We start from the raw sequence: 57,671 nt of genomic DNA, 5'->3' as shown, positions 1-57,671 counted from the left end.
TAGCGCTCCTTTGGACACTCGTCTCAATACTCTTAGGCTATGGCATTGGTAGTCTTTTAGCCGTCTTTTCGTTCAGGGTACAGAAGAAAAGCTTTCTTTGGAACATCCTCAGAATTGCTGGTCTAAGCTTAGTTGGAATAGCTTTGATGCTCTTCATATTCTACGGTATTCTCTTTCCAAGCACTTTTAAAAAAATAACAGCCCTAAACATCCAGCCCTACCTCTTCCCTGTCGTCCAGAGCTTGAACATCTATTATGCTATCCATGGAAAAGTGCAATGGGAGCCTCTTGCGGGGTATTTGCTCATATCCTTCACAATATTCCTGCTTGGGAATGCATTAATAGAGCGCCATTTAATAGAGGGAATGTATATATCAAAAACTAAAAGAATGTATAGAGCATTTAAGACGAGCTCCCTGCTTGCATTAGTAATAAAAGACTTGAAGCTGGGCTTTAGGAGGACATCTGTAATTTTCATCACGCTGCTTCCTCTGGTGTTCCTCATTCCCTTAATATTCCTCCAAAAGAGCGATCTCGCTACTTGGACGCTTATAATTGGCAGCACAGCGCTCATCGAGTCGCTAAATGCCCAGGTTCTTCTTATCGAAGAACATAAAAACGGCTGGTTTCTCTTTTCTTTGCCTGTAAAAGCGAAGAACTTTAGAAACTCAAAGGCTTTAACTGTCTCTATCTTGTACGTTCCTTCCATCTTCATTGGACTTTTCGCTGCTAGCCATAATGCTGTCTCCAAAAAAGAGCTTCCATTCTTGCTTGCCTTTGGATTTTTATCCAATCTCTTGATGGCAAAATTTATGGTCTGGTGGCTCACAAGAAACGCAGAAGAGGAATACACTTTAATGCCCGCTTATTTGACGATAAGCGACAGCATTATAATACTTGGACTCGCTGCAGTCTTAATAAACTTCCCTGCAGCTCTAATAAAGATCACATACCCGTTCTTGGGCCCCAGTTTAGGATATGCATTCTTAGTATTTGAGGCATTTCTGTTAGTCCTGGTCTATAAGGAAGCTTAAGCCAAGGGGCATCGGCCCGTGGGCGTATCTTCATTTAGCGCCGGCATCAGTGGAGGTGCTTTCTCCTCATCTCACCCCTCGGCAATTTAAAGTAGGAAATCATATTATTAAAGTTTACTTTATTCGAGAAAAGCCACTAAGGAGTGCCTCCATCTTGTGCCGACCTTGAATTTGATGTCTCTAACAGAATAACCAAGTTCATAGGCTCTGGTTTTAATTTCATTGAGCAGAGGTTCTTTATCTGGGAGAAAGAGTGCTACCTTGCCTCCTTCCTTTAGATAATCAATGGCTTCGACCAAGAGATGAATTGAAAAAGCTTCGCCGTATTTGCCACCACCAACTCCTTCAACGGGCGTTAGAACACCTTTGGTGGGCTTCTCATAGTAAGGCGGAGCTGAAAAAATAACATCAAACTTTTCTTCCTCTGGAACGAGACTTTTTATAATCTCGCCACCACTCTTTATGAGCCTCACATTTGCTCTGTTTCTTTCGATGTTGGATTTTGCATAGCTAAAGAACTCCTCGCTGACTTCGGTCGCCCAAACTTCACAGTTGAAAAGCTTGCTTGCCATTATTGCCATTAGAGCAGAGTGTCCAGTTCCTATCTCCAAAACCCTCTCGCCACCTCTTAGAAACGTCTTTAAGAATATGTAGCGCGAGATTGGAGGAGTAATCAAAGCTTTGGGGTGATACTCTATATCAATGTTAAAAACAGCCCTCGCGATAGCTTTGTTGTAGAGTAACCTAGCTTTCCTATCTCTAAAATCAATTTTTCCATTTTTAACATAGTTTTCAAGCTCTGGGATGACTTTTACAGCGTTTTCGATTTTTAGACCGAGCTCCTTAATTTGCCTCATGGATTAAGGTACGGAGGGGATTTTAAAATACTTATGGATTCTTCAAATTTTGCACACTATTGCTGGTAGTATGCAAAATATGGAGAGAAAAAGTTATATTTTATTGATATAAGCTTACCAATAGAGTGAAAACAATGAAAGTAACAAACAAAACTACACAAGTCGCCAGGATAACACTACCCTGTGAAAAAAGAATAGAACATTTAAGTTATGAAGTACTAGAGATGTTTGAAAACTACTACGGGGGAATCCCCATTGATGAGTGGATATGCAACTTCTGCAGGTATTCCAACAAAGTGGTGCTCGATTATGGATTAACAATAACTGTTTGCACGGCACATAGAAAAATATAAATTAAAGAAGAGCCAGAGCTGCCATAACTTTTGCATCCTCGACGATGTTCTCAATCTTTGCATATTCATTTGGCTGATGAGCCAGTTCATCTAAAGTCGCCCAAACGACTGCAGGAATGCCAAGCTTTCTGAAGTATGCTGCAAAAGTTCCTCCACCAATACCGCCTACCTTCGCATCCTTGCCTCTGAGCTTCTTTATAGCCTCTTGGAGGAGCTTAACTATCTCGCTGTCCTTTGGCGTCGGTGCTGGAGCATCCATCCTTTGGAGAACCTCAATTTCTATCTTTGGAAGTTCTCCTTTCTTGTGCTCCTCTTCCACTTGCTTTGCAAGCTCTTTTGCATCGTTCAGTATATCATCGAGCTTGTACTGCGGGAGAACTCTGCAATCAAATACAAGCTCGTGCTCTCCAGGAGCTATGTTTGGAGCATCACTTGGGTTTCCTCCCATCGTTGGTTCAAAAGTGCTTTCTGGCGGATCAAAGACCTCATCCCTAGCATTGTACTTCTCGTGGAGGAGCTTGTCCAAGCGGAGTGCGTAGTCAAGAGCAACTCTATGGGCGTTTAAACCTTTATCGGGCATGCTTGCGTGGACTTGCTTGCCCTTAACACTAATCTTCATCCAGAGTATGCTCTTCTCAGCTATCTCTATGAAAGTTCCATCCTCATTTCCTCCATCAGGCACCAAAACAAGGTCATCCTTCCTAAAGAGCTCTGGGTGCTCCTTCATGAGCCATCCAAGACCGTATTTGCTTCCCGTTTCTTCATCACTAACAAATGCCAAAATGATGGTGCGCTTGGGCCTTATGCCCAAATTCATGAGGGCCCTAACAGCATAGAGCGAAGCTACTAGGCTTTGAGTGTTGTCTTCGCTTCCTCTACCGTAGATTTTACCATCCCTAACGACCGGTTCAAAGGGCTTCGTAACAGTCCACTTGCTCAAGTCTCCCGGTGGAACTATGTCCAAATGCGTTAGAATCCACAGGCGCGGGCTCTCTTCACCCTTTTCACCATAATAGTAAGCTATTATATTGGGCCTTATCCCATTCTTAGCTCTCTCATCAGGAGCATCGTAGCGCTCAATTTTATCGAATGGCCAGTCGTTAATTATATCCAAGAGTTTCATTGCCTTGTCGTACTCCCCTTCACCACCGCTGTCTGGGCTTATAGCTGGGATTTTAATTAGCTCCATTAAGGTGTTCACCATTTCATCCCTAAGCTTCTCGACTTCCTGAGAAATCAACTCTATTGTCATCTTTACCACCACCTACAAATTAGCCATAGAAATTTAAAACTATTTTTGGTACACAAAACAAAAAGAAGGAAAAGAAATCACTCAACAACTTTCTTTCCAGTCATGTAGAGCCATCCTAAGATGGCAGCTAGGAACACAACTCCAATTATGTTGCTGCTGAAGCCGAAGGATGGAGCTTTGTTAGCAACTATTAAGCCAGCGAAGACTATACCCATCAAAGCCTCACCGGCTATCAAACCAGCTGCTCCAAGGACACCTGGGTCAGTGGCTTTCTCCTCTTTAACACCTCTTGCCTTGTCAACTAACCACCTAACGAGACCACCGATGAATATTGGAATGCCCAAGCTCAATGGTAGGTAAATTCCAACAGCAACTGGCATTACTGGTGTCCTGAACTTTGCACCTTTCTTGGCTAAGATCTCGTCAATTATGATCAAGACTATGGCGATTGCGGCACCTATGTAAACCATATTCCACTCAAGTGTTCCTTTGAAGACACCCTCTGTAACTTTAGCCATTAAGAAAGCTTGTGGAGCAGGCAATGCTCCTTCCTTGGCGGTTGGGGTTCCAGCGATACCATAAGCCTTGATGAGCAAGTTGAGGACAGGTGCCATAACCAAAGCAGCAAAGAAAGTACCAACAATCTCAAAGATTTGCTGTCTCTTTGGAGTTGCCCCAACTAAGTGTCCTGTGGCCAAATCTTGCATTGTATCTCCTGCAATAGCTGCAGCAGTACATATAACGGCCGCAACTAAGATTGTAGTTACCATTCCTTCGATTCCGCTTAATCCGAGAGCTTTAAGTACCAAAGCTGTGAAGAGTAAGCTCATGATTGTTATACCTGAAACGGGGTTGTTTGATGAACCTACAACACCAGCTAAGTATCCTGCGATTGCGCTTCCAAAGAATCCAACTATGAGCATTATTATTGCCATTACAGCAGCTATGCCAATTGAGCCTATCACGTGGGCGTAGAGGAAGAACAATGGTATGATAAACGCTGCAATTAAGATTAAGACCATGTTCATTGGCATGTCTTCTTCCGTTCTTAAGACTCTTGTTCCACCTTGTCTTACCTTTGTAGCCTCTAAACCTGCCTTTATACCTCTCTCAATTGGCTGCCTGAGTTTAATTAAGCTCCAGAGACCACCGACAACCATTGCACCTACTCCCATGTATCTTATCTTTGTGCTCCATGTGACCCAAGCAAGGTCTAAGGCGCTTAAACCGTCGGGGTTTCCACTCTTAGCAACATAGATTGGGATTGCAATGAACCAAGCTATTGCACCACCTAAGAACACGAGGAAAGCTATATTGAGGCCAACTATGTAACCAACGCTTACCAATGCTGCTGAAAGGTCGCTTCCAAGGTATAGAACCCTTGAACCTACCATCTTAGCGGTCTCAACTGTTCCACTCCAGAGACCTGAGCTTCCCAAGAACTTGTAGAGACCACCGAAGATACCACCGTAAAAGATTGGCTTTGCGTGTGAGCCACCTCTATCTCCTGCAATTAGAACATCCGCACATGCGGTACCTTCTGGGTAAGGCAGCCTCTCTTCAACGATGAATGCTCTCCTCAAGACGATGGTGAAGAGTGCACCCAATGAACCGCCCAAAGCTGCTATAATAGTGATGAGCCAATATGGGAACTCAGTGTATGCTCCTAGAACTATCAAGGCAGGGAATGTAAATATCACACCTGCTGCCAGAGATTCACCTGCTGAAGCTGCTGTCTGCACCATGTTGTTCTCAAGGATGTTCCTATCCTTAAATGCCATCAATATTGCCATCGATATAACGGCTGCGGGAATACTCGCGCTAACCGTCATACCTGCGTACATGCCCAAATATGCGTTTGCTGCACCCATTATTATAGCCAATACAATACCTAAAATAAATGCTTTTGCTGTATACTCCGGCAAGGATTTTTCTGGAGGAATATATGGTTTTAGCTCCATCTTATTTACCCCCAAAGTTTTTTCATTGCTAAAAAAATTTTCATTAATATAAAACATTTTTGGTTGTATATCAACTATAAACCTCTCTAATTGTTGAACTACAAATGGATATTAATGACAAAATGTTAACATAAAACCATCATAGTGTTCATTATCGTAGAAACAAGTGCATTAATGACCATTAGTTACAATTTATAGGTATTTTTGTAGTTTTTGATTAATAAACATTGCTTATAATGATTTGGCATGTAATTCTAGTGCTTTCCAAATATCTTATATACCAACTTCGCGAATACACAAACATCTGCAAAAAGAAGTGGGAGGGTATAGGATGGAAATCGTATTTCTAGGCAGCGGCGGCGGTAGATTTATAACAATAACTCAAATGCGCTCTACAGGCGGTTTTTTCCTTAAATCCAGCAAGAACATATACGTTGACCCTGGCCCGGGTGCACTGGTAAGGTCTTGGCGCTACAAGATAGACCCAAGAAAACTCGACGCAATCTTCGTTTCCCACAGACACGTTGATCACTGCAACGATACGGAAGTTATGGTAGAAGGAATGACTATTGGAGTTACAAAAAAGAGAGGAATTCTGATAGCCTCAAAAAGCGTTGTGGAAGGGGATGAAACTCATACTCCAGCCATCTCAAAATATCATCTTGATTCTCTTGAGGAAATCTATGTTGTAAAGCCAGGTGACAAAATAAAGCTCGGAGAAGATGAGATGAGTATAACTCCCTCAGTTCACTCCGATCCAACAACTATCGGCTTTCGGTTAAAGACAAAAGAGGGTTATATCTCATACATTCCAGACACAGAGTATTTTAAAGAACTAAAAGAAATCCACGAAGGCTCAAGGGTTATAATAGCCTCAGTAACAAGACCAAAAGATATGAAAATCCCATACCACTTGACTGTGGAGGATGTCGTGTACATGCTGAAAGACATGAAGGAGAAGCCGGAGCTTTTTATAATGAGCCACGTCGGAATGAAAATGCACTTTGCAAATCCCTACAAAGAAGCACAGTTTATACAAAATGTCACAGGGGTAAAGACAATAGTGGCAAAAGAAGGTCTTAGGGTCAGGATAACTGAAAACGAAATAACGCTAAAAACGCTCCGCCCAATTAGAAATGTATAAAACAAAAATATCAAGAAGAGAGTGATGAAACAGTCTTAACAACCAAAGTATGGGCCATATCAAAGAGTTCCTTTCTTCTTTTTTCTGTTGTTCCCTCAACGACGACTCTAATCTTCGGCTCAGTTCCACTCGGCCTCACTAAAACCCAAGAGCCGTCCTTAAGGTTTAACCTTATTCCTGACATTGTTAAAACTTCCTCAACTTCATCAGCAAGCTTCTCTTGAAGCTTCTCTTTAACCCTCTCCATTACCTTGGATTTAACTTCGTCAGGACATTTAACATTCTTTTTAATTAGGTAGTACTTTGGGATGTCCTTAATGATTTCTGAGAGAGGCTTGCCTTCCTTATCAATTATTTTCGCTAGGAGGCCAATTGTCACAAAGCTGTCTATCCAGAGGCCAAACTTCGGGTGAATGAACTTCCACGGCTCGCTTGCAAAAACAGCGCCGTATTTTTTAATTCCATCATGAAGCTGTCCTAAAGGAACACGATAAACCTTTCCACCTGCTTCCTCCACGACTTTGTCTATCCTAAAGCTCGTGTTTATTGAAGTTACTACATTCCCACCGCCGTTTTCTTCAACGTAAAGCTTTGCAAAGAGAGCTATTAATGTGTCCTCTTCGATATAGTTGCCCTTTTCATCGAAAACTGCTATTCTATCTGCATCTCCATCTTGGGCTATTGCTAAGTCCATTCCAAGTTCTCTAACGAGGTTGCTCAAGTATGCTATGTTCTCATACCTTGGCTCCGATTTTCTTCCCGGGAAGTGCCCGTCTGGCTGGGCGTTTAGCGTTATAACTTTAGCACCCATTTTTCGTAAGAGATAAGGCGTTATTAAACTTCCAGCGCCATTCCCCATGTCCAAAAGAACTTTGAGCTCTGTCTCATGATTAACATAGTCTAAAATAGCGTTGATGTAGTCGTTCTTTAAATCCCTATCCACAACATAGCCGATTTCGTCCCATTTGGCCTTTTTGTAGCTCTGAGAGAATATTATTTCTTCGAGCTTCTCTTCCTCCTCTAAGAAGAACTCTATGCCCCTGTCGTTGAACACTTTAATGCCATTGTCTGCTGGTGGATTGTGAGATGCGGTAATCATAACACCGGCGTTTCCAAGTCTGTTCGTTGCCCAAGCCAGCATAGGGGTTGGAACTAGGCCAAGCCGTATGACATCTACTCCCACACTCAAGAGTCCACTTACAATAGCGTTCTCCAGCATTACGCTTGACGTCCTTACATCTCTTCCCACTACAACAGTGCCTTCTTGGATATACGTTCCTAAAGCCTTTCCAACGTTCAACGCCAACTCTGGAGTAACTTTTGAATCAATAGGACCTCTAATACCTGCTGTTCCGAAGAGCTTCACAGTCACCACCAAGCTAATCTTGGGGATCCATTTATATAGCTTTTTGATATGAAAATGTCAATCTTTCTTATAGATGGCCAAGCCCTTGTAATTCTCAAGCTTTAGTTCGCGAGGCATTTCGTCGAGAGAAAAGGGAAGGATGTATGCAGGAACCCCAAGTTTTCTCGCAAGCTCTAAAATCGGCCTTACAATTTCCGGAGTCGGTCTCACTGCGTACACGATTTTAACACCTTCGTAAAGCATTAAGTTTGGTTTAAAAACGTCATCTACATAAGCTTTGATGCCAAGCTCTTGAGCTTTTTCGACGGCATTTTTATTCCAGTCCACCACAAAAACATCTAAACCGAGCTCTTTTAGCTTTAATGCCACTTTAAAGTTAAATCCAACACCAATTTCAGCGAGTTTCCCATTTCTGGCTTTTTGTGCTAGATATTCAGCAAAGGCCTCCATAAGCATCGGAGAGAAAATGGAAAAAAAATTTAAAAGACTTTCGAAGGGCTAAAAGACCACTTTTTTAGTGCCCTTATCAAAGATGTGGATTTTATTCATATCAAATACCACATCAATTTCAGTCCCTTCACGAACTTTTGACTCTGCATGGAAAGATCCCAAAAACATTATATCTCCGACCCTTAAGTGAACTATTTTTTCACTACCAAGGTTCTCTACAATATCAACGAAGGCCTTAACCATGTTTTCTCCTGGAATCTTCACTTGAGCAAAGAACGCATCATAAATGTCTTCGGGCCTAATACCAAAAATAACTTCTTTCCCTATGTACCCCTGCTCTCTTAGCACCTCGACTTGACCATCAAGGAGCTTTAGCTTAAACTCTCCGAAGTCAACCCAAACACCTTTATCATCCTCAGTAATCGACGCATCTATGAAGTTCATTGGTGGTGAGCCAATAAAGCCTCCGACGAAGGTATTCGCTGGGCTGTTATATACTTCATCGGGGGTGCCAACCTGCTGCAGTTCTCCCGCATTTATAACTGCAACTCTGTCACCCATTGTCATTGCTTCTACTTGATCGTGAGTAACGTAAATTGTAGTAACTCCCAGCTGCTTCTGGAGCTTCTTTAACTCCGCACGCATTTTCACTCTCAGCTTTGCATCCAAATTCGATAGAGGCTCGTCCATGAGGAAGACTTGAGGCTTTCTCACTATTGCTCTTCCCAATGCAACTCTTTGTCTTTGGCCACCGCTTAATTCTCTGGGTTTTCTATGCAAGAGCTCTGTTAAGCCTAGCATTTCTGCGACTTCTCTAACTCTTTGGTCGATTTCCTGCTTGGGGACTTTTCTGAGTTTAAGTGGGAATGCAATGTTGTCGTAAACCGTCATGTGTGGGTAGAGAGCATAGCTTTGAAAAACCATTGCAATGTCTCTGTCTTTTGGCGGGATGAATACACCTTTTTCTGGGTCTGCTACGAGTTTATCACCGATATATATCTGTCCTTTGCTGGGTTCCTCCAAGCCTGATATCATTCTGAGAGTTGTGGTTTTACCACAACCACTTGGCCCCAAAAACACAATGAACTCTCCATCTTTGATTTCTAAATTCATGTTTTTAACAGCTGCAAAGTCTCCGAAAATCTTCCAAACTCCTTCCAAGCGAACTTCTGCCATTGTACTCCCCCCTAAAAAATTTTAAAGGAGGAACTACTTCCTCCTGAGCAGCACTGGTACTAAAGCTAAGGCTATTATTATCGCAGGCCCACATATTCCTCCTTCCTCAGCGGGTGATGTTGTTGTAGTCGAAGTAGGACTAGTGGTGCTCGTAGTTGTTGTGGTGGTTGTAGTTGTGGTTGAGGTGGTTGTTGTTTCGGTAGGTGTTTCAGTGGTTGTTTGTGTTGGTTTAGCACCCTCAATTATTGGAATCATGAAAACTACAGCTCTTTTTCCGTTGTCTGCATCATAGCTCTTTAGCATCTCTTCTTGCGTTGGGGTAACCCCTTGAGGCACCAAAAGATCATAAACTCTTGGAGCGACACCTGCAATAACAGCTTGAACGTCTGCACCGCCACCTTTCCACTCCTCAGCATCAACGGCTACTGGCCTCCACTTATCAGGGCCATAACCATCTTGTGAACCAACTAATATAGCTGCGTAAAGACCGTAGTCCTCACTTATCTCTAAGTACTCCTTTGGAACCTCAACAATTATAGCGTTCTTTATTGGGTCCGCGCTTATTTTGAGCTCTCCTTGAATTGCTTCCTCACCTGGCACTAAGATTATGTTTCCATAGTCCCAGCCGGCTATCCTCAAAGCTAAGTCCCACGGATGGTTAGGATCAAGATCCACATTGCTTCCTGGTCCGTCCGGGAACATCTTTATAGCACTTGAATTTCCGCCCTCCTTGAAGTCAAAGTAAGCTTCAATTATCTGCAAACTGAAGCCATTTGGTCCGTTCCATGGATTGTCCCCCAAATCTTTAAAGTAGAACTCCAAAACCCATTTGTCATTGCTTTCACTCATTTTGAACTTGAGTAAGTCTAAGTGGCCTGGAACAAACACTTTATTCGTTGCATAAACATAAGTTCCAGGACCATAGTCATCTCCCTCTGGGTCGTTTAGCGCAATTCCTTGTTTTAGGAGTGGGAGCATCTTAACTGTGGCCAAGGTTTTGCTTTGGGCGTCGTAGCTCTTTAACATCTCCTCTTGTGTTGGCTTAACACCTTTGGGCACTAAGATATCGTAGACTCTTGGAGCTACACCTTCAATGACAGCTTGAACGTCTGCACCGCCGCCCTTCCATTCCTCGGCGTCAACACCTATAGGTCTCCATTTATCCGGTCCATAGCCATCTTGAGAGCCAACTAATATAGCGCCGTAGAGGCCGTAGTCCTCATTTATCTCTAAGTACTCTTTTGGAACTTTCACTATTATGGCATTCTTTGTGGGGTCTGCAGAAATTTGGAGCTCTCCTTGCTTTGACTCCCCATCGGGTAACACAATTAAGTTTCCATAGTCCCAGCCAGCTATCCTAAAGGCTATATCCCATGGATGCTCATCGTCAAGCTTAACATTGCTTCCTGGTCCGTCTGGGAACATCTTTATAGCACTTGAATTTCCACCCTCTTTGAAGTCAAAGTAAACCTCAATTATTTGAAGGCTGAAGCCGTTTGGCCCATTCCATGGGTTGTCTCCCAAATCCTTGAAGTAGAACTCCATAACATAAGCATCCGTTTGTTCAAGCATTCTGAATCTAAGCAAATCTAAATGTCCTGGTACAAAGACTTTATTCGTTGCATAAACATAAGTTCCAGGACCATAGTCATCCCCTTCAATGTCTTCCATGTCTATAATAGGAACACCTTTGACTTCCATTGGGAGTCTAAGCTCTATTGGTGTGGTTATGACTTCAAGCTCGCCATTTTTAACTGTTGAAACCGCAAAGTAGAAGTCCTGAGGAGTCTCTATGTAGTCGAATGGCACTACTATCTCAACTCCTCCTTCAATCTGTTTAACTTCTGCATCTCCTAGTTTTTCGCTGTTCTCATAGTCCTTGGCTCCATAAATCTCTGCTTTTCCATCTTTGTATACTACATGCTTTGTAATTAATAGGCCAATGCTGTCCTTGTTGTAGGGGAATAAGTCGTATCTAAACTCCTTTGGCTTCTCTTGGAGCAGAGTGAAAGTATTTCCTACAACTTTACCTGGTTCCCAGAGGCTTATCTCAAAAGCATCAATACCCTTAACGATGAAGTGCATTCCATCGCTATCAAAATATGCTTCAACACCCTCTGCCAAGGAGGACAAGCTTGTCCAACCCTTTTTCTCTCCTTCACTGATTCCAGCTAGCTCTCTAACCTTATATGGTTCTCCATCAGGGAAGTAGTTGCCATAGAGGTAGCTTGGAGGCTCCATACCTGCAAATTTGTACATTTCATAGAGGTAGAGCTTTAAATAGCGGTCGAAAGCTTGGTCCTCACCGCTGAACTGATCACTACCGTACCACCAGAACCAATCGCTTGCCTCGGCCCTAAGCAAATACTCATAAGCCCTACTCCACTCTTCAGCACTCATCTTATCTTTGTTATCGAAAAGGGCTTTTCTTCCTAAGTAGAGCCAGTACCAGCCGACGTTCTCCTGGGGCTCACCTATCCAAGTACTTAAAGTACCATCGACCCAGCTAGATTCGGTCCACTGTTGCTCTTCTTTAATGCCAACCATCTTGTAAAGCTCGCCCAAGCTCTCTGCACTTAAGAGCTTTTGAACATTTTCTTCCTTGCTCAAGTCTAAGCGCTCAAATTGCTGAGGAGTAAGCTTATTGGCCTTATCACCATAGAGCTCTATGTACTCACTTGGAGTCAGCGTTCTAATTAATCCCTTTTGTTGAAGCTCGCTCAGCTTTTTGTAAAGTTCCTCAAGGAAGAGTTTACCGTCAAATGGGTAGTGCTCCCATGGATTTTCTCCATCAAGAGTTACAACATAGACCAAGCTTCCATCGATGTTCTCTTTTTGAATCCTCAACAGTTCATTAGCAAAGTCCTCAACTGCCTGCTTTTGGTTCATTCCACCATATGTGAACCCTACTCTATCGCTCAGGTCGTGATTTCTTGGGAAGAGATAAATCTTCTTACCGTTGAATTCAGCCACCCAAGGCCTGTAGTAGTTTTCTATGGTGTTTGGAATACCCATCCTATCGAGAACCATCTGATCAGTCATTACCCATTGCCAGTCGTTGTTTGCCAAAATTTCAAGCGTTTTATCGTTAAGAGCACTTTCTGCCGCCCATCCTCCTTTTGGAGTAACTTTACCGCCTCCTAAATATTCCTTGTAAAGTTCATGAGCTTTCTTAACGTGAGCATCAAAGTCACTTTCCCACCCAAAGTCATTCAAAATTGGGCCTATTGGATGAGCATACGGCACAACAGTTATTTCAACGTTTCCATTGCCCAAAAGGTAGTTGATTTTCTCATGCTCCTCAAAAGTATGATTTAAGAGCCACATTTGGTGATCGAGAACTGTTTTAACGTCATCCCTAGTGTAGCCGCCTTGGTTTCTCTTCTCATAGAGTACCTTTAGGTCATCATGCTCCATGATGTAGTTGTAGTCTATCCACGCTAAGTTGAAGAGAACCGCAATGTCTATATAATCCTGTTCGCTGAACTCTGAGGTTATCTTCTCCTTCTGCTCATCTAAGGGTAAATCTCCATACTTTTTGAAGGCATTTACCCGTTTATCTTTCAGCTCAGTATAACGCTTCCATTGCTCTCTATACGGATTTCCATTTTTATCAGCGACAGGTTCCCCATTCCAAGGTATTGTATGGTCGAAGAATCCTCCTGGAGCTTGGAGCATGAACCATTTTTCATCAAGCGTCAGCTCCTCACCATTGGCTATCTTCTCCGTAACGATTTGATACATGTCTTTCTTTCCATTCATGTAATCTGCAAGCTGCGCTATTAGAGAGCCCGAAAGGTCTATCGTAGCGTGAACCTCAGGATATTGGCTCAAATAATTGGCCATCTTCCAGTAGTTATTCGCCGCATGGAGCCTAACCCAAGGTCTTATGTAAACATCTTGAATTGGGTCATAGTAATAGGGCTGGTGTTGGTGCCATACTATAACCACGTTTAATGGTTTTGGCTCCTCAGCTTTCACTGGGACAACTGCAAAAACACTTACAAAGACTAAAAAAATTGCAAGCAGGGAAAGCAGCTTCTTCATTTTCACCACCTCATTCCTTTAAACCACCCATTGTTAAGCCGCTTCTAACATAATTTTGGGCGAGCAGGAACATTATAAACACAGGGAGTGCAAATATTAGCGCCGCAGCAGCAAATTGGTTCCATGAAACCGCTCTTAAGTTGCTGAGCATGGTGTAAATCCACACCGTAAGGGGATGATTCTCTTGATTGAGTAGTAGATTGGCCAATATAAGCTCCGTCCATCCTCCAATGAAGGCAAATATTGCAACGGTTGCTAATCCTGGCAAAGCCATTGGAATAAGCACATGTCTTATTATCTGGAGATAGCTTGCTCCATCAACTAGTGCAGCTTCATCAAAATCCGGAGATATTGAATCCAGATATGACTTTAAGAGCCAAGTATTGAAGGGAACTCCTCCCGCAGCATATATGAACGGCAGTATGTAGAGATTGTTTGTTAGGTGCAGCTTAACGAGCATACCATACAATGCTACCAATCCCGCTATTCCGAGACCACCAGCAACTTGAGTGAACATCAGGTAGAAATAAAGCACGTGCTCTCTTCCAAAGAACTGGAGTCTTGAGAAAGCATATGCTGCGGGAATAACGAACAACAGAGTAAGTATCACTGTTAAAGTCGCTAATATTAAGCTCCTTTTCATGTAATCTAGCGCTTGTCCTCCAATCTTCTTCAGTATAATGTAAGCGAAGTTGTGTATTTCAATTGTTCCATCTTTAGCACTTATTTTGCCTCCATCTTTTAGAGTTATTTCAATGTTCTTAGCTTCATAAGTGTCCTCTCCAGTCTTTTCAAACATTGATAAGTCCACAGGAGCATCTTGAATGTTGCTCACTTTGATTACAATTTTTTGGGCCTTCACCTGCAGGTTTTTAACAGCTGTTGAAGCTGCAATCTCATCTGCTTCTAGTTTGGCATATTCTCCATTTACAATTCTAGTTTCTCCGCTTTCAGTTGTCTCTTCTCCACCTTTTTTCTCAAGTATTTTGACATTGATTAAATTAAACCTCGCAGACAGTGTGGGCTTTCCGGTTATCGTGCCGCCCTCAATAATAACCTCGTATCTGTTCAGTGCATCTTTTATAACAGCGCTTTTGCTCTCCAATGAGAACTCCTTTGTCTTTAGCGTCACCTCACTATGCCCAATCAAGATTTCCTTGTAGTTCTCCCACGTAATCTCTTTGGGTATGAGTTCAATTTGGCTAGTGGCAAGTGCACCTGAGGGCTTTATTGAGACCGTAAACATGTAATACACGGGAAAGAGAATGATAGCCATTACTGCAAGTGCAAAGAGTGTCATCAATACACTCTTCAAAAGCTCATCCTTTCTTTTGGGCAGCTCAAAGCTAATCTTCATCCTCTAGCACCCTCCTGTAGTTTGGTGATTCTCATATTGACAAACATGTACACGGCAAGCACTATCGTGGCTATTAAAAGAATCGCTGCTGCTTTTCCATATTGGGGCACAGATGAACCGAAGGCTTTTCTATATCCATAGAGCAACAAGAATCTATCCTCAAAGAGGTTGCTGTTGTATATAAAGGGCACTAGGAAATACTGAAAACTCGCTGCAGAGGTTAGTATCGTTGTGAAAGCTATTGGCTTGCTAACTATTGGGATAATTACCTTTGTAAGTCTCTGCCAGTAGCTTGCACCATCCACAATAGCAGCCTCTACTAGGGTGTCCGGAACAGATTGCAAAGCAGAGGTAATTACTGTCATCATGAATGGATATGCGAGCCAAACCTCTATTATGTTAAGAGAGACAAATCCCCATGTAATATTTGTCATCCAATTTGGAGGATTGACAATTCCCATGCTCTTGAGAAGAATATTGATAGGCCCTACAACAGGATCAAACATAAAACGCCATACCATAACAGAGAAGAGCAAAGGCAGCGCCCAAGGAATTATCAGGAGAGCTCTATAAAGAGCTTTTCCCTTAACATATTTGTTATTGTACAAAACACTCAGAAAAACCCCCACAACAACTTTTAGAGTCACACTTGTAGCTACAAATACCCACGTCCACATAAAGGCAGTTCTAAACTTTGAGTCACTCAAAGCCCACTTAAAGTTTTCCAACCCGACAAACCTAAGCGGTTCAGCTCCCGGAGCTTGAATAGGGAAGTTTCCAAGCTTAGCGTTCGTGAATGCTATGAAAATCGAATAGAGTATTGGGTAAATGTTGAAAAACAAGAATGCCGCCATTCCCGGGAGTATTAAACCAAGAGCCGCAGTAATTTTTTTGTCCATGTTCTCACCTCCTCAAGCCAAAAAACATAGAGAAGAAAAAAGAAATCATCCTTGTATGTTAGCCAATATTTCCTCTTGGGAGGCTTGGAGTGCCTCTTCTAATGTTTGTTTTCCACCTATAACATTAGTAATTGCTGTGGCAACTGGGCCCCAAACAGCACCCATCTCTGGACTCTTTGGCATTGGAATAGCATATTGAACAGCTTGACCAAAGCCATATAATAGGGGATCATTTTGGATTTCTGGGTCGTTGAGAACCTCAGTAAGAACTGGGATGTAACCGTTTTCTAAAGCTAAAGTCTTAATGACTTCTGGGTTTGTGGTAAACCACTCTAAGAACGTCCAGACGGCATCTTTGTTCTTAACGGTCTTTGCGACATAGATGAGTTTAACACCACCATATGGGTGTGGGCGGTGTTGGTCATCAATCGCTGGTAGTGGAACAACTCCAAAGTTGATGCCCGCCTTCTTAACATCAGGAATGCTCCATGGACCGTTAATCATGAGTGGCGCCTTTCCATCGTGGAATAAGCTCACTTGAGCGTTGTAGTCTTGGGTTTGGGCCATATATGGGTAGATGTTATCAAAGAAGAACTTGAAGCCTTGAAGTGTCTCGGGCTTGTCTAAGCCTGGTTGCTTAGTATCATCATCAAAGTAGTAGCCTCCAAAAGCGTGAACCCATCCTGAAAGGAAGTATGGATCAATTGGGCTCGCAAGTCCATATGTGTCTTGATCTGGGTTGTAATACTTCTCCATAATTGCCTTCATCTCATCAAAAGTCTTTGGTGGTTCTGAAACCAAATCTTTATTGTAAATTAAAGCAACAGTTTCAGCGGCAAATGGCATTGCATAATAGTGGCCACCATACTCAATTGCATCTTGCCCCATTGGGCTGAGCTTGTTAAGAACCTCAGGTGTCACATACTCATCAATTGGTTCTAATAATCCAGCCTCGGCAAATTTTCCAATCCAATCGTGGGCCCAAATGAATAAGTCTGGGCCTTGTCCTGCAGGAATTGCAGCTTTAAGAGAAGTCTCAAGGTCGGCCTTTTGCTCCAATTGCACATCAATATCTGGGTGCTCAATCTCAAACTCAGCAATTAAATCTTCAAAAGCTTTTAGTTCTTCAGGCCCAATAGCATGCCAGAGAACTATTGTGGTTTTTTCTTGGGTGGTAGTGGTGGTAGTTTCACTTGGTGTGCTAGTTGTAGTTGTTGTAGTTGGCGTTGAAGTGGTCGAAGTAGTAGTTTCGGTTGTGCTGGTTGTAGTTTCCCCACCACCTATACAGCCGCTCGCCACAACGGCAAAGGCCATTATTCCAATTAAAAACAGCCCCAACATACCTTTCTTCATGTTCATTCACCTTATGATGTAGTCATCCCTAAGTATCATCAACAGTGATATATATACCTTACGATTTTGTGCAGAGGTGTTCAAAAAAGAAAGAGCATACAGAAAAATGCATGGCGGATCACAGAGAAGCAATAAAAAAGGAAAATGGTTCTAAGTATTTACCATCAAATTGCCCAAGTAAAACCTCATATTCCTTTAACTGCTCCAACCTAGCTCTTTTTTGAGAGTAGTTTATTGCAACGAAGATATTTTCATCCCTAAATGTGCGCTTATACACTAAAAGCCCATCTTCAAAAATTATGGGTATAAAGTGCCCAACCTGTAAAGCTTGACTTTTTTGCCTCAATTTTATAAGCTCTCTAGTAAGCTCTAAGAGCTCTTTGTCCCAACGTTTCTCATCCCACGGCATCTCCTCTCTCTGGGTCTCGATCCAGTGCTCCCTAACCCCCTTAAGACCCACTTCATCCCCGTAGAATATGGAAGGAATGCCCTTATATGTGAAGATAAAAGCCAATGCACACTTGTACTTTTGCTTGTTTTTCACTAAGCCCAAAAACCTGCTCATATCGTGGTTGTCTAAAAAGTTGTACATGGCATACTCTGCTTTTCCATAATACACGCTTAGAAGCTCAAGCCAGTTCAGGAACTCTTGGGCACTGATTTCCTGATAAACAAAAAATCTTAGGAGGGCGTCATAAAGCAAGTAGTTCATAACACCGTGGAACTTATTAAAGAGCCACAAACGGGCATCATCCATGATTTCACCGATTAAATAAACCTCATTCGGCAGGCTGTCTTTAAATGTCTCCCAGACATCAATAGGGACGCCGCTGGCAACATCTAACCGCCACCCGCTTATTCCAAAACGCTCCACCCAATACTTACCAACATTAACAATTAGCTCTCTAACTTTCCCGCTGTCGTGATTTAACCTAGGCATGAGCCATACACCAAAGAAGGTCTCGTAGTTTTTAGGTATCCTCTTTAAAGCTTTTGATTTTTCTATCCAAGACATATTCGAATGTAATACCTTCAAAAACTCCTCTGAAACAACAGGGAATCCTAAAATCCTGTAAAAATCCTTGTACTTAGAGTTTTCACCGTTCTCCAAGACATCTTGGAAGTACGGGTGGAAAAAGCTGGTATGGTGAAAAACACCGTCTAAAATAAGCCTTATGTCAAGTTCTCCAGCTTTTTCAACGAGCTGTTTTAGAGCGCTATCTCCCCCGAATTTTTTAGCAACATGAAAGTAGTCCTCGACATCATAACTGTGATACGTTCTCGACTCAAAAATTGGAGTCAAATAGAGGGCGTTTACTCCTAAAGATTTTAGATAGTCTAATTTTTGGGTTATCCCCTCCAAATCACCACCGAAGTGTGAAGCCCATTTGTTACCAATGATGTCTCTATCATTTGGATCGTTGTTTGGATTTCCATTAGCAAAGCGGTCAGGCATTATTTGATAAAAGACCCTTGTAAGCACCCATTTAGGAAGTTCATAGAGCTTCTCAAGCTCCCTAAAATCCACATCAAAGTCGCCGTAGTAAACCTTCTCTCCGTTTTTAACTACTTCAAAACTATAAGAGAGCTCTTCCGAGTAGGGAAGAGTAGCTTCATAGTAATCAAATACATCATCATGGGCTTTCCTTTTCATGTGAGTTCTATCATCCTCAAGAAGGAGGTTAACAGCATCTACACTATCCCTCAATGTCCTAAGCCTTATAAAAATCCAATCCTCAAAGGGATATGCGTAAACTAGAGACGGATGATGGTAAAGAGCTTTCTCCCAGTCATTCAGATCAAAGCTTAGAACCTCTGCAACGCTAACTTTCTTCTCAAAATCATACGCTCTCCGCTTGTACAAAGCCGTTACATGGTTTTCGGAGTCCAAAGAGATTTCTCCTTCTATTGAAAACAGGTAATACCAGATGCCCTCCGGCAGTTCAACTCTAATTCTCCACCTATCTCCATCTTCTCTCATTCTAAAACTGCCCTCATTGAAAGCGTTGAAGTTCCCTAATAAATATGCATATCTCCCCTCTTTTGGAATGCTGAATTCCACTTCTCCAACTCTTCCAAGATACTTATCATCTCTAAAGCCGAAAATTTTATACATATCAAACACCCAAAGTGCTTATATATCACTACTGATGATTAAACTTTATCCAGTGAAAGTTTAAAAAGATGGAGGTTGGGATATGAACGAAGAAGAGATAATTGAAAAGCTGCAGAAGTTCGGGTTAACTAAATATGAAAGCCTAGCATACATCACGTTGCTCAAAATAGGACCCAGTAAAGCTACAGACATTACAAAAGAAAGTGGAATTCCTCACACCAGAGTTTACGACGTTCTGAGCTCTCTTCATAGAAAGGGTTTCGTAGATATAATGCAAGGAACTCCAAGGCTGTATAAGCCAGTGAATCCAGAATTAGTCCTTGAGAAGATAAAGGAAGAAACAATAAACAATATTAAGGTTCTAAAGGAGCTTTTCTTGGAGCTTTACCGCTCAGCTCATGGAGAGGACTTACCTGAGATTTGGACTATTCATGGCTTTGAAAATACTCTTGAAAGGGCAGAATACATAATTAGAAGCGCAAAGCATGAAGTTTTAATAAATACTCCCTTTGAATTCCTTAAACTGCTCAAAGACGAAATAAGGCGGAGAAAAGACATCATATTCGTTATTATAAGCAACTTTGATGAAGTCCCAGAGTGGCTCAACAGAGATAATATAATACTAGCAAAAAGTGGAGGGGCCCCTTGGCTCATGGCCTCATGGATAATAGGAGACATTGAGTACGCTTTATTCTTTGGAGCACTGCCAAAAGATAAGAGGAGAGAAAAGTTCTACTCGTTTTGGGGCAAATCTGCCAAGTTAATTCAAAACTACATGCACTGGTTCTACACAATGTACCTCGATAACAGCACGGTAGTAAAGCCGATTAATTACAACAAAATCAAAAAGCCGCTTTCACTTACAAATATAAGAACGCTAATAACAGTTTTAAAGCAGACATCGCTTCCAAAGGAAATAGAGGTCATCGGACGCTTAGTAGAGACCAAAGAGGAAGTTACACTAAAAGGACAGGTTGTTAGCCATGAATACACTCCCTTAACCGCCAGTATAGTACTAAAGGATAAAAACGGTAAAGAATGGAAAATTGGAGGATTAGGAAGCTACTTCGAAGATGTTGAAGGTGAAAGATTCATCCTTTTGGAGTAGTCTCTTTAAATTTCAGAGGTGACGAACATGAAAATACTGATCTTAGGCTTTGAATACCTTCCAATAAAAGTTGGAGGTCTCGCAGAGGCTATAACGAGCATTGCGGAGACTTTAGCCAACCTAGAAAATGAAGTTTTGGTCTTCACTCCATCGCACGGCTTAAAAGAGGGGAAAAAAGTTGCCCAATTTAAGATTGTTGTAGGCGGGAGAGAAGAGAGCGTGGAAGTTTATGAACGCTGGCAAAACGGGGTTAGAGTTTTTTCAATAAGTGATTCAATTTTAGACAATCCAGATGTTTATGGGCCCGGATGGGAGGGAATGCTTGACAAAGCAGTCCATTTTGCCAAAGCAAGTGTTGGACTTTTAAACAAGCTGATTGAAAAAGAAGGAAAGCCAGATGTCCTGCACTTCCATGACTGGCACACTGTTTTAGCGGGAGCCCTAATTAAAAAATACTTCCAGATGCACGCAGTATTTACAATTCACCGCCTGAATAAATCCAAAATCCCTGCCCACTACTTCCATGAGGCCAATCTCGGAGAGCTTGCTCCCTACCCCGATATTGACCCCGAATACGTTGGAGCTTATGTATCCGATATTATAACGACGGTGAGCAAGAGCTACCTTTGGGAAGAATGGGAGTTCTATAAGAACTTTGAAGGAAAGGTAACCTATGTGTACAATGGCATAGCCTGTGACTTCTGGAACGAAGAGCTCTTGGAGAACAAGGAGCTGTCCAGAAGTGAAAGGAGAAAGCATATTCTAGAGAGCTTGGGACTGAGTGATGGCATAACCTTCATGTTTATAGGACGCTTCGACAGAGCACAGAAAGGAGTGGATACCCTCCTGAAAGCCATAGATATCTTAGCCACTTCTCACCCAGGCGAGTTCTCGAAGATGCGCTTCATTGTAATAGGAAAAGGTGATCCAGAGCTTGAGAACTGGGCACATGAGCTCGCAAAGAAGTACCCAAACAATGTTAAGGTGATTACAGAGATGCTCAAACGCGAATTTGTGAGGGAGCTCTACGGAAGCATTGACTTCTCGATTGTGCCCTCATACTTCGAGCCCTTTGGGTTAGTTCAAATGGAAGCAATGTGCTTAGGAACTATTCCAATAGGTTCAGCTGTTGGAGGAATAAAAGACACTATAGTGAGCTTGGATGAGGATGAAGAGAATGCCACAGGCCTTTTAGTTCCACCTAGAGACGCAGAGGCATTAGCACAGGCAATTCTAAGGATGGCCAAGCTTAGAGAGAAGGACACTGAATTGCTCAAAAAGATGCGCAAAAATGGCAAAAAGAGATCAAAGGAAGTCTTCACATGGGAGAACGCATGTAAGAGGTATCTCAGGGCTTACAGGAACGACATAGACAAGGCAGTGGGCTTCATTAGAGACTAAGGGGTGAGCCGATGACCTGTCCCTTCTGTTCTTCTCTTTTAGATGTTATGCTCTATGAAGATGAATTAATCAAAATCTTAATCGACTCATACCCTGCCAATAGAGGACATCTCTTAGTGGTCCCAAAGAGGCATGTAGAGACTTGGGAGGAACTGAGCTTCGAAGAAAAAGTAGCACTTTTAAAGGGTGTTGATTTGGCAATGGAGAGGCTCAAAGATGCTATTTCTCCAGATGGGTTTAATATCGGCATCAACCTTGGAAAAGCCGCAGGACAAACAGTAAGTCACATCCATATTCATGTTATTCCCCGCTACAACGGAGACTCTAACTTCCCGAAAGGCGGCGTTAGAAAAGCTGTTTTGGATATAGAAGATGAAAACCTAAACCTAAAAGAGCGCTGGGCTAAAAATCGGCTAAATGAAGAAGAGGTTAAAAAGTTAAAATCTGCATTTGGATTAGAATGAGAAGAGTGTTGAGTACGCAAACCCCTCTTCTTCTCCATTTTTAAGCTCCTCTGACTCTAAGATCAGTTTTATGGTATCTTTAAGTTCTTTATTTGTATAGAGTAAAAGCAAGAACTTACCTTCAATATTTTTAAGTTTACCATGAGGCTCAATCGATAGAAGAATATAATCGCTGCGCTCACGGAATATTTTGATTTTTGATATCGCAAATTTACATAGGGCATACATGTTGCGTCTATCTTTGCTCCAAAACGACATGAACTCCAAAGTGGAACCATCTAAGAATATATCAATTAACGGGGGAATCCTTGAAGAAATCATAGGGTACTTAAACCCGTTGTGAATAAAATATAGCAGACCTCTTGCAGTTCCTACATAAGTGCCTGTTGCAAGCTTATCGACATATTCACCAAGAACTTTCTTGTAGTTCTCCTCCTGTGTAGTCCCTTCCATAATCACCACTCCCAAATATTCTGTTAATAGATTAGTTTAATATAATCCAAATAATTGAACAATTTCTTGATTTAATACAAAAAAGTTATTTTCAAACATCTTATTTTAATATATGATTCTTTTCCATTATTAAGGTTTGGGCTTAACGAGTCTTCTCCTCTAAGGGAGGCTTTATAATTTAGTATTCCCACAAGGATATATAGGTAATAACAAATTACTGGTGGTGGAGATGAGGATAGTTTCAGCTGATACAGGAGGAGCATTATTAGACGACGGGTATAATCCAATAGGACTCATCGCGACCGCGGCAGTTTTGGTGGAAAAACCATACAAAACCGCAAAAATGAGCATAGTAAAATACGCTGATCCTTTTAGCTATGACCTAAGCGGCCGACAAGCAATAAGAGATGAAGTTCTTCTAGCGATGAAGCTCGCTAAAAAAGTTAAACCCGATGTTATTCATTTGGACTCAACTTTAAGAGGGATACCTCTAAGACAGCTCGACGACCCCACAATAGACGCCCTTAGGATTTCAGATAGGGGAAAGGCTATTTGGCATGAACTCAGTAAAGATTTACAACCATTGGCAAAGCGTTTTTGGTCGGAAACGGGAATAGAAATCTTAGCTATAGGAAAAGAAAGCGTAGCCGTTAGGATAGCAGAAATATATGCGGGGCTCTACTCAACAAAGTGGGGCATTGAATATGCTCTAAAGGAAGGATTCGCTCGAATAGGCCTTCCACGCTACATGAAGGTCGAGGTTAGAGAAGGAATGCTTTGGGGAGAAAGCTTAGACCCCAAAGAAGGCGGCCTCTATGGAGAGATTCCCCTAGATGTAGAGGGTTTCGAGTATCAAATTTATCCAAATCCAATAGCAAGGACGTTTATGGTGTTCGAAGTTAAAAAAGAATAAACTTTATTCGAAAAATTTTCGGTTTTTCTTTATTCATTTCGGGCTATAAGTTTTATACTCCTAAAACAAAACCCATGCGGTGGTGAATATGGAAGCTGTTAACTCATTGTCCACTGCTGAATTAAAGCCCGAAACAAAAACTAAAAAACTTCTCATGGGGAATGAAGCGATAGCTTATGGTGCGTTAGAGAGCGGCATCTCTTTTGCTACAGGCTATCCGGGAACGCCATCTACAGAGGTTATTGAAACGATAGCATCTCTCGATAAGTCTGTCTTTGCGGAATGGGCACCAAATGAAAAAGTGGCTTTGGAGGAAGCAGCTGGTGTTGCCTATGCGGGCCTTAGAGCGCTGGTTACAATGAAGTGTGTTGGCTTAAATGTGGCTGCTGATCCCTTAATGAGTCTCGCTTACTCCGGTGTCGAAGGTGGATTAGTGATTTTAGTTGCTGATGATCCCGGGCCGCATACATCTCAAACAGAACAGGATGATAGATACTATGGAAAGCTTGCTCTTCTTCCAGTTTTAGAGCCTTATGACGTTCAAGAAGCGCACGATTTGATTAAATATGCCTACGAGCTGAGCGAGCGTTATAAACTCCCGATAATATTTAGAACTACCACAAGGGTAAACCACACAACAGCCGATGTAGAGGTGGGAGAGTTCCTAAAGCTTGAACGGGAAGCTAAATTCGAAAAGGACATAATAAGATACGTGAGGGCTTCAATGAAGGGCAACTTGGAGAGGCACAAGCTCCTAAACAAAAAGCTTATGGAGATTAGTCAGGAATTCGAGAACCTAAGTTTTAACTGGATTGAAGGGGAAGGGGGTATAGGAATTATAGTCGAAGGCACCCCTTATAACTACGTTAAAGAAGTTCTTGGCAAAATTGAAGGTAAATTTAAGGTGCTTAAGCTGTCCACACCTTATCCTCTTCCGAAAAAGCTCGTTGCTGAGTTCCTAAAGAGTGTTGAGATAGCGATAGTTGTCGAAGATGGCGCTCCTTTCTTAGAGGAAGAAGTCAAAATTGTAGCCCAAGAGGAGGGCATTACCATACCAATATACGGAAAGCGCACAGGACACTTGCCATTAGAAGGGGAGCTAACACCAAAGCTCGTTAGAAACGCTCTGCTCAGGGTTTTAGGTAAAGAGGAAAAAAGCTATGAGAAGCCAAAAGAGGTTGAAGAGGCTGAAAAATTAGCACCGTCGAGACCTCCTACAATGTGCCCGGGCTGTCCACACCGCGGGTCATATAGGGCCCTCTTGGATTCCCTAAGGGAGCTTAAGTTTAAGAAAGACGAGCTTCCAATTCACGGTGATATCGGCTGTTACGCCCTCTCGCTGCTCCCGCCGCTCGAGGCTATATGGACAGAGTACGTTATGGGCGCAAGCATAAGCTTAGCTAATGGTCAGAGCATTGCAATGGGCAAGAAAATCATAGCCACAATTGGCGACTCAACGTTCTTCCACAACGGACTCCAGCCTTTGGTAGATGCAGTTTACAAGGACTTAGATGTCTTAGTGATGATCCTAGACAACAGAACCACTGCAATGACCGGACACCAGCCCCACCCAGGAACTGGAGGGAGTGAAACAGGAAGGAAATTTAACGAGATTGACATTGAAGCTCTCGTCAAAGCCTTAGGCGTTAAATACGTTAAGACAGTTGATGCTTATGACTTAAAAGCAATGAAAGAAACTATAAAGGAAGCTATGCAGGTAAAAGGACCAGCCGTAATAATAGCTAAGAGGGAGTGTATAATCCCAGTCATTAGACGTGGCGAAGTTGGAGAACTCCCTGTAGTACTTGAGGGCAAGTGTACTGGCTGTAAAGCATGCATTCTCTTAACAGGATGCCCGGCTTTAGTCTACGACCAAGAGAGCAAGAAAGTTAGGATTGACCCACTAATATGTACTGGCTGTGGACTTTGCGAACAGCTCTGCCCCTTTGATGCGATAGTTTATCCAAGTGAGCTTGATGAAAATAAAAAAGCTTGATTTACTATTTTTGTTTTTTAAGTCCATTTCACCTTCTTTTATACCACTTGTCATCATAGAAGTACTTGGCGTGGGCTTTGGCGTATGAATCCAAAGCTCTCCTCTTTACGAGGAATGCCTGCATTAGAATAATCACTATTACAATACCCCCAATGTACAGGCCAAACTGTTTGAATACCCATGCGAAGCTTATAAGCGGTATTGCGATAAATCCAAGGAATATGAGGGCAAAGATTCCCAAAATAATCTTATATCCATACCGCTCCATAAATAGAGCGAAGTCCATAACACCACCATTTACTACTTACGAGGACTAACTTTATATATTTTGCGTCGTTTTAATTTATTGGTGGAGAGTATGAAAGTTAACGAGCTATTGAAAATGGTCGATGAAGCTGTGCTTAAAACAAATATCCACCTTTTAGATGTGCAGAAAAGGATTTTCGAAAGCCCTCACACTTCATGGGAATTTAATCAGCGCTCATTAGAGCTCCAAGATGAGCTCGATAAACTAAAAAGGATAAGAGAATTTCTGGAAAAATATGACCCTGACGAAGATGCAGAAAAAGTCTTCTCGGAAGAAGAGCTCAAAGAGCTTTTGGAGTATCTGGCATACATGAGGGAGATTGATAGCTATGAGCCTTAAGGAGATTGAAAAAGAAATAGTAGCCTTTAGAGATGCCAGAAACTGGAGAAAATACCACACACCGAAGAACTTGGCCATATCCATAGTAGTCGAACTTGGTGAGCTTTTAGAGCACTTCCAATGGGAAGATAATGGAGAGATAATCAAAAAGGTTCAAAATCCAAAGGTGAAGGAAGAGATAAGCGATGAAATAGCAGATGTCATGATTTACACCATTTTACTCGCATATGAACTCGGCATAGACGTTGAGGAAGCTATAAAGAGAAAGATAAAGAAGAACGCTGAGAAATATCCAATTAAGGGTTGACGTCCCTCTCGTAAATTTTTAAGGTCTCTTCCTTTATCTCCCTCGTCAGTTCTTCATCAACGCTCCCTATTGAGAGCTGGTACTTCTGATATTTTAGAATAACATCATAGATGTCAGGATATCTAACTTTGAGCATACCTAAAGCACCCTCCGGAGGAAGTAAAATTCCTAAATCCCGATAAATCAAGTAGGAACCTACGCTAAGGAGGGCATTTAAGTAGTGGATAAACGCCAGCTGGTAATTTTCGGTCTCAAAACTCTCCTCTCCTAACTTAAGAGATTGCCTAATTTTAATGAGCATCTCGTCCTCCATGGTCATCACTAAACTGAGATTTCCGCGATAGGTTTTAATCTTTTGGAATCAATAAACTTAGGGGATACTATGAAGAGCAGAAACATAATTGTGTGGAGCATCATAGCACTCATAATCCTCTATTTAGGATGGAAAATGCTGCAACCAATGCTCTCCGCAATATTCTTTGGGGTAATTGCGGCCTATGCATTTCTACCAGTCCATAAAAAGCTCTCTAAGAGAGCAGGAGAGTTTTGGTCATCTATAATACTTACCACAGTTCTCCTTTTGATAGCTGCAGGTCTTGCTGTTCTATTAGCACTAACCCTCAGCAACGTTTTGAACTCTGCCTACAACTACACTACACTAACTTTTGACTGGCTTTACTCTCTTCCGCTCCCTCTCGAAGTAGAAAACACTCTCAAAGACATTCAGTCCCAAATGATGCCCTACCTAACGAACTACGTCCTGAACTACACTCTTTCACTTCCAAGGTATATTATACAGTCTCTTGTTTTCTTAATAGTCTTCCAATACTTGTTAGCAAACTCAAATGAAGTTGCGGAGAATATTCCGCCTCTCCTTCCACGAGAGGACAGAGAACTTGCCCAAAGCCTCTTAGAGGGAGCCGATAAAACGCTTCAAGCACTCATAAGATCTTGGCTTTTACTCAACATAGCCAAAGGAATCTTAATGACTCTTGGCTTCGTGATTTTTGGGATTTTAGACTTGGCGGGAGCCATAGTTGCTGGTATCCTCACGATACTCTTTAGCTTTGTCCCACTGTTTGAAGGGTGGATGATATGGTTTATCGGCTCGATATACCTAATTAAGCAGGGCATGGTTTTCAAAGGCATCTTACTAGCAGTTTACGGCTTCACACTAGTTTCACCCCTACCAGATTACACAATAAGGCCCCGCATAGTGGCAAAAGATGCAAAGCTTGACTCTACAATGGTCTTACTCGGAATGATCGGCGGTGCAATGGCTTTTGGAGTTAAAGGATTAATAGCGGGCCCAATAGTGTTTAACTTAGTGGCAACGCTCGTTAGAGAATGGAAAAGAATAAACAAAACTAGGCCTTCAAAACATTCATCGTAGCTATTTTTACCCCATTTTCTTCCAGTTCTTTGAGGACCTTTTCTTCATCGCTCGGATTAATCCCCTTCACGGCATCTTTTAGAAGATAAACTTCAAAACCATGCTTTAAAGCGTCCAAAGCTGTTGCCTTAACACAGTACTCTGTCGCGACCCCACATATGTAGACCTTCTTAACTTCCCTTTCCTTGAGGATATTGGCCAAGCCGGTTCCTTCAAAACCGGAATAAGCTTCTTTATCCGGTTTATCAGCCTTTGAAATTATTATCGCATCTTCAGGGAGTTTTATGACAAATTCCGCACCTTTGGTATTTTGGATGCAGTGTTTAGGCCATATCCCGCCATACTCCTTAAAACTCATATGGTTTTCAGGATGCCAATCCCTAGTAGCAACAATGAGTGCCCCTCTTTCCTTAAAAAGCCCAATGTATTCTTCAACTCTCGGTATTATCCTATCCCCATTAGGGACTGGCAGAGCTCCGCCGGGCATAAAATCCTTTTGCATATCAACAACAATTAGGGCTTCCATAGCCATCACCAGTATTAATGCATGTTCGCATTATATTTGTATTTTTGTATATGCAGGTGTACATTCTCAGCCATATTTGTTGTGGGGTATACAAAAGAGATTTAAAATCCCTACATTCTATACAATATCGGCGGTGGTGTATTAGGAATCACAGGAGGTGTCGAAGTGGACTTTAAGAAAAAACTTTATGCAATTTCGCTGGGCCCTTTGGTTTTTCTGCTGATAATAATGCTGTTTCTTCAAATTTACGCAGTTAATAGTCTCTCTATGGAGATTGAAGATTCTATGAAAGTATCAATCAATGAACAAGCTGTTAAAATTGCGCTCTTGGAGGCTGAAAAGTACTCTGAGCATCTTGAATTGGTTTTTACGAACATTGAAACACTAGCAAAATCAGGAGCGTCATCTATAACCTCAATCTATGAGAACACGTTTTTAGGAACTTTCATGTTTAGAAATGCTTTAGTTGGCCAGCTGGAGGTTATAAAAAACTACAATGAAGATATAATCAACGTCTACTATGCCACTACCGATGGAGAGCTGTTCATTGTTCCCGAGGCAGAGCTCCCCGATGATTACGACCCAAGAGATTCCTCATGGTATAAGAGGGCTGCACAGGGAGAAACATTTTGGATGGAGCCCTATGAGGACAAAATAACAGGAAAGATAGTTATATCCTATATAATCCCGGTGTACTCTAAAGAGGGAAAGTTTAAAGGCGTTCTTGGCATTGATGTGGATATCTCCCCAATAGCTAGCGAAATAAAGAGCATTAAAGTGGGAAAAACGGGTTATATGTTTATGGTAGACCAAGAGGGCAATATAATTCTCCACCCAAATGAGGAGTATATAGGAAAGTTGAACATAAAGAATGAGTCCTCGCTTCAAAGCTTAGCCAGCGCAGTATTTTCGAGCAAGAAGAGCGGCATTACAACATATACATGGCAGGGTGTTAAAAAAGTCGCGGCATATTCAAAGAGCCCTACTACAGGGTGGGTTTTAATAGCTGCTGCACCTGAAGGTGAGCTCGTGGAGGATATGATTGTTTCAATAGAAAACGCTAAGAAAAACACGAAAAAAACGCTCCTATTTGGAGTTCTTGTAGCTGCTATGATAGCAATGGCTACACTTTTAATTAACGTCCGCCTTCTCAAGAACACGATAAAACCCATAACAAGCTTAACGAAAGTTGCAGAACTCATAGCTCAAGGTAGATTTGGAGAAGCAAAACATTTGGTTGGTAGAATCAAGTATAACGAGAACGATGAGATTGGAAAGCTTCTTGAAGCATTTAGAGCAATATCTAAGGATGTTATATCCACACTCAACAGAGTGATTGAGAATCTTGAAGCTATGGCGAAAGGAGAACTTAACTATGAGATAAGCGACGATGCTAAAGGTGACTTAAAGGAGATAATCAACGCTTTGAGAGAAACATCTGCCCAGATACGCTTGCTAATTAGCGAATTAGTTGAAATTGGCCATGAACTTGATAAGAGGGCAAACTTGCTAGCTCAAGTGGCTAATGATGTCAGCGAGTCTATATCTCAAGTTAACGAGGCCATTCAACAGGTTAGCATTGAAGCCCAGAGGCAACAGGAGAACATTAATGAAACAACCAAAGGAATGCGCTTAGTTGCGGAAGTGAGCAACAGCACAGTGCGTACTATGAACGAATTCGAAGATGCTCTAAATGAAGTAGTAAGTATTGCTGAAGAAGGTCGTGCAAAGAGTGAGATATCCATAAAGCAGATTCAAGGCATTAAAGACACCATGAAAGTCATCGAGGAAGCTGTAAATGTAGTCAATGAAATGAGCAAGAATATAAGTGAGATTACCAACACAATAAGTGCTATTTCAGAGCAGACCAATCTATTAGCTTTAAATGCAGCAATTGAAGCTGCTCGCGCTGGAGAGCAGGGAAGAGGATTCGCTGTTGTGGCTCAAGAGGTTAGAAGCTTAGCCGAGGAAAGCAAGAAAGCTGCAGAGAACATAAAGGAGATAATTAACAAAATGACCCAAAAAGTCCAGAAGGCAGTTGAAGAGACCAAAAATGGTGTTTACGTCGTGAACGAATCCGCTGAGACACTGAGTGAGACTATGAGCTACTTAGCAAACATAGCGGACATGATAAGCGACCTAAACGTCAGAGTATCTGAAATTAAAGAACAGACGTTAAGAACCCAAGAGGAGATAGAAGAGTCGTTAAAAGCATTAGAGAACTTAGCCGCGAGTGCCGAGGAAACTACAGCAAGCGCTGAGGAAGTAAGTTCAGCCATGCAAGAGCAAACTGCTGCAATAGAAGAGCTTAAGAAAACAGCCGACGGCCTTAAATTCCTCTCCAATGAGCTTAAAAACAACATAAAGAAGTTTAAGCTTTAATCCTCTCTTCTTCTTTTGCAAAAAATATCCAGAAGCTCACCATTGATAGACCATATAAAACGCCTGTTATGAAGAAGGGAATGCTGAGCGAACGATCAAATATAAATCCTCCAAGATACTGCCCAATACCAAAAGTAGAGGTCCATGCAAAGTTTCTTAGAGCTAATGCTGTTGCTCTCTCCTTCTTATTAAAAAAGTGCATCATAAATGAATCCCATATTGGGTTAACTATGTTCATGAGGATGGTTCTGATTGTGTATATTACCGCGGCTATTAAAAAGGCAGGTGCAAAGGGCATTGAAACTATTAAAAGGGTAGCGCTTCCGTTGAAGCCCACTATCGTCTTAACACTTCCCAATTTATCGACTAGGAATGGCATTGCAAAAGTCCCAATTCCCATTATAAACTGCTGAATCGCGAAGAGGCCTCCTATGCTTTCTAGGCTCGTCCCGAAGCGCGAGTTAAAGTAGAGACCCATGTATGGGATTGTAACTCCTGCTCCAAGGCCTATTAACGCTGCGGGTATTGAAAACTTAAGTATCTTGAGGGAGGTTGTCCTATCGAGCTTAAGTTTCTTTTCCTCTCTTTCCAATATCGGGGAAACAAGAGAAATTAAAACGCCCTGAATGGGAATTAAAAATGCAGCGATTAGGAGCGTGCTCTTATATGGGTTGCTCCCATCAAGGAGCCTTGGCAGAATACCACCAAGGAACATACCAAAAGCAGCGCCAATGGTTCCTAACGCAGAGTTTAAGCTAAAGAGGTAGTGTCTCCTTTCGTCGCTAACCTCACCGCTTAAGAGAGACATTAATGCCGGCCCCTCTAAGGCCATCCCCACTCCTGAAATGATTGCAGCTAATGCTAAAGCCCAAAACTCGGGAATAAAAACTTGCATAAGCCTTGCTGTGAAGAAAAGAGAAACTGCTATCATAAGCGTTCTTTTATAACCAATTTTCACACTAATATGTCCGGCAGTTAAAAGCAGGGCGGATTGGGCAATTGTAGATATTGAAAAGAGCGTTCCAATCTCACTGAAGCCCATCCCTAAGGATTTGAAGTAAAATGGCAAGATAAACCATGATATATTGCCCCCTAACCAGCCGAAGAATGAGTAAGCGACCACTAACTTTGCATCCCTGCTGAACCCTTTGTACTTCCCAAGGCTCATGTGTGTGAAGTTTGTATACTCGTTTATAAATCTATCGAAACGCTTAAACTTTATTATATCTAGCAAAGAAGAAGTAGAAGATGAGCGTAGCAACTACGTAGAGCGTTGCTGTTGCATAGAATGGATAACTTAAGGACATACCAAACAAAAAGCCTCCAATGTAGTTTCCAGCGCCCCTCATAAATGTCGAAAATGCCCTCCTAATACCAGCGGCAGTTGCCTTCTCTTCAGTCGAGAAAAAGCCCATCATAAATGCATCGTTTATGGGCCAAACGATGTTCATTAAAATTGACCTAACGATGTAAAACGCCGCAGCAATTGTGAAAATACTAATCGAAGGAAAGAGAGCAAATAATAGTGCTGCAGAAGCTTGGAAGAGGGTTATAGTCTTCACTGGACCTATTGCATCCACGAGTTTTGGCAAAATAAACGAGCCTACTCCCATGACAAGCTGTTGAACAAAGAAAACGCCGCTTATTGCCGCTAAAGTTGTTCCAAAGCGCATGTTGAAGTACAAACTCATATAGGGGATTGTTATTCCTGCTCCGAGCCCAATTATGGCAGAAGGAATTGAGAACTTGAGAATTTTGATTATTAAGTCTCTTCTCCACTGTATCTTTGGATTCTTAACAGGAACGTCTTTAATTATCAAAAGCGCCGGAATTGTGAGCATAAACTGGAAAAAAGAAAGTGCTAAAACTAATCTATACGCTAATTGTGTGGTTATTCCAAAGTTAATCTCAAGAAAATTGGGCATAAATCCAGCCAAGAGAACGCCCACTGCATTGAAAATTGTTCCCAATCCAAAGCTTATTGAAAAAGCATGGTGCCTAAGCTTATCTGCCACCTCTTCGCTTAAAAGTGCCGAGAAGTTTGGCTGCCTAATTCCCATGTTGACACCCACTAAAAAGAATCCCAGAGCCATGATGTAATAGTTAGGAGCAACCACTTGGAATATTCTACCTAAGAGACCTATGAAAGAACCTAAGAGCAGCGTCTTTTTATAGCCAAGCCTTAAAGAGACCTGTCCAGCCATAAGGAAGAAAATTCCCCCAACAAAGGTCCTCAGGGAAAAGAAAATTCCCATATCTCCCATGGAGTAACCCAGAGCCCTCAAGTAGAATGGCATTATAAATATTGAAAACTGAAGGAAGAGCTGACCAACTGCGTTCATTATTATGAGTATTTTTGCGTCTCTGCTGTACTGCTCTAACATGTTTTAGCCTAACATTTTAGCGTTTATAAATATATCGAAGCGAAAAGGCTTACATAAACCGTAAGTTTTATTAGCATAAAAATAAGCATTACTTCTTGGTGAAATCAGCAAAAAGAGTTATTATTATCTAAAATAAGAAGAGTTTAAATAAGCTCTATTTTCTTAAAAAATTCAAAATAGACCAAAGTTAAAAGAAAAAAGATCAAGCGTTCTTCATAAACTCCTCAATAGCTTGGGCTGTCTCTGGATATCCTTTTCCAGCGAGTATCACGACTTTATAGTTCGGGTTGTTTGGATTATTGAGTATCTTTACCACATACCCTTTGCTCATAATCTCATTTCTAATGCTTTGAATAGTGCTTTCTCCATAAATCTGTTCTAAAAGAGACCAAGCTTTATTGCTGACCCATCCTCCAATTATTATGACATTTTTATTGCTTGGCAACGAGGTTAGCTCTTCATCTGTTATTATGAGTTCATTGACATCGTCTACCACGTCTACGGCGGTAGTTTTCACTTGGACTTGGGACGCAACTCTCCTAACTTGGACAAACTGATATCCTTCCACTCCTGTTATCTCCCCATCCTCATTCTTCGTGAATATCGGATGGAACTTTAATTCACCGATGGGGAACTTTACCCACGTTCCTTCACCCAAATCAACATTATTAAAGCCGTTTTCGGGATCTACATGGAGGTAGAGCGTGAATAGATTGCTGCTCGGGTCGATGTCCCATACCCACTGACCATCGTACACTTCGCCATCTTTATACTCTCTGAGCTTTTCATAGTACTCGTAGGAGTATTGGACCTGTTTTGTTCCTCCAATTCCAACGAAGAATCCCGTTGGGCTAAATATAAGTATCCTTCTAGCGCCAGCATTTTGGAGTTCATCTAACCTTGAAGAAGGATAGGCAGAGAACTCTTCCCTATCGAGGTTGCCATTTTTGTCTTCATAGAACAGGTAATAGCTGCCTTTCTCAAGGATTTTGTTGAAGGTGTTGCCATCAGGCTCTTTGATTTTCACGAACGTCGTCTCTTGGTTTATGTCTATATCCTGGAATGTGATGCTCCATCCGTTGACAATTATTGTAGATCCAAAACCAGAAGTGCCATCTTCATCTTCAACGCTGTAGATGTACATAACATCATTTCCATCTACAGTCGTGGCTACTATTTTTGTGTTTTCTCCTCCAAGCTCTAATGGAGTTGTATTTTCGTTAAATATTATCTCGATAGATCTATCTTCAAAGTGCACTTTTTTGGAAGTTGAGTTGTAGTAGATTTTTGAAAAGTTCACAGCAACAACTATAGCCTTTCCAACAGGAGAATCACTAACGTTTAAGTCTAAATCAGGCATGTCTATCTTGTTAAGCTTATAGTATTGATCAGAATCGCTTATCAAAACACTGTGATACTCCACCGGAACCTCAACTTTGTCTGTGTAATACGCAGTCCTAATCCCTTTCAAAACTAAAAAAGCGCCTAATTTGGAACCCGCTATTGCATCCTCGCCTATATGAAGGGCTTTTCCATTGACTATCTTTGTCGTTGGGAGCACTATCACGGAGTTCCTCGAATTAACTGCAAAGGCATAGGCATTTGCTATTCCCGCGTAGGATAATAACACGAAGCCCACAATAAACAACGCCAAAAAACTTTTCTTTCGCATGTATGCTCACCAAATGATATAAACGCCGGCATGCCTTTTATACTTTGCTTTTATCAAGTGAAAATAATAAAAAAGACTACCATCCTTGGACGTTTATTAAAACTTTGTCATCAACTTTTCCATCCTCCACATCACTTATTGCCTGCTCTAATTTGTCCAGGCCTTCATCTAAAACATCTTTCTCAATCGTTAAAGGTGGTTCAATCCTCAAAACATTCCCATGAAGGAATGCTAAAATCAGTCCAAGTTCATAAGCTCTCCAAACAACTTTCTTCGTCTCGGCATACGCTCTCTCCTTTGTTTCTCTGTCCTTTACTAGATCAATACCAATCATTAGTCCCTTCCCTCTAACATCGCCAATCAGTTCATGCTCTTCTTTCATCTCTTCCAATCGCTTTATGGTGTATGTTCCAAGTTTTTCTGCTCGTTTAAGCAAATTTCTCTCCTCAATCTCTTCAATAACAGCCAGAGCAGCTTTACTCGTTACAGGGTTCCCGCTCATGGTAAACGCATGCCCTAATGGAGGGAGAGATTCCATAATGTCCTCACGTCCTATTATTGCACTTACAGGCAGTCCACCACCCAATGGCTTTGCAAGAGTTATGATATCCGGGGTTACTCCAAAGTGCTCTATTGCAAACCATCTCCCCGTCCTTCCAAGGCCGCTTTGAATTTCATCTACAACCAGAAGAATGCCATGCTCATCTAAAATGCGCTTGAGCTTCTTAAAGTAGTTTTCAGGGGGCACTATCATTCCAGCATCCCCTTGGATAGGCTCTGCAAAAAGAGCTGCTATTCCATCGGCATAGACCTCTTCCTCAAATTTAATCTTTATATAGTCTATACACGCCAAGCGGCAGGATTTAGGTTCTTTTCCAAAAGGACAGCGGTAGCAGTTTGGGTAGGGTATGTAATGGACATCGCTGAGCTCACCGACTATCGACCTAACTTCAAAGTCCAAGCCCGTTACACTCATGGCACCATAAGTCGCCCCATAATAACTCCCCAAGTAGCTTAAAATCGTCCTTTTCTTTGTATATGCTCTTACAAACTTTATAGCTCCATCATTTGCATCGCTACCACTCAGCCCCAAGATCACTTTAGCACTTTCAATTGGGGAGATTTCGACAAGCTTTTCAGCTAATAGGAGCGGCTCGACAGGAAAGCCATAGATAAATGTGAAGTGGAGTAACCTTTGAGCTTGATCTAAAACAGATTTAACAACTCTATCATTGTTGTGGCCGACGTTTTGGACGGCCGCATCTGCTAGAAAGTCTATATATTCCCTCCCCTCAATATCCCACACCTTCGCATTTTTTGCCCTAACGCCAACTATCGGGGCGTACGTAACACGTGCCGCCTTTGGAAAGACTTTTGAATATCTTTCAATGACGTTCTCTTTCTTCACAAAACTCACCATACTACTATATTCTTTTGGAACTAATAGGATTTTCGCCCCAATTTTGCTAATTTCGCAAAAATAATAGCAAAATATTTAAAATTCAGCTAAATAACACCAATTAAAATGCTGATTTGGTGAGAGCCATGGAACTCGATGCAATTGATAGAGCAATTTTAAGACTCCTCCAAGAAGATGGAAGGATGAGTTACTCTGAGCTCTCAAGGAGGCTTAAAGTACCTGAGTCAACAGTTAGGGCGAGGGTTAAGCGCCTCGTTGATGGAGGGATTATTAGGAAGTTCGCCGCACTTATAAATCCCTTTAAGGCAGGATACAGCATTATCGCATTCATAGCAATAGATATCGAGCCAAGCAAAGTTAAAGATGCTGTGGATAAGCTTTCTAATCTTCCAGAGGTGGATGTTTTAGGGATAGCAACAGGTGCCCACGACGTCTTAATGCAAGTAACCGTTAGGGACCTGCAAGAGCTTGAGAACTTTTTACTCGAAAAACTGGGCAAAATAGAAGGAATAAAAAGCACCGAGACTTCGATCCTAACAAGTGTTAAAAAATGGGGCTATGCAAGAGTGTTTTAGTACTCTCTCAAAAGTTCGCCAAGCCAAGGTATGCTTTCTCTAACCTCCAGCTCCCTAAGAGCAAGCCAAAGAGATGCTTGATTGCTAGTAACAACCGGGATTCCTAAATCTTCCTCAAGAGCTTCAATTATCTCAAATGTCCTGAAGTTCGTGCAGCTTATGAAAAGAGCATCCGCCTCGTCCATGAACATAGCTTTAGCCAAACGGTAAGCTTCGTAAGGCTCCATCTTTCCAATTTTAGTGTTGTCTGTTATGCCCATCCCTCTAATGTCCAAAACCTCAAAGTCATTTGCCTCTAAGAATTCTCTTTCCCTCTCATTTATTTCATCAGTGTAAGGGGTTAGGACTATAACCCTCTGAGCATCTAATGCGCTTAAAGCTTCCAGAACCGCAGCACTAGTTGTTACAACAGGCACATTGACCTCGCTCTCAATCTTTTCCTCAAGCTCGCTCTCAAAGTCTTTGCCTCCAATAAAAGAGCCGCTTGTGCATCCATAGAGAATTAAATCCACATTTGCGTCTTTCAACAGCTTAGCACTGTCCACAGCCAAAGCGCTCATCTTTAAAAGTTCCTCTTCAGTGACTTCTTTAAGAGGCATTCTCGCTACGTGAAGTGAAACTCCCTCTGGAAGGGCCGAGTAGAGCTCCATTTCCATTGTTGTGTTTGATGACGGTACTATGAGTCCGATTCTACCTCTCCATCCGTACATATTTTTCACCCAAGAAAACTCTCCCAAAGACTATAATAACCTTTCTATGAACTTTTGATTTTCAAAAAGCTAATGTACTCCCTCAGAGCAATTCATAATGGTGAGTGAAAATGGAACTGAGTGAGGCTATAAATATGAGAACCTCCGTAAGGTACTATGAGGATAGAGAAGTAGAGGAAGAGAAGATTAGGGCTTTAATAGATGCTGCTATAAGAGCACCCACCGCCAGTGGTCTTGAGAACTGGCTTTTCGTTATTTACGGGAGTGAGGAAGCGAGGAAGAAAGCCCACGAACTAACCGCCAGAGGCATGGTAAAGTATTATGAATCTTTCGGCCTTCCGGAAGAAAAGATAGAAAGACTCAAAAAAAGGATGTATGAAGAAGGAATGTACAGAGCACCGCTCTACATTGGTATCTTTATAGACCGAAATGTTAGATTCCTCAAGGGGGAGGAATTCGACGAGCTGGAACTTTTGTGGAGCGTTGAAAGCGCCGCCATGGCGATTCAAAACTTAATGCTCAAAGCTGTCGAGCTCGGCTTGGGGACTTGCTACATTGGGGTTGCAAACTTCAAGGGCATCGAAGAAGAGTTCAAAGCCATGGCAGGCATTGGGGAGAACTACTTCCTCGTGGGCCTAATTACAGTGGGATATCCAAAGGAGGACATCAAGCCAAGAAAAAGAAAAAAGAGCTTTGAAAAGGTAGTTAAGTTTGTGTAAAAAGTCTTTTTAACACCATTTCTTCTTTTTCAGTAGGTGATGTTATGTTCAACTGCATCATAGTGAGATACGGCGAGATAGGAACCAAATCAGCCCAAACGAGGAGATGGTTTGAGAATATCCTTGTCAACAACATTAGAGAAGCTCTTGTCAGTGAAGAGGTTGATTACAAAAAGATTGAAGCCAAGAAAGGAAGAATTTTTGTAAAGACAAATAAAGCAGAGAAAGGCGTCGAGATTCTCAAGAGAGTTTTTGGAATAGTCTCCCTTTCTCCTGCAACGGAAGTGGATGCAGAGCTTGAAAAAATAAACAAAACTGCTCTAACACTCTTCCGCAAAAGGAAGCGTAAGCTCGAGTTGGAAGAGCCAAAGTTTAGAGTAACGGTGAGGCGCATTACAAAGGAGTTCCCCCTCAAAACTCCAGAGCTCCAAGCAAAGGTCGGAGAGTTTATACTTGAAAAGGAGCCTTCTCAAGTTGACCTCCATGATTATGACATAGAGATTGGCATTGAGTTAATGGATGGCAAAGCATACATCTTCACAGAGAAAATAAGGGGGTTTGGTGGCCTACCTATAGGGACTCAAGGCAAGGTTGTTGCTCTGCTTAGTGGGGGAATAGACTCACCTGTTGCCACTTTCTTAATGATGAAGCGCGGCTGTGAAGTAATTCCCCTGCACGTCTATATGGGTGAGCAAACTTTGAAAAAAGTGAGGCTAATTTGGAGCCAGCTCAAAAAGTACGGCTATGGAGGAAAGGCAGAGCTTATCGTGATTAAACCGAAGGAAAGGGAGAAAATACTCCAAAAGCTGAAAGAGCTTAAGAAGGAAAACTACACGTGTGTTTTCTGCAAGTTTATGATGGTTAAAAATGCGGACAAAATTGCGAGGGAGTTTGGTGCCAAGGGAATTGTAATGGGAGATTCTTTAGGCCAAGTAGCTTCGCAAACCCCCGAAAACATGTACATAGCCAGCCAAGCGAGTGATTTGCCGATTTACAGGCCGCTGATCGGAATGGACAAAGAAGAAATAGTTAAGATAGCAAAGGAGATAGGAACGTTTGAGCTCTCCACTCTGCCTGAAGATGAGATAGCCTTCGTTCCAAAGCATCCCGTTGTGAGAGGCTCTTGGGATGAGTTTAAGCGTTTGTACAAGGCAGTGTTTGAGGAAGAGCCCAAAAAGAGGGAGTGTTAAAATGAGAAAAGACTCCTTCCTCTTTTATCTCGGTGTGTTGATTCCCATAATATCCTTAGGTGGAATATTCCTATCTATTTACAAAAACCCATGGTTTTCTCTTACGCAAAATGCACTTAGTGATATGGGCTCAATTCACAATCCCATAGGCTACATCTTTAACAGTATTTTAATAATAACTGGAATCATGGGTGTTATATTTGGAACAGGCACATTTAAAAAGCACCTCACAACACCCCTATTCGCTTTTGGAATGGTGTGTTTGATTTTTGTTGGCATTTTTCCGGAAGAGTATAAACCCCACGCATTTTTTGCGGTTTCCTTCTACATTTTGATTCTATTGGACATGTTTATCGAAGGAATAAACTCCCTCAAAAAAGGAGAGAAAATCGGATTATTCTGGGTATTTTTATCCCCGACAACGTTTATCTCAATCATCTACCTGCTCAAAATTTTTGAAGGAGCTGCAATCCCTGAACTTGTGGGGGCATTTGCAATTTACGCTTGGATCTACTACATAACCTACAGGCTAAGAGGGTGAGAATATGAAAGCTGTGGCACTGTTAAGCTCGGGTATTGACTCACCGATAGCAATTTACTTAATGCTTAAGAAGGGAGTAGAGGTCACTCCAATTCACTTCAAGCAGAGTGAAGTAAACTATAAAAAAGTGCTCCGCATTTGGAAGCGGTTAAAAGAAATCTATCCAGAGCGCCTTAACGATTTGATTGTTGTAGATGTCTATGAATACCAAGCTCCAGTTTTCCAAAAATTAATCGAGCTGAAGAAAGAGAAGTGGACGTGTGTCTTCTGCAAATTCACGATGATTAAGAAAGCTTGCCAAATTGGACACGAATTAAATGCCCACGCAATAATAACCGGTGATTCCCTCGGCCAAGTTGCATCGCAGACGCTCGATAACCTCCTTATAATAAGCTTAGCAAGTGATTTGCCAATTTTAAGACCGCTCATTGGGATGGATAAGATAGAAATAGAGGCAATAGCAAAGGAGATTGGGACATTTGAAATAAGCATAGAAGAGGAAGAGCCATGTAAGTTTGTGCCCAAGTATCCAATAGTCAGAGGGACTTTAGGAGAGTTCAGAAAAATACACAAAATCATCTTCGATGAGAGATAATTTTTTAAGGAGTTGACCTATTTTTATTTCAGTATTCACCCAGGGTGATATATATGGACTGGCAAGGATTTGTAAAAGACTTCAAGGAAATGGCTCTTTATCTAGCCTACAACACCAACGTGGATGCAATTGTTTATCTCAAAGAGGACATGGTTCAAAGGCTCATAGATGAATTTGGGGCTGAAGGAGTTAAAAAGCGAATCGAAGAGTATCCGAGACAGATAGATGAGCCGCTGGACTTTGTTGCACGCTTAGTCCATGCACTAAAAACAGGAAAACCAAACGCAGTGCCAATGTTCAATCAAGAGCTCAACTCATGGTTTGATTCTCATTTTAAATATGATGTCGAGAGAATTGGAGGTCAGGTGGGGATAATAGCCAACCTCCTCGCAAATCTTAACTTTAAGCAGGTTATTGCATATTCACCAATTCTTGGCAAAAAACAGGCAGAAATGTTTGTTGATAGGAATAATCTCCTCTATCCCACTGTTGAGCACGAAATGCTTGCCCTAAAGAAGGCGAGAGAGGCTTATAGAGAAAGTGACCCCGTAAAAGTGAACCGCATTTTTGAGTTTAGAAAGGGTATGAAGTTCAAACTCGGTGGAGACCTCATAGAGGTTCCCCACTCCGGCAGGTTTATAGTTTCATCCCGTCCTGATGAACTTAGAATAGAGACTAAAGATGATATAAGACCTTTCCTCCCAAAAATTGGCGAGATGGTTGATGGGGTTATTCTATCGGGTTATCAGGGGATTAAAAAATTCTATCCTGATGGTAAAACCGCTGATTATTATTTAAACCGTGCTAAAAGAGATATAGAGCTTTTAAAGAGGAACAGAGACGTTAAGGTTCACGTTGAGTTCGCCTCGATCCAAGACAAAGAGCTAAGAAAAAAGGTCGTTAGAGAAATATTTCCCCTAGCAGATAGTGTGGGAATGGACGAAGCAGAGATAGCCCATATTCTAAACGTTATTGGCTACCCAGAGCTCAGTGATAGGATATTCAACTACAACCGCATAGAGGATGTTGTTCTGGGAGGAAAGATAATCCTTGATGAAACAAACTTAGAGATACTTCAAATCCACACCATTTATTACATAATGTACATAACAAGGAGCAGCAACCCGCTGAGTGAAAAAGAACTTCGCTCTTCTCTTGAGCTTGCAACGATACTAGCCGCAACAAGGGCATCTTTGGGAGACGTTAAAAGCCCACAAGACTTAACCGTTGGGCAGAAGGTTCCGTACAACGAGCAAGGAGAGTACGTTAAACTGCGCTTTGAAGAAGCGAGGAGAAGAATAAGAACGAGGGGATATAAAATCGTCATAACACCAACGCGCCTCGTTAAGCAGCCAGTATCAACTGTGGGGCTTGGCGATACAATCTCGGCAGGAGCATTCTCGAGCTACCTAGCACTGCTGAAAAGGAAAGGGGTTTATTAACAAGTTTAACCCCTACAAAAACTTTTATTAATCTTAAGTTATTATCTACTTTTGATGGATAGTATGATAACATTCGACCGGATTATAAATATTTTAGAGCCAATGAATCCTTGGTGGAATGACTCGGAGTGGCATCGTAAGGATCAAGAAATTATAAATTTTAATAATAGCAAAGTTCAATGGCAACCACGCTTAATGTTCCTAATACACAGACGACTTATTGAAAAGGAAAAAACTGGAATAATTACTGTTAGAGGACCAAGAAGATTAGGAAAAACTACCATGATAAAACGTTTAATTCAAATAATGGTAGCTCAAGATGTTAATCCAAGACGTATTGTCTACATTCAATGTGACGATCCACAAATAGATAAGTTATATGAGGAGACGGGAAATGCACTTAAAAGAATAATAATAGAATATACAAATAACTTTAAATCCGATTTGCCTATTTTCTTCTTTTTTGATGAAGCCACATTCTATAAGGGAAATTGGGCTAGAGAAATTAAATCTGCTGCTGATCAAGCATATATAAACAAGAAAGCTTTTATTTATATAACCGGAAGCTCAGCATTAGATTTAGATACCTCAAGGAATTTATTAATTGGAAGACAGGGAGACGTTTTAACTGCACTCCCTAGTGGCTCTGATCAGTTTTTGTACCCTATGAGATTTGTGGAATTTGTTGAAACCGTAAATCCAGACATATTTGGATTTCTAAAAGAGAATTACTTAATGTCATCAAAACGAAAATTTTCCCTTTTCAGATCATTAACGAAGATAAAAGACAACCGATTTACTCTATTGCTAGAAACGATAAATGAAGAATTTGGAGACATACTAGCAACTTTAATTTGGAAATATATCTTAGGAGGAGGTTATGCTAGAAATTTGCATAGTATTTTAGAAAATAACTTTATACCCCTAGAGTTTTATGAAGAAGTTTACACTACAATTATACAGGATGCATATAAACTAGATCTAGAAAGAGAGGTAATTGAAAAAACCCTAGAAATTATATTAACACAACATGAAAATTCCTCTACAATTGAATATCCAAAGTTTTTGCAAAAAATCGCCCAAGATTGCGGAATTAGCAAGCCCAAAGGTAGTATACACCCTATTGAAAAGTACGTGAGATATCTAACAAATTTAAAATTTGCTTTAATTTATTACAAAGTTAACATAGGAAGTAATGTTCCTTCTGTCAAAAAGTCCACAACTGTAAAAACATATCTTAGAGACCCATTTATGTTCCAAGCAATATATTCCAAATTAAACTCGATACCTAACCCATTCAAATACTTTAATTCGTTATTGCAACATGACAAAAGAGAAATTAGTGCTATGATCGAAGGAATAGTAGCTTCCCATATGGCAATATTGCCTTTTTTATTAAATCCCGTCCCTAATTATGATGAAAAAAGATTTAGTGGTATTTATAAAGCCAAAAAAGAAATAGACTTTGTATCTTGGACACGTTCTATTAAAGATAATACCCCTCTAATAATCCCCGTTGAAGTTAAATACAGAAACAAGATTAGAGGAGATGATTTGGAAAATGCTCTTGAGTTCTCTAAAAAATTAACCAGAAGAGTATTAATAGCCACGAAGAAAGATTTCAAAATTGACGACAACGTTATATTACTTCCCGTTCCTATCCTTCTTTTGCTTATTTAGTTCCTCTATTTTATTCCTCAAAAAGCCTCTCCACGAGCTTTGCCTTCTCTTGTGCCTTTCTCAAGTGCTCAACAGTTACCCTAGTATAGATTTGAGTTGTTGAAAGGGAAGAGTGTCCCAAAAACTCCTGAATTGCCCTAATGTCAACGCCGTTTTCGAGCATATGGGTGGCAAAACTGTGGCGGAGCATGTGAGGAGTAACTTTAACGCCCGATTTTTCCCCGTATTTTCTGAGGAGGTACCATACAGTTTTGGGCGAGATTTTATCTTTTGCTTTCCTCCTATCCTCAACGAAGAGGTATTCACTCTCATCATCACGCGTTGAGAGATAGCGTTTAATCTCCTCAACCACAGGCTTTGGAATTGGAACAATTCTATCCTTAGCACCCTTACCTCCCCTAACAACCAAGAGTGAGCGCTCAAAATCAATATCTTTAACTTTCAGATTGCAGAGCTCACTAACGCGAAGACCGCTCGTATAAAGAAGAAAAACTACCAGTCTATCCCTCATCCTCGTTGGAGGGATCGCTTCCAGAAGCCTCCTAACTTCATCTTGCTTTAAGCTTTTAGGTAAGCTTTTCGGAACTTTCGGCGATTTTAATCGCTCCGCTTCCTCATCAAGTCCCTCAAATCGGAAGTATGCCTTTAACGCCTGAACAACTAAGTGAAGGCTTTTGTTGGAGTATCCAGACTTTCTAAGCTTAGCAAGAAAGCGAAGGGCAGAGCGGGCTGTCAAGTCATACCCTTCACCTAAAAAGCGTTCCACATAGTAAGAGTACATCCTAACCGTATGCTGGCTCTTTCCCTCAAGTTCGAGATACATTTTAAACTCTTCTATCTCGCTCATCACGATCACTCAGAAAAATTAAAGGGACTAAAGCTCTTTTGGCTCTTCAAGTTCAACTACAAGCTCATCTTTAGCTTCCACGGGTTCTTTTGGCTCTTCCTTCTCTTTGTACTCCTCAAGGAGTGAGAGGCTCAAGTATACTGTCTTCAAAAGCTCCTCCACCATCTCTGAATTTTCTGCATAAATGTATCCCTGACCTACTATGACTTTGCCTTGAAGGTTAAGCTTCTCAACAGCCGTTGCTAGGTATTTTTCTTCTGGCACAGGAATATCAAACATCTCTTTCCAAACATGCTCTATTCTGTAAACCTTCTCGGCCTTCTTCTTTAAGAGAGTGTTTAAGTTTTCATTCTCTGTCTTTAACTTGTGATACTCATCATAGAGCTCTTGATATCTCTTTTGGAGCTCTTCTAACTGCCTCACCAAGTTCTCCTTATCTTGTAAAATTGCATCGCATCTTCCTTTTAAGTCCAAAAGCTCGTTTCTTAAAGCTATGTATTCTGGAAGGACTTGTAAGCTCTTAAGACCAGCTCTAATCAAAGCACTCTTTAACTCTTTTTTCACAAGTTCAGTATCCACATGCTCCAAGTCGTGGCCTAGTGGAATCTTCATTCTTTCAATGCGACCAACTAAACCTTCCAACTCCGTGAAAAATCTTTCAGCAAGTTCCCTACCAACCCTATCTGCATCCGTTGCTATTATGAGCAAATCCGCCCCTGCCACTGCGCTTTTTGCTATCTCCAAGTTCGTAGTTGGTATTATAGCAGATACAGTTATGTTGTACTCGCTCCCAAGCGCTAAGCTTTGCAAAGCTTTGCTCACAACTTCAACGTCGCTCGCTCCTTCAACCAAAATTCTAACATCAACTATGGTCATTCCCAACACCTCTTTAAAACAACAGCAATGAAGGGTGTTACCCCTACTAATGCAACAACTTAGAGCTTTAAAAACTCTCCCATAGGCTCCAAATAAAGTTTAAAAATAGAGGCTTATTGGACAAAATATCCAACGTAAAGAAGAGCCTTTAGTTTTGACAATCTTTAAATACTCTTTTATGCTAATAAAAGGCGGTGGTGAACATGGTAGAGCGCTCAAAAGTTAGAGTTCTCATTGCTAAACCAGGTTTGGACGGTCATGATAGAGGCGCCAAAGTGATTGCGAGGGCTTTTAGAGATGCCGGGTTTGAGGTCATCTACACTGGAATCAGACAGACACCAGAACAAATCGTCGAGAGCGTTATCCAAGAAGATGTGGATGTTTTAGGGTTGAGCATTCTCTCAGGCGCTCATATGGTTTTGATCCCAAAGATATTGAAGTTGTTGGAGGAAAATGAGTTAAAAATTAATGAAGATGTTTTAGTGATTGCTGGAGGGATCATTCCACCGGACGATGCTCAAGAGCTCGAAAAGATGGGAGTTGCCAAAGTTTTCGGTCCAGGAAGTCCGATAGAAGAGATAATTAAGTTTGTTGACGAGAGCGTTGAAAAGCTTAAGAAATTCAGGTCTTGATTTCTTTTCCATTAACTTCTTAAAGATGGACAATATATCCAAGTTGTGATGGGTATGATAGACGAGCTAATTGATAGACTACTCAAAGGGGACAAAAGAGCCGCAGCGAGATTAATCACGCTCGTTGAGAATGATGAAGAAAAAGCAAAAGAGATAATTAAAAAAATATACAAATTTACAGGAAACGCTTATGTAGTGGGAATAACCGGCCCTCCCGGTGCTGGAAAGTCAACTCTCCTCGATAAGCTCATTAAAGAGGTAAGAAAGGAAGGGAAGGTAGTTGGTGTTGTAGCAATCGATCCTACCTCTCCATTCACTGGAGGAGCTCTTTTGGGAGATAGGATTAGAATGCAAAAGCACTCCACGGACCCTGGAGTCTTCATAAGGAGCATGGCCACGAGGGGCTCTCTGGGAGGATTAGCAAAAGCAACCAACGATGCCATAAAAGTCCTCGATGCATACGGATGCGACGTTATATTCGTTGAAACCGTTGGTGTCGGACAAATAGAGGTGGATATCGTTAAAACCGCAGATACTGTAGTTTTAATCACTGTTCCAGGGCTTGGCGATGATATACAAGCAATAAAAGCGGGCTTAATGGAGATAGCAGACATATTTGTAGTTAACAAAGGGGATAAAGAAGATGCCGATAGAACGCTTTTTGAGCTTGAGCTAATGCTCGACTTAGAAAAAGAAAAGTGGAAGCAGAGAGGATGGAGGCCACCAATAATTAAAACCGTTGCCTTAACAAACAAAGGGATAAGCGAGCTTTGGAGGGCGATAATGGAGCACAAAGCATTCTTAGATGAGAGCGGCAAAATAAAGGAGAAGAGGCGCTTCAAGGCAGAGGAGGAAGTAAAAACAATCATATCTGACTTTATCACGAGCAAAGTTGGTAAGAAACTTAGGGATAATGAGGTTTATGAGCTAATTGGAAAGATTGCGGAGAGGGAAATTGACCCCTATTCCGCGGCGGAGGTAATTATGGAGAAAACTTTGGGGGTGAAGGCATGATAAAGAAGGTTGACCATATAGGAATTGCTGTTAAAAATTTGGACGAAGCTATTAAAGTTTGGGAAAGCTTGGGCTTGAAGGTTGAGGAAATTGAAGAGGTCAAAGACCAAAAGGTTAGAACTGCTATATTCCACGTTGGGGAGAGCAGGATTGAACTCTTGGAAGGAACAAGCGAAGACTCACCAATTTCAAAGTTCATAGCTAAGAGGGGAGAAGGCATACACCACATAGCCCTCGGTGTGGACAACATTGAGGAACACTTGAAGAAGCTCGAAGAACAAGGGTTTAGGCTCATAGACAAAGAGCCAAGAATGGGAGCTGGTGGAGCAAAGATTGCATTCGTACACCCAAAGAGCGTTAGCGGTGTTTTATTGGAACTTTGCCAAAGAGATTAAATCATAACATAGTTTGAACTTTTATTAATTTTTTAAAAAAGTTGTAAAACGTCAGCCATACGTTTTATTAATTACCATATTGTCAAAGAAAAATTTATAAACAATAACAACATAAGTTGTCATGGCAATCTGTAGAGTGTGGGGATTGTTATGCTTAACATGTTCAAGAGTAACAGAAATCAGAAACGCGACTCAAATTTGAACTGCAAAGTAATCCATTACTCTGAACTCAGTGAAATTTTAAGTATATTTAGCGAAGAGGAGAAGATAATGATAACACGAGAGCCCCCAAAAGAAGAAACAAACACCATCTACTTCTGGTTGAGCAAAGTGGAACACCCAAATGCAATTTCACCTACAAAACTATACATATTGGAAGAAGCTGTAAGGGCTGCTTTAAAAGATAATAAAGGCAAAGTGATAATCTTTGATGCTTTTGAATATATAAAAGTTGAGAACGGGACAACAGCAGCTCTAAGATTTGTTGGAAAACTGAGGGATATGGCTCTTCTTTCCAATTCCAAGTTTGTGATTTCTGTTAGTGATGCACTGGACGAGAGGGAAAAAGCATTTCTAAAAAGGATTATCGACGAATAAATGTTAAAATAACTTTTGGTGACTTTTATTGTGCACTGGTGCACCTAAGCAAACACAAAAAATTTATAAATGATTAGCTATTTTAATAACTATTGGTAACCAAAATATGTGGGAGGTGAGAGTATGAGGAGGAGAAGGTGGGATGTATGGGACCCCTTTGACATAATGAGAGAGATTCAAGAGGAAATCGACGAAATGTTTGAGGACATATTCAGGGGTCCAAGATTGTGGGGCTACAGAAGAAGATATGAGCCCTTTGAAGTGAGAGAAGAGTTTGAAGGAGTATGGAGAGAGCCATTCGTTGACATATTCGACACAGGTAGTGAGATAGTCATAACAGCTGAGCTCCCAGGAGTCGATAAGAAAGACATCAAAGTCAAGGTTAAGGATGATACTGTTTACATAGAGGCTCAAGTTAAGAGGGAGAAGGAGCTTGAAAAAGAGGGCGCTGTGAGAGTTGAACGCTATTACAGCGGCTATAGAAGAGTGATAAGGCTCCCAGCCGAAGTGATTCCAAATAAAGCCAAGGCCAAATACAACAACGGCGTCCTTGAGATTAGAATTCCAAAGAAAGAACCAGTAAAAAGAGAGGAAGGCTACGACGTTAAAATTGAGTGAAGCTGTGCTTTCTTTTCTTTTTGGCATAGATAAAATCAGATCCCTCACAATCATCCATTTAAGAAAAATTTGAGGTGATGTGTTATGGTTGAGAAAAGGGAGATTAAGCTTAAGGTTGCTTCCGCTTACCAGAGAGATGTTGGAAGAGGAATCGTTAGGGTAGATAGGAAAACAATGAGGGAGCTTGGAATCCAAGCTGGGGATATCATAGAGATCATTGGTACGAAAAACACGGCTGCAATTGTTTGGCCAGCTTATCCTGAAGACGAGGGAGTATCAATCATTAGAATGGACGGTACCTTGAGGAAGAACGCTGGCGTTGGATTGGGAGATGAGGTAACCGTCAAAAAAGCGGATGTAAAAGAGGCAAGGAAGATAGTGGTGGCTCCAACAGAGCCAATAATGTTCGGAGGGGACTTTGTAGAGTGGCTCCATTCAAGGTTGGTAGGGCGGCCAGTTGTTAAGGGAGATTATATCAAGGTAGGCGTTTTAGGACAAGAGCTCACCTTCGTTGTAACTGCCACTCAACCAAGTGGAATAGTCCAAATCACAGGGTACACAGACTTCCAAATCTCAGAAAAGCCCGTCAAAGAGGTTGAGAAAACAGCAGCCATTGGAGTTACATATGAAGACATAGGTGGTCTAAAGGACGTTATTCAAAAAGTTAGGGAAATGATAGAGCTTCCACTAAAGCATCCAGAGCTCTTTGAGAAGCTAGGCATTGAGCCGCCTAAGGGCGTGCTTCTCTATGGTCCACCGGGAACGGGTAAGACTTTGCTAGCCAAAGCCGTTGCAAACGAAGCCAACGCACACTTCCTCTCAATAAACGGCCCCGAGATAATGAGCAAGTACTATGGCGAGAGTGAGGAGAGGCTTAGAGAGGTCTTTAAGGAGGCTGAAGAGAATGCACCGAGCATTATATTCATTGACGAGATTGATGCTATCGCGCCAAAGAGAGAAGAAACCCATGGCGAAGTAGAAAAGCGCGTGGTTTCCCAATTGTTAACATTAATGGATGGACTAAAATCAAGGGGCAAAGTCATTGTAATAGGCGCAACCAACAGACCAGACGCGATAGACCCCGCTTTGAGGAGGCCTGGAAGGTTCGATAGGGAGCTTGAGGTAGGAGTTCCTGACAAGCAGGGGCGCAAAGAGATCCTCCAAATCCACACAAGAGGAATGCCAATTGAACCTGAATTCAGGAAGGGCGACGTGATGAAGATTTTAGAGACCCTCAAGGGAGATGAGAGGTTTGCACATGTTGCAAACAAAGCCCTCAAAGAAGTTGAAAAAGCCAAAGATGAGCGCGAGATTAAGTCTCTCCTAAAGGCTCTCGACGACAAGCTCTACGATGAAGTAAAGCACCGCCTAATAGATGTCCTCCTTGAGGAGCTTGCGGAGAAGACGCATGGTTTTGTAGGGGCTGACTTAGCTGCCCTAGCGAGAGAAGCAGCAATGGCATCACTTAGAAGGCTCATAAAGGACAAGAAGATTGACTTTGAGGCAGAGACAATTCCAAAGGAAGTCCTTGAAGAGCTCAAGGTGACGAGGAAGGACTTCTATGAAGCGCTAAAGATGGTAGAGCCATCAGCACTTAGAGAAGTCCTCTTAGAGGTTCCAAACATTCGCTGGGAGGACATTGGTGGCCTTGAAAAAGTCAAGGAGCAACTAAGGGAAGCCGTTGAGTGGCCCCTCAAGTACCCAGAGGCATTCCTCGGACTTGGAATAACGCCACCAAAGGGCATCCTCCTCTATGGACCACCAGGAACAGGTAAGACCCTATTAGCTAAGGCTGTCGCTACCGAGAGCGAAGCTAATTTCATAGGTATTAGAGGACCTGAAGTCTTAAGCAAATGGGTTGGCGAGAGCGAGAAGAACATAAGAGAAATCTTTAGGAAAGCGAGGCAGGCAGCTCCAACAGTGGTGTTCATAGATGAGATTGATGCAATCGCGCCGGTTAGGGGAAGCGACGTCAACAGAGTGACCGACCGCTTGATTAACCAGCTCCTGACGGAGATGGATGGCATTGAGGAGAACAGCGGTGTTGTGATAATTGCAGCGACGAACAGGCCTGACATCCTTGACCCAGCACTCTTGAGGCCCGGCAGGTTTGACCGCTTAATACTCGTACCAGCCCCTGACGAGAAGGCAAGGCTTGAGATACTAAAAGTCCACACTAGACGGATGCCACTCGCGGAGGACGTCAGCTTGGAAGAGCTTGCGAAGAAAACAGATGGTTACACAGGTGCGGATATAGCCGCCGTTGTTAGAGAAGCCGCAATGACGGCAATGAGAAGGGCAATCCAAGATGGATTAATAAAGCCAGGAACTAAGCTCGACGAAGTTAGGAGCAAGGTCAAAGTTACGATGAAAGACTTCGAGGAAGCATTAAGCAGAATAGGACCGAGCGTTGACAGAGAGACCATGGAGTACTACAGGAAGATCGAGGAGAAGCTTAAGAAAGGTGGAAGGGCCAAGATGAGAGCGTGATGCCCTTACATCTTCTTTTCATTTTCAAAAACTTTTTTAACTAAGCTGCCGATTTTTGTTAGGTGTACCTAATGAGCAAGCTCGTTTTAGTGAGGCACGGTGAGAGCCTCTGGAATAAGCTCAATATCTTCACGGGATGGGTTGATGTTCCCTTAAGTGAGCGAGGAGTTAAAGAGGCCCTTGAAGCTGGAGAGCTCTTAAAAGACTACAAGTTTGATGTCATCTTCACCTCTGAGCTCGTAAGAGCAATTCAAACGGTGATGCTCATAATGAGCAAGAACAGCTCAGGAGTTCCAAGAATAATCCATGATGAAGGACGAATGAAAAAATGGGGCGAGGTTTATGGGGAACATGGCAAAAACTACATACCAGTTTACAAAGCTTGGCAGCTTAACGAGCGCTACTACGGGAAACTCCAAGGCTGGAATAAGAACTATGCTAGAGAGGTTTATGGAGAGGAGCAAGTCCTTCTCTGGCGCAGGAGCTATGATATTGCACCTCCAGGAGGCGAGAGCTTAAAAGATACTGCCGAAAGGACGATTCCTTATTTTAGAGGAAAAATAATTCCAGAGCTTGAAAAGGGAAAGAACGTCCTAGTTAGTGCACACGGCAACAGTTTACGCTCCATAGTGATGCATATCGAAGGTCTAACTAAAGAGCAGGTTCTAAAGCTCAACATCCCCACGGGTGTTCCTTTGATCTATGAGTACAGAGAAGGCAAACTTGAGAGAATTGGCTACTTAACGAGAAAGGGTTTTGACACTGACCTGCACATAGATTAAAAGAGAAAAAGAAATCAAGCTTTCATCGCTTCTTTAAGCGCTTCTGCGAGCCTCTTTATACCCTCAACTATCTTCTCGTCCTCAACATAGGTGAAGTTAAGCCTCATTGTGTTCTTAACACCTCTGTCAGCGAAGAATGCCTCACCTGGGACATATGCAACTCCCTTAGCAACGGCCTTCTCAAACATCTCCTTGGTGTCTATGCCCTCTGGAACGGTTACCCAAACGAACATTCCTCCGTCGGGCTTTGTCCACTTAACTCCTTCAGGCATGTACTTCTCAAGAGCGTCGAGCATTATCTCCAGCTTTGGCTTGTAGAATGCCCTAATCTTTTCGATGTGCTTGTCTAAATAGCCTCCTTTGAGATATTCAGCGGCTATCACTTGTCCAAAGACGTTTGTGCACAAGTCAATACCCTGCTTGGCTATCTCAAGCTTCCTTATGAAGTGAGGCTCGGCAGCAATCCAAGCAACCCTGAATCCAGGAGCGAATATCTTGGAGAATGTTCCCAAGTAGATAACCCTACCTTCTTCGTCCCAATACTTAATGGGTGGGATTTCTTCTCCCCTGTATCTGAGCTCATTATATGGTCCATCCTCAATAATCAAGAAGTCATATTCACTTGCAAGCTCTAAGAGCCTCTTTCTCCTCTCTTTGCTCATTGTAACTCCGCCAGGGTTTTGGAAAGTTGGAATGGTATAAACAAGCTTTACTTTCTTCCCTTGAGCTTTAAGCTCTTTGAGCTTCTCTTCAAGGAGATCAATGCGCATTCCTTCATCGTCAAGCGGAATTTGGATGAATTGAGGATCGTAGTACCTAAAGGATTGGAGCGCTGCTAAATAAGTTGGAGCCTCTACCACAATAATATCCCCAGGGTTTATGAAGACTCTACCGATTAAATCGAGACCTTGCTGGGAGCCTGCAGTGATCATAATGTCAACTTTTGATATTGGGATGCCATACCTCTTCCTAAGCATTTCTGCAATTTCTAATCTTAGAGGTGTGTATCCCTTTGTTGTTCCATATTGTAAGGCAGCATTCCCGTGCTCTTCTATGGCTTTTTGAGCTAGTTTCGTTATAAGGTCCTTTGGGAATGTCTCAGGGTTTGGAAGCCCACCAGCGAGTGAGATTATCTCCGAGCTTTCTACTAACTTTAGAAGCTCTCTAATTTCTGAAGCTTTCATTCCAAGAGCTTTTTCGGAGAAGTAAGCCTCATAATTTAATGTCACAGCTTCAAGCTTCTTTTCAAGCTTTCTTTCTAATTTCTCCTCCATCACCATTCACCCCAGCATGTATTGAACAAACTTGAACATAGGCTCAATTTTATACACTTAAAGCTTTGTGACAATTAAATATAAAGCTTTCGGCATTGGTCGTAAATGCCCTTGTTATTTGTAAACAAAAACATTGGCAATATTTTAAGTACATCAAAGTTTATCTTTGTGCCTTAATGCATAAAAGAAAACAGAGGATAGTGAGGTATATAAAGGAGCAATGCGAAATAAAATGATACGCAAAAGAGGAGGGGGAGGTAATGACAATAGTTAAGGAAGTTTTGGAAATTGCCGAAAAAATAAAAAACATGGAAATTAGGGGAGCGGGAAAAATAGCACGATCAGCAGCATTAGCTTTACAAATACAAGCAGAAAAAAGCAACGCAAAGAATGAAGACGAATTTTGGAACGAAATGAAGGAAGCTGCAAAGCTACTTTACAATACAAGACCGACAGCGGTTTCTTTACCGAACGCTCTACGTTATGTAATGTATAGAGTAAAGCTCACGTATAATGGTGGTGCAAGCTTAGATGAGATAAAGTTTATGGCGACAAATTCCGCAAAGGAGTTTATTCACAATTCAGAGAATGCTGTTAAGAAAATAGCGGAGTTTGGAGCAAAGAGGGTTGAAGACGGGGACATAATAATGACACACTGCCATTCCAGCGCCGCCGTAGGAGTCATGAAAAAGGCTTGGGAAGAGGGTAAGGATATAAAGGTTATAGTAACCGAGACTAGGCCAAGATATCAGGGCAAAATAACAGCCAAACAGCTGGCTGAAGCAGGGATACCCGTTATTTATGTGGTGGATGGAGCTGCTCGGCATTACATGAAGATGACCGACAAAGTAATCATGGGCGCTGATACAATAACTGCTAATGGAGCAGTTATAAACAAGATTGGGACTGCACTAATAGCCCTAACCGCAAAAGAGCACAGAGTTTGGGTTATGACAGCAGCCGAGACGTATAAGTTCCATCCCGAAACATTGCTAGGCCAGCTTGTAGAGATAGAGGAGCGCGATCCCTATGAGGTAGTCCCCAAAGAAGAGCTCGCAACTTGGCCAAAGAATATAGTGGTTAAGAATCCCGCATTTGATGTTACTCCACCGGAGTATGTGGATGTCATAATAACAGAAAAGGGAGTAATTCCCCCATACGCAGCTATAGACATACTTAAGGATGAGTTTGGATGGGCGCTCAAGTATAGGGAGCCCTGGGAGGATTGAGTTTTTCTCTCCTAAACTCAAGCTTTAAAAGCCCAACCCTTTTATATTTCTTCAGCAAAAAATAGAAAGGTGATGTTTATGAAAGCATACGTGAGCGAAAACGTTCAGGGAATTTACGCCTTTGATGAGCAGGGTAATCTTATAACCAAGAAGGAGTATAGAGAAAGCCCCGAAAACTCTTTAGAGAGGCTTTTAAAAGGAGAGCTTACAGAAGAGCTAGTTGAACTCGTTGAGGAGCTCATGAAAGAAGGATACACTTCACTTATCTTTGAGCACCAAGAGCTCGCGAGAAGAGTTAAGGCTAAAGTAGGGGTAGATGCTGATTTTGAATTTCCAAACTTGGCTGGTGAAAAACTTAGAGAGAACCCAGAGGAGTTCTTAGGGAAAAACTGGTTCGAGAGCTACTTCGAAGTGGGCTTAGCACTAACAAGGCGTGGAATCCAAGAGCAGAGCGGTGCAAGAGACAAGATGATAATCCAGGCTATTGAAGCTCTAGATGACATTGATAAAGTAGTAAACCTCCTAGTAGCTCGCTTGAGGGAGTGGTACACCCTTCACTTCCCTGAGCTTGATGAACTCCTACCAAAGCACCAGCAGTTCGTAACTTTTGTCAAGGTAGTTGGAAAGAGAGACAACTTAAATGAAGAGACTATGAAAGAGCTCAGCTTCAGCGAAGAGAAGCTTAAAAAGATAAAGGAAGCAGCAGAGAAGTCTATGGGCGCTTGGATGGACGATAGAGATATGAAAGCCATACAAGACCTTGCAAAGGAAATAGATAGGCTCTACAAGCTTAGAGAAGAGATTGAAGACTACATAGACAGAGCTATGGACGATGTTGCTCCAAACTTGAAGGCTTTGGTTGGAGCTAAGCTTGGTGCTAGACTGATAAGCCTTGCTGGAGGTCTAAAAGAGCTCGCTATAATGCCCTCCTCAACAATACAAGTTTTAGGTGCGGAAAAAGCTTTGTTCAGACACTTAAGAAGCGGTGCTAAACCTCCAAAGCACGGAATAATTTACCAATATCCTGATATCAACCGCTCACCGTGGTGGCAGAGGGGTAAGATAGCGAGAGCTTTGGCCGGAAAGCTGGCCATAGCAGCAAGAGTAGACTACTTCTCGGGCGAATACATTGCAGAAGAACTTAAGAACGAGATTGAAGCAAGAATTAAGGAGATAAAAGAGAAATATCCGAATCCACCAAAGAGAAAGCCAGAGAAGCCGAAGAAGAAAGAAAAGAAAAAGAAGGGTAAGAAGTTCAAAGGAAAGGGCAAGGAAAAAGGCAGAAAAGACAAGGGGAAGTTTAAGGGCAAAAAGAAAGGCAAAGAAAAGAAGAAGAAAAAGAAGGAAAGGAGGTGAGTGAATGAAGATTAAAAAGCACAAATTCCCTGGCGTTTATATCTTCATTGATGATGACGGGAGCGAGAAAATAGCGACGAAGAACCTCGTCCCAGGGCAAAAAGTCTATGGAGAGCGCATTGTAAAGTGGGAGAAAGAGGAGTACAGGATTTGGAATCCAAGGCGTTCAAAGCTTGGAGCGGCTATACTAAATGGACTAAAGCACTTCCCAATCAAACCAGGAAAGAGCGTCCTATATTTGGGAATAGCGAGCGGAACAACCGCTTCACACGTTAGCGACATCGTCGGGTGGGAAGGCAAAGTATACGGTGTTGAGTTCTCGCCGAGGGTTTTGAGAGAGCTTGTGCCTTTAGTCTACGAGAGGAAGAACATTATCCCAATACTCGGTGATGCAACTAAGCCCGAAGAGTATAGGGCAGTGGTGACAAAAGTTGATGTAATCTTCGAGGACGTTGCACAGCCCACACAGGCCAAGATTTTAATCGACAACGCTAAAGCATATCTCAAGAAAGGCGGCTACGCTATGATATCCATCAAGAGCAGAAGTATTGACGTTACAAAGCCACCTGAGCAGGTTTTCAAGGAAGTTGAAGAAGAGCTGAGCACGTACTTTGAAGTGGTAGAAAGATTATCCCTTGAGCCCTACGAAAAAGACCACGCTTTAATTGTGGTTAGAAAGCCTTAAGCTTTCTTTTCTACTCTTTTAACTCTCAGTCCAAAACCAAAGGTGGGAGAAGAATTTTTATACAAATCTTTCCAATTGTAAATGGTGATTGCTATGCCCAACATAAAAGTACGCGTTTCTGGAGAGAGCGTTTCTCCCACAAGAATGATTGTTAAAGGAAAAAGCTTCGAATACATTGTGGATAAAGATGAATCAAGTCCCCTTGAGTATATATTAGCTGCTCTGGCAGGCTGCATAAACATAGTTGGATTCATGGTAGCTAAAGAGATGGGTTTAAACATTGAGAAGATACACATCAAAGTGACTGGCAGGATAAACACAGACAGGCTGATGGGTAAGAACGTTGAGGACAGAGCTGGCTACAAGGAGATAGAGGTTAAAGTGAAGGTAAAAGGCGATATTCCAGAAGAAAAACTCTCAGAGTGGCTAGAAAAAGTCGAGGAAAGGTGCCCAATTGGTGAGAACATAATGAACGCAACGCCTGTTAACGTCTCGGTTGAAAAAGATTAGCTCCATTATTCTCTTATCTTTGGAATTTCCCTTCCATGAGGGCACACTTTTGGGTTGTTTAAGATACCACACAGCTTCTCCACAAATTCGTCGCTTGCCGAATGTTCGAGCTTGCATGCTTCAAAATGTATCTTTGCCATATCTTCATAACCCAGGACATCTCTTAAAAAGCACTCTATTATGCGGTGCTTCCATATCAGCTTCTGTGCCACGTTAAATCCCTTTTTCGTCAAATCAACGCCTTTATAAGGGACATACTTAATAAAACCTTCTTTGCTGAGCTTTTGCATCATTTCCGTGACTGTTGCAGGCGAAACTCCCAAATATGCAGCGATGGAAGAATTTTTAACGTTTTCACCTCTCTCTTTTAAGAGATAAATGCACTTCAAGTAGTCCTCAGCTTGTGGGCTCACCACTTTAGACGCACCTAAAACTAGAAGAGAATCTAAATTTAAAAGTTTAACGTGAAAAAAAGAAAGAGTTG

The 57,671-nt window shown here is 41.8% G+C and carries 54 protein-coding genes (1 of these 54 running past the window's edge); 30 read left to right on the top strand and 24 right to left on the bottom strand.

Going from position 1 to position 57,671, the window contains the following annotated elements; translation table 11 throughout:
• Positions 1 to 1,034, top strand: partial view of a hypothetical protein gene (locus tag PAP_RS05005; protein ID WP_048164982.1) — the 3' portion only. The gene continues 430 nt to the left of window position 1, outside the view; only the last 1,034 of its 1,464 coding nucleotides appear in the window; its start codon lies off the left edge, out of view; its stop codon occupies positions 1,032 to 1,034.
• Positions 1,035 to 1,153: 119 nt separating this feature from the next.
• Here the strand turns inward: PAP_RS05005 and PAP_RS05000 are convergent, their stop codons facing one another.
• On the bottom strand, positions 1,154 to 1,891 hold the full coding sequence (locus PAP_RS05000; protein WP_048164981.1) for an RlmF-related methyltransferase: 738 nt from the start codon (positions 1,889 to 1,891) through the stop codon (positions 1,154 to 1,156).
• Between the two features lie 125 nt (positions 1,892 to 2,016).
• Here PAP_RS05000 and PAP_RS04995 point away from each other — a divergent pair, with 125 nt between their 5' ends.
• Complete coding sequence (locus PAP_RS04995) at positions 2,017 to 2,244, top strand: hypothetical protein (protein WP_144367993.1); 228 nt, start codon at positions 2,017 to 2,019, stop codon at positions 2,242 to 2,244.
• Between the two features lies 1 nt (position 2,245).
• Here PAP_RS04995 and PAP_RS04990 read toward each other — a convergent pair whose 3' ends face one another.
• Complete coding sequence (locus PAP_RS04990) at positions 2,246 to 3,496, bottom strand: M20 family metallo-hydrolase (protein WP_048164979.1); 1,251 nt, start codon at positions 3,494 to 3,496, stop codon at positions 2,246 to 2,248.
• A 77-nt stretch (positions 3,497 to 3,573) separates the two neighbouring features.
• Positions 3,574 to 5,457, bottom strand: coding sequence for an OPT family oligopeptide transporter (locus PAP_RS04985; RefSeq protein WP_048164978.1), 1,884 nt, complete (start codon positions 5,455 to 5,457; stop codon positions 3,574 to 3,576).
• Between the two features lie 331 nt (positions 5,458 to 5,788).
• Here PAP_RS04985 and PAP_RS04980 point away from each other — a divergent pair, with 331 nt between their 5' ends.
• Entirely contained in the window at positions 5,789 to 6,601 is an 813-nt protein-coding gene (locus tag PAP_RS04980; protein ID WP_048164977.1) for an MBL fold metallo-hydrolase, read from the top strand.
• A 10-nt stretch (positions 6,602 to 6,611) separates the two neighbouring features.
• Here PAP_RS04980 and glmM read toward each other — a convergent pair whose 3' ends face one another.
• From glmM to PAP_RS04940, 8 genes are all read right to left on the bottom strand, one after another.
• A complete protein-coding gene (gene glmM / locus PAP_RS04975; RefSeq protein ID WP_048164976.1) occupies positions 6,612 to 7,967 on the bottom strand; it encodes a phosphoglucosamine mutase in 1,356 nt (451 codons plus the stop codon).
• A 57-nt stretch (positions 7,968 to 8,024) separates the two neighbouring features.
• Entirely contained in the window at positions 8,025 to 8,423 is a 399-nt protein-coding gene (locus tag PAP_RS04970; RefSeq protein WP_048164975.1) for a UPF0146 family protein, read from the bottom strand.
• 42 nt (positions 8,424 to 8,465) lie between these two features.
• The gene (locus tag PAP_RS04965; protein WP_048164974.1) at positions 8,466 to 9,593 is read right to left on the bottom strand and encodes an ABC transporter ATP-binding protein; all 1,128 of its coding nucleotides are present in this window, start codon (positions 9,591 to 9,593) and stop codon (positions 8,466 to 8,468) included.
• A 33-nt stretch (positions 9,594 to 9,626) separates the two neighbouring features.
• Positions 9,627 to 13,640: a glucodextranase DOMON-like domain-containing protein gene (locus PAP_RS04960; RefSeq protein ID WP_048164973.1), complete on the bottom strand. Its 4,014-nt coding sequence runs from the start codon at positions 13,638 to 13,640 to the stop codon at positions 9,627 to 9,629.
• Positions 13,641 to 13,650: 10 nt separating this feature from the next.
• The gene (locus PAP_RS04955) at positions 13,651 to 14,997 is read right to left on the bottom strand and encodes an ABC transporter permease subunit (protein ID WP_048164972.1); all 1,347 of its coding nucleotides are present in this window, start codon (positions 14,995 to 14,997) and stop codon (positions 13,651 to 13,653) included.
• Positions 14,994 to 15,896 (bottom strand): carbohydrate ABC transporter permease, encoded by a 903-nt coding sequence (locus PAP_RS04950; RefSeq protein WP_048164971.1) that lies wholly within the window; start codon positions 15,894 to 15,896, stop codon positions 14,994 to 14,996. Before PAP_RS04950 ends, PAP_RS04955 begins: the two co-directional genes overlap by 4 nt.
• Before the next feature lie 45 nt (positions 15,897 to 15,941).
• A complete protein-coding gene (locus PAP_RS04945; protein ID WP_048164970.1) occupies positions 15,942 to 17,249 on the bottom strand; it encodes an extracellular solute-binding protein in 1,308 nt (435 codons plus the stop codon).
• Positions 17,250 to 17,367: 118 nt separating this feature from the next.
• Entirely contained in the window at positions 17,368 to 19,365 is a 1,998-nt protein-coding gene (locus tag PAP_RS04940; RefSeq protein ID WP_048164969.1) for a glycoside hydrolase family 13 protein, read from the bottom strand.
• 82 nt (positions 19,366 to 19,447) lie between these two features.
• Between PAP_RS04940 and trmBL1 the strand changes: the two genes are divergently transcribed.
• Genes trmBL1 through PAP_RS04925 form a run of 3 tightly spaced genes read left to right on the top strand, consistent with a single transcriptional unit; the run spans position 19,448 to position 22,338 of the window.
• Positions 19,448 to 20,473 (top strand): HTH-type sugar sensing transcriptional regulator TrmBL1, encoded by a 1,026-nt coding sequence (gene trmBL1, locus PAP_RS04935; protein WP_048164968.1) that lies wholly within the window; start codon positions 19,448 to 19,450, stop codon positions 20,471 to 20,473.
• A gap of 27 nt (positions 20,474 to 20,500) precedes the next feature.
• Positions 20,501 to 21,874 (top strand): glycogen/starch synthase, encoded by a 1,374-nt coding sequence (locus PAP_RS04930; protein WP_048164967.1) that lies wholly within the window; start codon positions 20,501 to 20,503, stop codon positions 21,872 to 21,874.
• Positions 21,875 to 21,885: 11 nt separating this feature from the next.
• Positions 21,886 to 22,338 (top strand): HIT family protein, encoded by a 453-nt coding sequence (locus PAP_RS04925; protein WP_048164966.1) that lies wholly within the window; start codon positions 21,886 to 21,888, stop codon positions 22,336 to 22,338.
• On the opposite strand, the gene PAP_RS04920 is transcribed toward PAP_RS04925, so the two are convergent.
• Entirely contained in the window at positions 22,330 to 22,791 is a 462-nt protein-coding gene (locus tag PAP_RS04920; protein WP_048164965.1) for a hypothetical protein, read from the bottom strand. The two genes, PAP_RS04925 and PAP_RS04920, sit on opposite strands and share 9 nt — an antisense overlap.
• A 229-nt stretch (positions 22,792 to 23,020) precedes the next feature.
• Here PAP_RS04920 and PAP_RS04915 point away from each other — a divergent pair, with 229 nt between their 5' ends.
• Together PAP_RS04915 and iorA are read left to right on the top strand one after the other, a co-directional pair.
• Entirely contained in the window at positions 23,021 to 23,704 is a 684-nt protein-coding gene (locus tag PAP_RS04915) for a DUF4152 family protein (protein WP_048164964.1), read from the top strand.
• 88 nt (positions 23,705 to 23,792) lie between these two features.
• Positions 23,793 to 25,700: an indolepyruvate ferredoxin oxidoreductase subunit alpha gene (gene iorA, locus PAP_RS04910; RefSeq protein WP_048164963.1), complete on the top strand. Its 1,908-nt coding sequence runs from the start codon at positions 23,793 to 23,795 to the stop codon at positions 25,698 to 25,700.
• Positions 25,701 to 25,728: 28 nt separating this feature from the next.
• On the opposite strand, the gene PAP_RS04905 is transcribed toward iorA, so the two are convergent.
• Positions 25,729 to 25,986 carry a hypothetical protein gene (locus PAP_RS04905; RefSeq protein WP_048164962.1) on the bottom strand — a complete coding sequence of 86 codons (258 nt, stop codon included), beginning with the start codon at positions 25,984 to 25,986 and terminating at the stop codon, positions 25,729 to 25,731.
• Between the two features lie 72 nt (positions 25,987 to 26,058).
• Here PAP_RS04905 and PAP_RS04900 point away from each other — a divergent pair, with 72 nt between their 5' ends.
• Together PAP_RS04900 and PAP_RS04895 are read left to right on the top strand one after the other, a co-directional pair.
• A complete protein-coding gene (locus PAP_RS04900; protein WP_048164961.1) occupies positions 26,059 to 26,346 on the top strand; it encodes a hypothetical protein in 288 nt (95 codons plus the stop codon).
• Positions 26,336 to 26,653, top strand: coding sequence for a nucleotide pyrophosphohydrolase (locus PAP_RS04895; protein WP_048164960.1), 318 nt, complete (start codon positions 26,336 to 26,338; stop codon positions 26,651 to 26,653). The genes PAP_RS04900 and PAP_RS04895 overlap by 11 nt, the downstream gene beginning before the upstream one ends.
• Here PAP_RS04895 and PAP_RS04890 read toward each other — a convergent pair.
• Positions 26,643 to 26,972, bottom strand: a complete 330-nt coding sequence (locus tag PAP_RS04890) for a hypothetical protein (RefSeq protein WP_144367992.1) — start codon at positions 26,970 to 26,972, stop codon at positions 26,643 to 26,645. The genes PAP_RS04895 and PAP_RS04890 overlap by 11 nt on opposite strands.
• A gap of 63 nt (positions 26,973 to 27,035) precedes the next feature.
• Here PAP_RS04890 and PAP_RS04885 point away from each other — a divergent pair, with 63 nt between their 5' ends.
• Complete coding sequence (locus PAP_RS04885; RefSeq protein ID WP_048164959.1) at positions 27,036 to 28,046, top strand: AI-2E family transporter; 1,011 nt, start codon at positions 27,036 to 27,038, stop codon at positions 28,044 to 28,046.
• Here the strand turns inward: PAP_RS04885 and PAP_RS04880 are convergent.
• Entirely contained in the window at positions 28,021 to 28,578 is a 558-nt protein-coding gene (locus tag PAP_RS04880) for a nicotinamidase (protein WP_048164958.1), read from the bottom strand. The genes PAP_RS04885 and PAP_RS04880 overlap by 26 nt on opposite strands.
• Before the next feature lie 159 nt (positions 28,579 to 28,737).
• Here PAP_RS04880 and PAP_RS04875 point away from each other — a divergent pair, with 159 nt between their 5' ends.
• On the top strand, positions 28,738 to 30,954 hold the full coding sequence (locus PAP_RS04875) for a methyl-accepting chemotaxis protein (protein ID WP_048164957.1): 2,217 nt from the start codon (positions 28,738 to 28,740) through the stop codon (positions 30,952 to 30,954).
• Here the strand turns inward: PAP_RS04875 and PAP_RS04870 are convergent.
• The 4 genes from PAP_RS04870 to PAP_RS04855 form a co-directional block, all read right to left on the bottom strand.
• Positions 30,944 to 32,122, bottom strand: coding sequence for an MFS transporter (locus tag PAP_RS04870; RefSeq protein WP_048165950.1), 1,179 nt, complete (start codon positions 32,120 to 32,122; stop codon positions 30,944 to 30,946). The two genes, PAP_RS04875 and PAP_RS04870, sit on opposite strands and share 11 nt — an antisense overlap.
• A gap of 43 nt (positions 32,123 to 32,165) precedes the next feature.
• Positions 32,166 to 33,338: an MFS transporter gene (locus PAP_RS04865; RefSeq protein ID WP_048164956.1), complete on the bottom strand. Its 1,173-nt coding sequence runs from the start codon at positions 33,336 to 33,338 to the stop codon at positions 32,166 to 32,168.
• A 202-nt stretch (positions 33,339 to 33,540) separates the two neighbouring features.
• Positions 33,541 to 35,010 (bottom strand): S-layer protein, encoded by a 1,470-nt coding sequence (locus PAP_RS04860; protein ID WP_048164955.1) that lies wholly within the window; start codon positions 35,008 to 35,010, stop codon positions 33,541 to 33,543.
• 76 nt (positions 35,011 to 35,086) lie between these two features.
• The gene (locus tag PAP_RS04855; protein ID WP_048164954.1) at positions 35,087 to 36,430 is read right to left on the bottom strand and encodes a leucine/methionine racemase; all 1,344 of its coding nucleotides are present in this window, start codon (positions 36,428 to 36,430) and stop codon (positions 35,087 to 35,089) included.
• A gap of 125 nt (positions 36,431 to 36,555) precedes the next feature.
• Between PAP_RS04855 and PAP_RS04850 the strand changes: the two genes are divergently transcribed.
• On the top strand, positions 36,556 to 37,005 hold the full coding sequence (locus PAP_RS04850) for an Lrp/AsnC family transcriptional regulator (RefSeq protein WP_048164953.1): 450 nt from the start codon (positions 36,556 to 36,558) through the stop codon (positions 37,003 to 37,005).
• Here PAP_RS04850 and PAP_RS04845 read toward each other — a convergent pair.
• Positions 37,002 to 37,715: a maleate cis-trans isomerase family protein gene (locus PAP_RS04845; protein ID WP_048164952.1), complete on the bottom strand. Its 714-nt coding sequence runs from the start codon at positions 37,713 to 37,715 to the stop codon at positions 37,002 to 37,004. The two genes, PAP_RS04850 and PAP_RS04845, sit on opposite strands and share 4 nt — an antisense overlap.
• A gap of 110 nt (positions 37,716 to 37,825) precedes the next feature.
• On the opposite strand from PAP_RS04845, the gene PAP_RS04840 reads away from it, so the two are divergent.
• From PAP_RS04840 to PAP_RS04815, 6 genes are read left to right on the top strand one after another with little or no spacing between them, the layout of a single operon-like run.
• Positions 37,826 to 38,434 (top strand): nitroreductase family protein, encoded by a 609-nt coding sequence (locus PAP_RS04840; protein ID WP_048164951.1) that lies wholly within the window; start codon positions 37,826 to 37,828, stop codon positions 38,432 to 38,434.
• A 44-nt stretch (positions 38,435 to 38,478) separates the two neighbouring features.
• Positions 38,479 to 39,624: a tRNA uracil 4-sulfurtransferase ThiI gene (gene thiI, locus PAP_RS04835; RefSeq protein ID WP_048164950.1), complete on the top strand. Its 1,146-nt coding sequence runs from the start codon at positions 38,479 to 38,481 to the stop codon at positions 39,622 to 39,624.
• 1 nt (position 39,625) lies between these two features.
• On the top strand, positions 39,626 to 40,165 hold the full coding sequence (locus tag PAP_RS04830) for a DUF998 domain-containing protein (protein WP_048164949.1): 540 nt from the start codon (positions 39,626 to 39,628) through the stop codon (positions 40,163 to 40,165).
• A gap of 4 nt (positions 40,166 to 40,169) precedes the next feature.
• On the top strand, positions 40,170 to 40,760 hold the full coding sequence (locus PAP_RS04825) for an adenine nucleotide alpha hydrolase family protein (protein ID WP_048164948.1): 591 nt from the start codon (positions 40,170 to 40,172) through the stop codon (positions 40,758 to 40,760).
• Between the two features lie 53 nt (positions 40,761 to 40,813).
• Entirely contained in the window at positions 40,814 to 42,202 is a 1,389-nt protein-coding gene (gene pfkC, locus PAP_RS04820; RefSeq protein WP_048164947.1) for an ADP-specific phosphofructokinase, read from the top strand.
• Between the two features lie 54 nt (positions 42,203 to 42,256).
• Positions 42,257 to 43,882: an ATP-binding protein gene (locus PAP_RS04815; RefSeq protein WP_084177535.1), complete on the top strand. Its 1,626-nt coding sequence runs from the start codon at positions 42,257 to 42,259 to the stop codon at positions 43,880 to 43,882.
• Positions 43,883 to 43,892: 10 nt separating this feature from the next.
• Here the strand turns inward: PAP_RS04815 and xerA are convergent, their stop codons facing one another.
• Together xerA and PAP_RS04805 are read right to left on the bottom strand one after the other, a co-directional pair.
• The gene (xerA, locus tag PAP_RS04810; protein WP_048164945.1) at positions 43,893 to 44,729 is read right to left on the bottom strand and encodes a site-specific tyrosine recombinase/integron integrase; all 837 of its coding nucleotides are present in this window, start codon (positions 44,727 to 44,729) and stop codon (positions 43,893 to 43,895) included.
• A 27-nt stretch (positions 44,730 to 44,756) separates the two neighbouring features.
• On the bottom strand, positions 44,757 to 45,605 hold the full coding sequence (locus PAP_RS04805; RefSeq protein WP_048164944.1) for a toprim domain-containing protein: 849 nt from the start codon (positions 45,603 to 45,605) through the stop codon (positions 44,757 to 44,759).
• A 203-nt stretch (positions 45,606 to 45,808) separates the two neighbouring features.
• On the opposite strand from PAP_RS04805, the gene PAP_RS04800 reads away from it, so the two are divergent.
• From PAP_RS04800 to PAP_RS04770, 7 genes are all read left to right on the top strand, one after another.
• Positions 45,809 to 46,237, top strand: a complete 429-nt coding sequence (locus PAP_RS04800; protein WP_048164943.1) for a cobalamin B12-binding domain-containing protein — start codon at positions 45,809 to 45,811, stop codon at positions 46,235 to 46,237.
• Positions 46,238 to 46,291: 54 nt separating this feature from the next.
• Positions 46,292 to 47,251 carry a methylmalonyl Co-A mutase-associated GTPase MeaB gene (gene meaB / locus PAP_RS04795; RefSeq protein WP_048164942.1) on the top strand — a complete coding sequence of 320 codons (960 nt, stop codon included), beginning with the start codon at positions 46,292 to 46,294 and terminating at the stop codon, positions 47,249 to 47,251.
• A complete protein-coding gene (gene mce, locus PAP_RS04790; protein WP_048164941.1) occupies positions 47,248 to 47,646 on the top strand; it encodes a methylmalonyl-CoA epimerase in 399 nt (132 codons plus the stop codon). The genes meaB and mce overlap by 4 nt, the downstream gene beginning before the upstream one ends.
• A 150-nt stretch (positions 47,647 to 47,796) precedes the next feature.
• Entirely contained in the window at positions 47,797 to 48,243 is a 447-nt protein-coding gene (locus PAP_RS04785) for a DUF835 domain-containing protein (protein WP_052649076.1), read from the top strand.
• Positions 48,244 to 48,366: 123 nt separating this feature from the next.
• A complete protein-coding gene (locus PAP_RS04780) occupies positions 48,367 to 48,861 on the top strand; it encodes an Hsp20/alpha crystallin family protein (RefSeq protein WP_048164940.1) in 495 nt (164 codons plus the stop codon).
• A gap of 84 nt (positions 48,862 to 48,945) precedes the next feature.
• On the top strand, positions 48,946 to 51,351 hold the full coding sequence (locus PAP_RS04775; RefSeq protein WP_048164939.1) for a CDC48 family AAA ATPase: 2,406 nt from the start codon (positions 48,946 to 48,948) through the stop codon (positions 51,349 to 51,351).
• Between the two features lie 71 nt (positions 51,352 to 51,422).
• The gene (locus PAP_RS04770) at positions 51,423 to 52,133 is read left to right on the top strand and encodes a 2,3-bisphosphoglycerate-dependent phosphoglycerate mutase (RefSeq protein ID WP_048164938.1); all 711 of its coding nucleotides are present in this window, start codon (positions 51,423 to 51,425) and stop codon (positions 52,131 to 52,133) included.
• 14 nt (positions 52,134 to 52,147) lie between these two features.
• On the opposite strand, the gene PAP_RS04765 is transcribed toward PAP_RS04770, so the two are convergent.
• Positions 52,148 to 53,407 (bottom strand): aminotransferase-like domain-containing protein, encoded by a 1,260-nt coding sequence (locus PAP_RS04765; RefSeq protein WP_048164937.1) that lies wholly within the window; start codon positions 53,405 to 53,407, stop codon positions 52,148 to 52,150.
• Between the two features lie 260 nt (positions 53,408 to 53,667).
• Between PAP_RS04765 and PAP_RS04760 the strand changes: the two genes are divergently transcribed.
• The 4 genes from PAP_RS04760 (at position 53,668) to PAP_RS04745 (ending at position 57,187) form a co-directional block, all read left to right on the top strand.
• Positions 53,668 to 54,636, top strand: coding sequence for a ribose 1,5-bisphosphate isomerase (locus tag PAP_RS04760; RefSeq protein ID WP_048164936.1), 969 nt, complete (start codon positions 53,668 to 53,670; stop codon positions 54,634 to 54,636).
• A 78-nt stretch (positions 54,637 to 54,714) separates the two neighbouring features.
• The gene (locus tag PAP_RS04755; RefSeq protein WP_048164935.1) at positions 54,715 to 55,992 is read left to right on the top strand and encodes a C/D box methylation guide ribonucleoprotein complex aNOP56 subunit; all 1,278 of its coding nucleotides are present in this window, start codon (positions 54,715 to 54,717) and stop codon (positions 55,990 to 55,992) included.
• A gap of 4 nt (positions 55,993 to 55,996) precedes the next feature.
• On the top strand, positions 55,997 to 56,677 hold the full coding sequence (locus PAP_RS04750; RefSeq protein WP_048164934.1) for a fibrillarin-like rRNA/tRNA 2'-O-methyltransferase: 681 nt from the start codon (positions 55,997 to 55,999) through the stop codon (positions 56,675 to 56,677).
• 81 nt (positions 56,678 to 56,758) lie between these two features.
• Entirely contained in the window at positions 56,759 to 57,187 is a 429-nt protein-coding gene (locus tag PAP_RS04745; protein ID WP_236627013.1) for an OsmC family protein, read from the top strand.
• Between the two features lie 5 nt (positions 57,188 to 57,192).
• On the opposite strand, the gene PAP_RS04740 is transcribed toward PAP_RS04745, so the two are convergent.
• A complete protein-coding gene (locus PAP_RS04740; protein WP_048164933.1) occupies positions 57,193 to 57,603 on the bottom strand; it encodes a metal-dependent transcriptional regulator in 411 nt (136 codons plus the stop codon).
• Between the last annotated feature and the right edge of the window lie 68 nt (positions 57,604 to 57,671).

The sequence above is a fragment of the Palaeococcus pacificus DY20341 genome (genome assembly GCF_000725425.1).
Lineage (GTDB): Archaea > Methanobacteriota_B > Thermococci > Thermococcales > Thermococcaceae > Palaeococcus > Palaeococcus pacificus.
The sequence above is the reverse complement of the archived record's forward strand: the minus strand, read 5'-3'. Positions and strand labels throughout refer to the sequence as shown.

Bases quoted from the DNA above. Each gene is read 5' to 3' on its own strand.
- PAP_RS04885 (WP_048164959.1), top strand. From the start codon at position 27,036: ATGAAGAGCAGAAACATAATTGTGTGGAGCATCATAGCACTCATAATC.
- PAP_RS04970 (WP_048164975.1), bottom strand. From the start codon at position 8,423: ATGCTTATGGAGGCCTTTGCTGAATATCTAGCACAAAAAGCCAGAAAT.
- mce (WP_048164941.1), top strand. From the start codon at position 47,248: ATGATAAAGAAGGTTGACCATATAGGAATTGCTGTTAAAAATTTGGAC.
- PAP_RS04880 (WP_048164958.1), bottom strand. From the start codon at position 28,578: ATGGCTATGGAAGCCCTAATTGTTGTTGATATGCAAAAGGATTTTATG.
- PAP_RS04770 (WP_048164938.1), top strand. From the start codon at position 51,423: ATGAGCAAGCTCGTTTTAGTGAGGCACGGTGAGAGCCTCTGGAATAAG.
- PAP_RS04920 (WP_048164965.1), bottom strand. From the start codon at position 22,791: ATGGAAGGGACTACACAGGAGGAGAACTACAAGAAAGTTCTTGGTGAA.
- trmBL1 (WP_048164968.1), top strand. From the start codon at position 19,448: ATGAACGAAGAAGAGATAATTGAAAAGCTGCAGAAGTTCGGGTTAACT.
- PAP_RS04775 (WP_048164939.1), top strand. From the start codon at position 48,946: ATGGTTGAGAAAAGGGAGATTAAGCTTAAGGTTGCTTCCGCTTACCAG.
- meaB (WP_048164942.1), top strand. From the start codon at position 46,292: ATGATAGACGAGCTAATTGATAGACTACTCAAAGGGGACAAAAGAGCC.
- PAP_RS04860 (WP_048164955.1), bottom strand. From the start codon at position 35,010: ATGCGAAAGAAAAGTTTTTTGGCGTTGTTTATTGTGGGCTTCGTGTTA.
- PAP_RS04760 (WP_048164936.1), top strand. From the start codon at position 53,668: ATGACAATAGTTAAGGAAGTTTTGGAAATTGCCGAAAAAATAAAAAAC.
- PAP_RS04895 (WP_048164960.1), top strand. From the start codon at position 26,336: ATGAGCCTTAAGGAGATTGAAAAAGAAATAGTAGCCTTTAGAGATGCC.
- iorA (WP_048164963.1), top strand. From the start codon at position 23,793: ATGGAAGCTGTTAACTCATTGTCCACTGCTGAATTAAAGCCCGAAACA.
- PAP_RS04845 (WP_048164952.1), bottom strand. From the start codon at position 37,715: ATGTACGGATGGAGAGGTAGAATCGGACTCATAGTACCGTCATCAAAC.
- PAP_RS04985 (WP_048164978.1), bottom strand. From the start codon at position 5,457: ATGGAGCTAAAACCATATATTCCTCCAGAAAAATCCTTGCCGGAGTAT.
- PAP_RS04870 (WP_048165950.1), bottom strand. From the start codon at position 32,122: ATGAGCCTTGGGAAGTACAAAGGGTTCAGCAGGGATGCAAAGTTAGTG.
- PAP_RS04785 (WP_052649076.1), top strand. From the start codon at position 47,797: ATGCTTAACATGTTCAAGAGTAACAGAAATCAGAAACGCGACTCAAAT.
- PAP_RS04745 (WP_236627013.1), top strand. From the start codon at position 56,759: ATGGTGATTGCTATGCCCAACATAAAAGTACGCGTTTCTGGAGAGAGC.
- PAP_RS04755 (WP_048164935.1), top strand. From the start codon at position 54,715: ATGAAAGCATACGTGAGCGAAAACGTTCAGGGAATTTACGCCTTTGAT.
- PAP_RS04955 (WP_048164972.1), bottom strand. From the start codon at position 14,997: ATGAAGATTAGCTTTGAGCTGCCCAAAAGAAAGGATGAGCTTTTGAAG.
- PAP_RS04825 (WP_048164948.1), top strand. From the start codon at position 40,170: ATGAAAGCTGTGGCACTGTTAAGCTCGGGTATTGACTCACCGATAGCA.
- PAP_RS04890 (WP_144367992.1), bottom strand. From the start codon at position 26,972: ATGACCATGGAGGACGAGATGCTCATTAAAATTAGGCAATCTCTTAAG.
- PAP_RS04965 (WP_048164974.1), bottom strand. From the start codon at position 9,593: ATGGCAGAAGTTCGCTTGGAAGGAGTTTGGAAGATTTTCGGAGACTTT.
- PAP_RS04990 (WP_048164979.1), bottom strand. From the start codon at position 3,496: ATGACAATAGAGTTGATTTCTCAGGAAGTCGAGAAGCTTAGGGATGAA.
- PAP_RS04925 (WP_048164966.1), top strand. From the start codon at position 21,886: ATGACCTGTCCCTTCTGTTCTTCTCTTTTAGATGTTATGCTCTATGAA.
- PAP_RS04850 (WP_048164953.1), top strand. From the start codon at position 36,556: ATGGAACTCGATGCAATTGATAGAGCAATTTTAAGACTCCTCCAAGAA.
- pfkC (WP_048164947.1), top strand. From the start codon at position 40,814: ATGGACTGGCAAGGATTTGTAAAAGACTTCAAGGAAATGGCTCTTTAT.
- PAP_RS04840 (WP_048164951.1), top strand. From the start codon at position 37,826: ATGGAACTGAGTGAGGCTATAAATATGAGAACCTCCGTAAGGTACTAT.
- PAP_RS04750 (WP_048164934.1), top strand. From the start codon at position 55,997: ATGAAGATTAAAAAGCACAAATTCCCTGGCGTTTATATCTTCATTGAT.
- PAP_RS04780 (WP_048164940.1), top strand. From the start codon at position 48,367: ATGAGGAGGAGAAGGTGGGATGTATGGGACCCCTTTGACATAATGAGA.
- PAP_RS04800 (WP_048164943.1), top strand. From the start codon at position 45,809: ATGGTAGAGCGCTCAAAAGTTAGAGTTCTCATTGCTAAACCAGGTTTG.
- PAP_RS04950 (WP_048164971.1), bottom strand. From the start codon at position 15,896: ATGGACAAAAAAATTACTGCGGCTCTTGGTTTAATACTCCCGGGAATG.
- PAP_RS05000 (WP_048164981.1), bottom strand. From the start codon at position 1,891: ATGAGGCAAATTAAGGAGCTCGGTCTAAAAATCGAAAACGCTGTAAAA.
- PAP_RS04765 (WP_048164937.1), bottom strand. From the start codon at position 53,407: ATGGAGGAGAAATTAGAAAGAAAGCTTGAAAAGAAGCTTGAAGCTGTG.
- PAP_RS04865 (WP_048164956.1), bottom strand. From the start codon at position 33,338: ATGTTAGAGCAGTACAGCAGAGACGCAAAAATACTCATAATAATGAAC.
- PAP_RS04815 (WP_084177535.1), top strand. From the start codon at position 42,257: ATGGATAGTATGATAACATTCGACCGGATTATAAATATTTTAGAGCCA.
- PAP_RS04960 (WP_048164973.1), bottom strand. From the start codon at position 13,640: ATGAAGAAGCTGCTTTCCCTGCTTGCAATTTTTTTAGTCTTTGTAAGT.
- xerA (WP_048164945.1), bottom strand. From the start codon at position 44,729: ATGAGCGAGATAGAAGAGTTTAAAATGTATCTCGAACTTGAGGGAAAG.
- thiI (WP_048164950.1), top strand. From the start codon at position 38,479: ATGTTCAACTGCATCATAGTGAGATACGGCGAGATAGGAACCAAATCA.
- PAP_RS04940 (WP_048164969.1), bottom strand. From the start codon at position 19,365: ATGTATAAAATTTTCGGCTTTAGAGATGATAAGTATCTTGGAAGAGTT.
- PAP_RS04945 (WP_048164970.1), bottom strand. From the start codon at position 17,249: ATGAAGAAAGGTATGTTGGGGCTGTTTTTAATTGGAATAATGGCCTTT.
- PAP_RS04930 (WP_048164967.1), top strand. From the start codon at position 20,501: ATGAAAATACTGATCTTAGGCTTTGAATACCTTCCAATAAAAGTTGGA.
- PAP_RS04905 (WP_048164962.1), bottom strand. From the start codon at position 25,986: ATGGACTTCGCTCTATTTATGGAGCGGTATGGATATAAGATTATTTTG.
- PAP_RS04830 (WP_048164949.1), top strand. From the start codon at position 39,626: ATGAGAAAAGACTCCTTCCTCTTTTATCTCGGTGTGTTGATTCCCATA.
- PAP_RS04915 (WP_048164964.1), top strand. From the start codon at position 23,021: ATGAGGATAGTTTCAGCTGATACAGGAGGAGCATTATTAGACGACGGG.
- PAP_RS04900 (WP_048164961.1), top strand. From the start codon at position 26,059: ATGAAAGTTAACGAGCTATTGAAAATGGTCGATGAAGCTGTGCTTAAA.
- PAP_RS04980 (WP_048164977.1), top strand. From the start codon at position 5,789: ATGGAAATCGTATTTCTAGGCAGCGGCGGCGGTAGATTTATAACAATA.
- PAP_RS04805 (WP_048164944.1), bottom strand. From the start codon at position 45,605: ATGACCATAGTTGATGTTAGAATTTTGGTTGAAGGAGCGAGCGACGTT.
- PAP_RS04855 (WP_048164954.1), bottom strand. From the start codon at position 36,430: ATGGTGAGTTTTGTGAAGAAAGAGAACGTCATTGAAAGATATTCAAAA.